General features: G+C 64.7%; 55 protein-coding genes and 3 tRNA genes (1 of these 58 running past the window's edge). 30 read left to right on the top strand and 28 right to left on the bottom strand.

Annotation, left to right across the window (positions count from 1 at the left end; genetic code table 11):
• Positions 1–18: 18 nt before the first annotated feature.
• The 7 genes from PSEK12I1_RS0121095 to PSEK12I1_RS0121065 all read right to left on the bottom strand — a co-directional run bounded on the left by PSEK12I1_RS0121095 (position 19) and on the right by PSEK12I1_RS0121065 (position 4,059).
• Positions 19–94, bottom strand: a tRNA-Glu gene (locus PSEK12I1_RS0121095).
• 41 nt (positions 95–135) lie between these two features.
• Positions 136–211: transfer RNA gene (locus PSEK12I1_RS0121090), tRNA-Ala, on the bottom strand.
• Positions 212–310: 99 nt separating this feature from the next.
• Entirely contained in the window at positions 311–1,189 is an 879-nt protein-coding gene (locus tag PSEK12I1_RS0121085; protein WP_027597598.1) for a ParB/Srx family N-terminal domain-containing protein, read from the bottom strand.
• A gap of 70 nt (positions 1,190–1,259) precedes the next feature.
• Entirely contained in the window at positions 1,260–2,381 is a 1,122-nt protein-coding gene (locus tag PSEK12I1_RS0121080; RefSeq protein WP_027602832.1) for a beta-ketoacyl-ACP synthase III, read from the bottom strand.
• Between the two features lie 72 nt (positions 2,382–2,453).
• Positions 2,454–3,443, bottom strand: coding sequence for a DctP family TRAP transporter solute-binding subunit (locus tag PSEK12I1_RS0121075; RefSeq protein ID WP_027602831.1), 990 nt, complete (start codon positions 3,441–3,443; stop codon positions 2,454–2,456).
• Between the two features lie 187 nt (positions 3,444–3,630).
• Positions 3,631–3,762: a hypothetical protein gene (locus PSEK12I1_RS25070; protein ID WP_007162893.1), complete on the bottom strand. Its 132-nt coding sequence runs from the start codon at positions 3,760–3,762 to the stop codon at positions 3,631–3,633.
• A gap of 57 nt (positions 3,763–3,819) precedes the next feature.
• The gene (locus PSEK12I1_RS0121065) at positions 3,820–4,059 is read right to left on the bottom strand and encodes a DUF2789 domain-containing protein (protein ID WP_007162892.1); all 240 of its coding nucleotides are present in this window, start codon (positions 4,057–4,059) and stop codon (positions 3,820–3,822) included.
• A gap of 138 nt (positions 4,060–4,197) precedes the next feature.
• Between PSEK12I1_RS0121065 and cprA the strand changes: the two genes are divergently transcribed.
• On the top strand, positions 4,198–5,349 hold the full coding sequence (cprA, locus tag PSEK12I1_RS0121060; protein WP_037007239.1) for a cationic peptide resistance protein CprA: 1,152 nt from the start codon (positions 4,198–4,200) through the stop codon (positions 5,347–5,349).
• A gap of 43 nt (positions 5,350–5,392) precedes the next feature.
• On the opposite strand, the gene PSEK12I1_RS0121055 is transcribed toward cprA, so the two are convergent.
• The gene (locus tag PSEK12I1_RS0121055; protein ID WP_027597594.1) at positions 5,393–6,331 is read right to left on the bottom strand and encodes a bestrophin family protein; all 939 of its coding nucleotides are present in this window, start codon (positions 6,329–6,331) and stop codon (positions 5,393–5,395) included.
• Between the two features lie 283 nt (positions 6,332–6,614).
• Between PSEK12I1_RS0121055 and PSEK12I1_RS0121050 the strand changes: the two genes are divergently transcribed.
• Entirely contained in the window at positions 6,615–7,253 is a 639-nt protein-coding gene (locus tag PSEK12I1_RS0121050) for a DsbA family protein (RefSeq protein WP_027602830.1), read from the top strand.
• Here PSEK12I1_RS0121050 and def read toward each other — a convergent pair.
• Complete coding sequence (gene def / locus PSEK12I1_RS0121045; RefSeq protein ID WP_027602829.1) at positions 7,250–7,789, bottom strand: peptide deformylase; 540 nt, start codon at positions 7,787–7,789, stop codon at positions 7,250–7,252. The two genes, PSEK12I1_RS0121050 and def, sit on opposite strands and share 4 nt — an antisense overlap.
• A gap of 59 nt (positions 7,790–7,848) precedes the next feature.
• Here def and PSEK12I1_RS0121040 point away from each other — a divergent pair, with 59 nt between their 5' ends.
• A complete protein-coding gene (locus PSEK12I1_RS0121040) occupies positions 7,849–9,039 on the top strand; it encodes a serine hydrolase (RefSeq protein WP_027602828.1) in 1,191 nt (396 codons plus the stop codon).
• Here PSEK12I1_RS0121040 and PSEK12I1_RS24035 read toward each other — a convergent pair.
• The 8 genes from PSEK12I1_RS24035 to PSEK12I1_RS0121000 all read right to left on the bottom strand — a co-directional run bounded on the left by PSEK12I1_RS24035 (position 9,027) and on the right by PSEK12I1_RS0121000 (position 18,263).
• Entirely contained in the window at positions 9,027–9,881 is an 855-nt protein-coding gene (locus PSEK12I1_RS24035; RefSeq protein ID WP_051399070.1) for a hypothetical protein, read from the bottom strand. The genes PSEK12I1_RS0121040 and PSEK12I1_RS24035 overlap by 13 nt on opposite strands.
• Before the next feature lie 3 nt (positions 9,882–9,884).
• Positions 9,885–10,787: a response regulator gene (locus PSEK12I1_RS0121030; RefSeq protein ID WP_027597590.1), complete on the bottom strand. Its 903-nt coding sequence runs from the start codon at positions 10,785–10,787 to the stop codon at positions 9,885–9,887.
• 67 nt (positions 10,788–10,854) lie between these two features.
• Positions 10,855–12,714 carry a M48 family metallopeptidase gene (locus PSEK12I1_RS24030; protein WP_051399071.1) on the bottom strand — a complete coding sequence of 620 codons (1,860 nt, stop codon included), beginning with the start codon at positions 12,712–12,714 and terminating at the stop codon, positions 10,855–10,857.
• 4 nt (positions 12,715–12,718) lie between these two features.
• Positions 12,719–13,306 (bottom strand): LemA family protein, encoded by a 588-nt coding sequence (locus PSEK12I1_RS0121020; protein ID WP_007162885.1) that lies wholly within the window; start codon positions 13,304–13,306, stop codon positions 12,719–12,721.
• Between the two features lie 123 nt (positions 13,307–13,429).
• Positions 13,430–14,038, bottom strand: coding sequence for a hypothetical protein (locus PSEK12I1_RS0121015; protein ID WP_027602827.1), 609 nt, complete (start codon positions 14,036–14,038; stop codon positions 13,430–13,432).
• Positions 14,039–14,420: 382 nt separating this feature from the next.
• Positions 14,421–17,060, bottom strand: coding sequence for an aminopeptidase N (pepN, locus tag PSEK12I1_RS0121010; RefSeq protein ID WP_027602826.1), 2,640 nt, complete (start codon positions 17,058–17,060; stop codon positions 14,421–14,423).
• A gap of 11 nt (positions 17,061–17,071) precedes the next feature.
• A complete protein-coding gene (locus tag PSEK12I1_RS0121005) occupies positions 17,072–17,914 on the bottom strand; it encodes a DUF2797 domain-containing protein (RefSeq protein WP_027597587.1) in 843 nt (280 codons plus the stop codon).
• Between the two features lie 85 nt (positions 17,915–17,999).
• A complete protein-coding gene (locus PSEK12I1_RS0121000) occupies positions 18,000–18,263 on the bottom strand; it encodes a YeaC family protein (RefSeq protein WP_007162881.1) in 264 nt (87 codons plus the stop codon).
• 390 nt (positions 18,264–18,653) lie between these two features.
• On the opposite strand from PSEK12I1_RS0121000, the gene pdeM reads away from it, so the two are divergent.
• A complete protein-coding gene (pdeM, locus tag PSEK12I1_RS0120995) occupies positions 18,654–19,313 on the top strand; it encodes a ligase-associated DNA damage response endonuclease PdeM (RefSeq protein WP_007162880.1) in 660 nt (219 codons plus the stop codon).
• Between the two features lie 18 nt (positions 19,314–19,331).
• On the opposite strand, the gene PSEK12I1_RS0120990 is transcribed toward pdeM, so the two are convergent.
• Positions 19,332–19,556, bottom strand: coding sequence for a hypothetical protein (locus tag PSEK12I1_RS0120990; RefSeq protein WP_027602825.1), 225 nt, complete (start codon positions 19,554–19,556; stop codon positions 19,332–19,334).
• Positions 19,557–19,623: 67 nt separating this feature from the next.
• A complete protein-coding gene (locus tag PSEK12I1_RS0120985) occupies positions 19,624–20,505 on the bottom strand; it encodes a polyprenyl synthetase family protein (protein WP_027602824.1) in 882 nt (293 codons plus the stop codon).
• 135 nt (positions 20,506–20,640) lie between these two features.
• Between PSEK12I1_RS0120985 and fni the strand changes: the two genes are divergently transcribed.
• From fni to PSEK12I1_RS0120955, 6 genes are all read left to right on the top strand, one after another.
• Positions 20,641–21,690 carry a type 2 isopentenyl-diphosphate Delta-isomerase gene (gene fni, locus PSEK12I1_RS0120980; protein ID WP_027602823.1) on the top strand — a complete coding sequence of 350 codons (1,050 nt, stop codon included), beginning with the start codon at positions 20,641–20,643 and terminating at the stop codon, positions 21,688–21,690.
• Positions 21,690–22,985, top strand: a complete 1,296-nt coding sequence (locus PSEK12I1_RS0120975) for a glycosyltransferase (RefSeq protein WP_027602822.1) — start codon at positions 21,690–21,692, stop codon at positions 22,983–22,985. The genes fni and PSEK12I1_RS0120975 overlap by 1 nt, the downstream gene beginning before the upstream one ends.
• Positions 22,948–24,141, top strand: coding sequence for a lycopene beta-cyclase CrtY (gene crtY, locus PSEK12I1_RS0120970; RefSeq protein WP_155951347.1), 1,194 nt, complete (start codon positions 22,948–22,950; stop codon positions 24,139–24,141). The genes PSEK12I1_RS0120975 and crtY overlap by 38 nt, the downstream gene beginning before the upstream one ends.
• Entirely contained in the window at positions 24,138–25,634 is a 1,497-nt protein-coding gene (locus tag PSEK12I1_RS0120965; protein WP_007162874.1) for a phytoene desaturase, read from the top strand. Before crtY ends, PSEK12I1_RS0120965 begins: the two co-directional genes overlap by 4 nt.
• 2 nt (positions 25,635–25,636) lie before the next feature.
• A complete protein-coding gene (locus PSEK12I1_RS0120960; protein WP_027602820.1) occupies positions 25,637–26,572 on the top strand; it encodes a phytoene/squalene synthase family protein in 936 nt (311 codons plus the stop codon).
• Positions 26,573–26,744: 172 nt separating this feature from the next.
• On the top strand, positions 26,745–27,278 hold the full coding sequence (locus PSEK12I1_RS0120955) for a gluconate 2-dehydrogenase subunit 3 family protein (protein ID WP_007162872.1): 534 nt from the start codon (positions 26,745–26,747) through the stop codon (positions 27,276–27,278).
• 40 nt (positions 27,279–27,318) lie between these two features.
• Here PSEK12I1_RS0120955 and PSEK12I1_RS0120950 read toward each other — a convergent pair whose 3' ends face one another.
• The 5 genes from PSEK12I1_RS0120950 to PSEK12I1_RS0120930 form a co-directional block, all read right to left on the bottom strand.
• Complete coding sequence (locus PSEK12I1_RS0120950; protein WP_027602819.1) at positions 27,319–27,846, bottom strand: sterol desaturase family protein; 528 nt, start codon at positions 27,844–27,846, stop codon at positions 27,319–27,321.
• Between the two features lie 22 nt (positions 27,847–27,868).
• Complete coding sequence (gene yegS, locus PSEK12I1_RS0120945; protein WP_007162870.1) at positions 27,869–28,813, bottom strand: lipid kinase YegS; 945 nt, start codon at positions 28,811–28,813, stop codon at positions 27,869–27,871.
• Positions 28,814–28,939: 126 nt separating this feature from the next.
• Positions 28,940–30,136, bottom strand: a complete 1,197-nt coding sequence (glp, locus tag PSEK12I1_RS0120940) for a gephyrin-like molybdotransferase Glp (protein ID WP_027602818.1) — start codon at positions 30,134–30,136, stop codon at positions 28,940–28,942.
• Complete coding sequence (moaB, locus tag PSEK12I1_RS0120935; protein WP_007162868.1) at positions 30,133–30,672, bottom strand: molybdenum cofactor biosynthesis protein B; 540 nt, start codon at positions 30,670–30,672, stop codon at positions 30,133–30,135. Before moaB ends, glp begins: the two co-directional genes overlap by 4 nt.
• A gap of 231 nt (positions 30,673–30,903) precedes the next feature.
• Positions 30,904–31,395 (bottom strand): hypothetical protein, encoded by a 492-nt coding sequence (locus PSEK12I1_RS0120930; protein ID WP_027597574.1) that lies wholly within the window; start codon positions 31,393–31,395, stop codon positions 30,904–30,906.
• A 204-nt stretch (positions 31,396–31,599) separates the two neighbouring features.
• On the opposite strand from PSEK12I1_RS0120930, the gene mobA reads away from it, so the two are divergent.
• The 16 genes from mobA to PSEK12I1_RS0120850 all read left to right on the top strand — a co-directional run bounded on the left by mobA (position 31,600) and on the right by PSEK12I1_RS0120850 (position 41,830).
• Positions 31,600–32,175, top strand: a complete 576-nt coding sequence (mobA, locus tag PSEK12I1_RS0120925) for a molybdenum cofactor guanylyltransferase MobA (protein WP_027602817.1) — start codon at positions 31,600–31,602, stop codon at positions 32,173–32,175.
• Between the two features lie 109 nt (positions 32,176–32,284).
• On the top strand, positions 32,285–32,506 hold the full coding sequence (locus PSEK12I1_RS0120920) for a YgdI/YgdR family lipoprotein (RefSeq protein WP_007162865.1): 222 nt from the start codon (positions 32,285–32,287) through the stop codon (positions 32,504–32,506).
• A gap of 76 nt (positions 32,507–32,582) precedes the next feature.
• Positions 32,583–32,659, top strand: a tRNA-Pro gene (locus tag PSEK12I1_RS0120915).
• A gap of 166 nt (positions 32,660–32,825) precedes the next feature.
• Positions 32,826–34,061, top strand: a complete 1,236-nt coding sequence (locus PSEK12I1_RS0120910; RefSeq protein WP_027602816.1) for a tyrosine-type recombinase/integrase — start codon at positions 32,826–32,828, stop codon at positions 34,059–34,061.
• A gap of 5 nt (positions 34,062–34,066) precedes the next feature.
• Complete coding sequence (locus tag PSEK12I1_RS0120905) at positions 34,067–34,993, top strand: hypothetical protein (RefSeq protein WP_027602815.1); 927 nt, start codon at positions 34,067–34,069, stop codon at positions 34,991–34,993.
• 93 nt (positions 34,994–35,086) lie between these two features.
• Positions 35,087–35,299, top strand: coding sequence for a helix-turn-helix domain-containing protein (locus tag PSEK12I1_RS0120900; RefSeq protein WP_027602814.1), 213 nt, complete (start codon positions 35,087–35,089; stop codon positions 35,297–35,299).
• A 134-nt stretch (positions 35,300–35,433) separates the two neighbouring features.
• Positions 35,434–35,754: an ogr/Delta-like zinc finger family protein gene (locus tag PSEK12I1_RS24475; protein ID WP_081737452.1), complete on the top strand. Its 321-nt coding sequence runs from the start codon at positions 35,434–35,436 to the stop codon at positions 35,752–35,754.
• Positions 35,751–36,005 (top strand): AlpA family transcriptional regulator, encoded by a 255-nt coding sequence (locus PSEK12I1_RS0120890; protein WP_231500967.1) that lies wholly within the window; start codon positions 35,751–35,753, stop codon positions 36,003–36,005. Before PSEK12I1_RS24475 ends, PSEK12I1_RS0120890 begins: the two co-directional genes overlap by 4 nt.
• The gene (locus tag PSEK12I1_RS0120885; RefSeq protein ID WP_028700272.1) at positions 36,002–36,253 is read left to right on the top strand and encodes an AlpA family transcriptional regulator; all 252 of its coding nucleotides are present in this window, start codon (positions 36,002–36,004) and stop codon (positions 36,251–36,253) included. Before PSEK12I1_RS0120890 ends, PSEK12I1_RS0120885 begins: the two co-directional genes overlap by 4 nt.
• 32 nt (positions 36,254–36,285) lie before the next feature.
• Entirely contained in the window at positions 36,286–36,555 is a 270-nt protein-coding gene (locus PSEK12I1_RS0120880) for a hypothetical protein (RefSeq protein ID WP_027602810.1), read from the top strand.
• Positions 36,556–37,073: 518 nt separating this feature from the next.
• Entirely contained in the window at positions 37,074–37,340 is a 267-nt protein-coding gene (locus PSEK12I1_RS24025) for a hypothetical protein (protein WP_037007235.1), read from the top strand.
• Positions 37,333–37,590: a hypothetical protein gene (locus PSEK12I1_RS0120870; RefSeq protein ID WP_027602809.1), complete on the top strand. Its 258-nt coding sequence runs from the start codon at positions 37,333–37,335 to the stop codon at positions 37,588–37,590. Before PSEK12I1_RS24025 ends, PSEK12I1_RS0120870 begins: the two co-directional genes overlap by 8 nt.
• A complete protein-coding gene (locus PSEK12I1_RS0120865) occupies positions 37,583–37,861 on the top strand; it encodes a hypothetical protein (protein ID WP_027602808.1) in 279 nt (92 codons plus the stop codon). The genes PSEK12I1_RS0120870 and PSEK12I1_RS0120865 overlap by 8 nt, the downstream gene beginning before the upstream one ends.
• The gene (locus PSEK12I1_RS0120860) at positions 37,854–38,861 is read left to right on the top strand and encodes a toprim domain-containing protein (protein ID WP_027602807.1); all 1,008 of its coding nucleotides are present in this window, start codon (positions 37,854–37,856) and stop codon (positions 38,859–38,861) included. Before PSEK12I1_RS0120865 ends, PSEK12I1_RS0120860 begins: the two co-directional genes overlap by 8 nt.
• Positions 38,858–40,648: a DUF927 domain-containing protein gene (locus PSEK12I1_RS0120855; RefSeq protein WP_027602806.1), complete on the top strand. Its 1,791-nt coding sequence runs from the start codon at positions 38,858–38,860 to the stop codon at positions 40,646–40,648. Before PSEK12I1_RS0120860 ends, PSEK12I1_RS0120855 begins: the two co-directional genes overlap by 4 nt.
• A 399-nt stretch (positions 40,649–41,047) precedes the next feature.
• On the top strand, positions 41,048–41,830 hold the full coding sequence (locus PSEK12I1_RS0120850; protein ID WP_027602805.1) for a hypothetical protein: 783 nt from the start codon (positions 41,048–41,050) through the stop codon (positions 41,828–41,830).
• Between the two features lie 60 nt (positions 41,831–41,890).
• Here the strand turns inward: PSEK12I1_RS0120850 and PSEK12I1_RS0120845 are convergent, their stop codons facing one another.
• The gene (locus tag PSEK12I1_RS0120845) at positions 41,891–42,382 is read right to left on the bottom strand and encodes a hypothetical protein (protein WP_027602804.1); all 492 of its coding nucleotides are present in this window, start codon (positions 42,380–42,382) and stop codon (positions 41,891–41,893) included.
• A 338-nt stretch (positions 42,383–42,720) separates the two neighbouring features.
• Here PSEK12I1_RS0120845 and PSEK12I1_RS24470 point away from each other — a divergent pair, with 338 nt between their 5' ends.
• On the top strand, positions 42,721–43,818 hold the full coding sequence (locus tag PSEK12I1_RS24470) for a protein kinase (protein ID WP_081737453.1): 1,098 nt from the start codon (positions 42,721–42,723) through the stop codon (positions 43,816–43,818).
• Positions 43,819–43,820: 2 nt separating this feature from the next.
• Complete coding sequence (locus tag PSEK12I1_RS24685; protein WP_155951348.1) at positions 43,821–45,533, top strand: lipopolysaccharide assembly protein LapB; 1,713 nt, start codon at positions 43,821–43,823, stop codon at positions 45,531–45,533.
• Between the two features lie 488 nt (positions 45,534–46,021).
• Here PSEK12I1_RS24685 and PSEK12I1_RS0120835 read toward each other — a convergent pair whose 3' ends face one another.
• The 3 genes from PSEK12I1_RS0120835 to PSEK12I1_RS24465 all read right to left on the bottom strand — a co-directional run bounded on the left by PSEK12I1_RS0120835 (position 46,022) and on the right by PSEK12I1_RS24465 (position 47,841).
• Complete coding sequence (locus PSEK12I1_RS0120835) at positions 46,022–46,642, bottom strand: LysE family translocator (RefSeq protein WP_027602802.1); 621 nt, start codon at positions 46,640–46,642, stop codon at positions 46,022–46,024.
• A 109-nt stretch (positions 46,643–46,751) separates the two neighbouring features.
• Positions 46,752–47,240, bottom strand: a complete 489-nt coding sequence (locus PSEK12I1_RS0120830) for a hypothetical protein (RefSeq protein ID WP_027597570.1) — start codon at positions 47,238–47,240, stop codon at positions 46,752–46,754.
• Between the two features lie 214 nt (positions 47,241–47,454).
• Positions 47,455–47,841: a response regulator gene (locus PSEK12I1_RS24465; protein WP_052504098.1), complete on the bottom strand. Its 387-nt coding sequence runs from the start codon at positions 47,839–47,841 to the stop codon at positions 47,455–47,457.
• 235 nt (positions 47,842–48,076) lie between these two features.
• Between PSEK12I1_RS24465 and PSEK12I1_RS0120820 the strand changes: the two genes are divergently transcribed.
• Positions 48,077–49,690, top strand: coding sequence for a histidine kinase famiy protein (locus PSEK12I1_RS0120820; RefSeq protein WP_027602801.1), 1,614 nt, complete (start codon positions 48,077–48,079; stop codon positions 49,688–49,690).
• A 254-nt stretch (positions 49,691–49,944) separates the two neighbouring features.
• Positions 49,945–50,526, top strand: the 5' end (the start) of a protein-coding gene (locus PSEK12I1_RS0120815) for an ATPase domain-containing protein (RefSeq protein WP_027602800.1). The gene runs 912 nt beyond the window's last position; 582 of the gene's 1,494 nt are visible here — the first part of the coding sequence; the start codon lies at positions 49,945–49,947; its stop codon lies beyond the right edge, outside the window.

Raw genomic sequence — 50,526 nt, 5'->3', positions numbered from 1 at the left:
TGGGATACGTGACTGATATGGCGTCCCCTAGGGGACTCGAACCCCTGTTACCGCCGTGAAAGGGCGGTGTCCTAGGCCACTAGACGAAGGGGACGAAACCTTCTACCGATTCCTCCCGAAGGCGAAACCGAAATTTGGTGGAGCTAGACGGGATCGAACCGTCGACCTCTTGCATGCCATGCAAGCGCTCTCCCAGCTGAGCTATAGCCCCGTCGGTCAGGACGGGGCGCATGTTAAGAGGCCCGGCCTCCCCTGTCAACACCAATAAGAAAAAAACCTGCTAGTAACAGACACTTAAGCCGGAAACCGACTAGATCGCCCGGGACAGGGCCGCACGCTGGGCGCGGGCGGCCAGCAGGTAGGTGAACTTGCCATCGCTGGAAGAGAGCTTGCGCAGGACCTTCTTGTCCAGGGCGCGATAGGCCCCCATCTCCAGCGCCGTACGGCCCGAGCTGCCGATCAGCATGCCCGGGTTGGCCACCATCAGCCTGGCGGCCTGCTCCACCGCCTTGGCGTAGCTCTTGCGATCGTCGAGATCGTAGTCCCGCAGCGGCAGCAGCATGCGCAGCCACTCGGCCCAGTAGAACTCGAGGAATTCCGACGGCAATACCCGGCCATCCGGGGTCCGCGGCTTGTCGTAGCCGATCTGGCGGGTGAAATAGACCAGCGCGCGGTAGGGGTCGTCGGCCATGGCGGAGAGACCCAGGGTCGGCGGCAGCTGCTCGGGCAGGATGGGCCGGCCCTGGGGATCCTTGAGCCAGGCCTTGCGCTCGTCGAGCAGGCGGATCCAGAAGTCGGCCATGCTCGCGGCGTCGCTGAAATCGTCGGTGACCCTGACCCACACCGGGGTCTCGGGGCCGCCACCGGGGTGCTCCCAGAAGGCGGAAAAGGTGTGGTGGCCGTCGGTGAGATAGAGCTGCCGCCCCGGACCTATGACGACGGTCTTCATTTCATCCGGACAGCTACCCGGCGGCCGTACCCCGAGGGCGTCGCCGGCCGAGCGCAGACTGGTGCTCGGCTGGAAGCCACCACTCAGGTGCTGCCCGTTGGCTTCGCAGTAGTCGTCGAACAGCTTGCGCCGGTCGCAGGCGTACTTGCCGAGCTTGTACAGCACCTGGTCGTGACCGATCGCGGGCTGGGTGGGGCGCAGCTGATGCAGCTGCACCTGGAGCAGGCTTCCTGGCGGCACGGGGTCTTCCTATCTCAAGAGGTCTTCCCAGGTCCGACAACGGTCATCCCGGGAAGACTCCTGCCGTCGATCAGACCTTGCGCAACACTACGCTGCCGATGGAATAGCCCGCGCCAAAGGAGCTGAGCACGCCCAAGCTGCCGCTGGCCAGATCCTCGTGGTGCAGATGCAGCGCGATGACCGAACCGGCCGAGCTGGTGTTGCCGTAGGTGTCGAGAATGACCGGCGCCTCGTTGGGCTCGGGTTCGCGGCCCAGCAGGCGTTTGACGATGAGCTGATTCATCGCCAGGTTGGCCTGGTGCAGCCAGAAGCGCGAGACCCGCTCGACGGGGATGTCCAGTTCGGCCAGGTGATTGCCGATCAGCTCGGCCACCAGGGGGCAGACCTCCTTGAACACCTTGCGCCCTTCCTGGACGAACAGCTTGTCCGGGTGGGTCATGCCCTCCTCCGCCGCGCGGTTGAGGAAGCCGAAGTTGTTGCGGATATTGTTGGAGAACTGGGTGAACAACCGGGTGCCGAGGATCTCGAAGCGGTGCGCCGAGGTCGCATGGTCGGCACGCTCCACCACCAGGGCGGTGGCCGCATCGCCAAAGATGAAATGGCTGTCGCGGTCGCGGAAATTCAGGTGGCCGGTGCAGATCTCCGGATCGATCACCAGCACCGCCCGTGCCTGGCCCAGTTGCACGGCGTTGGCCGCGGTCTGCAGGCCGAAGGTCGCCGAGGAGCAGGCGACGTTCATGTCGAAGCCGTAGCCCTGGATACCCAGCGCGGCCTGGACCTCGATGGCCACCGCCGGATAGGGCCGCTGCAGGTTGGAACAGGCGACGATGACGCCGTCGATGTCGGCGGCCGTCCGTCCGGCGCGATCCAGGGCTTCGCGTGCCGCGGCAACGCCCATCTCGCAGAGGATCGAGGGCTCGTCGTTGGAACGCTCGGGGATGCGCGGCACCATGCGCGCCGGATCGAGGATGCCGGCCTTGTCGACCACATGGCGGCTGCGGATGCCGGAGGCCTTCTCGATGAAGGCGGCGCTGGATTCAGGCTGGGGCGCCAGGCTGCCCTGGGCGATGGCGTCGGCATGCTCGGCATTCCACTGGCCTGCCCACTGGTTGAAGGACGCAACCAGCTCGTCGTTGGAAATGCTTTCGGGCGGCGTATAGAGCCCACTACCGCTGATGACCGCGTGCTGCACGGCTATTCCTCTTGTTGTCGGGATGACGCCGTGCCAGTTTGCCGCAAATCCGGGGTGGACGCCCGTGCAATCTCAGCGCCGATTGGCCGCCTCGGCGGCGCGCAGGACATCGCTGCCCACTTCGCTTTCGTACCCCTTGATCAGGGGCGCCACCGCCGCGCGCCAGGCCTCGCGCTCGGCAGCCGTCGGCACCAGGATCTTGCTGGTATTGGCCGCCACCACCCGCTCGCGTGCCTTGGCGTTGATGGCTTCGGCATCGCGATTCACCGACTGGGACACCTCGTCGAGGATGGCCTCCAGCTCGCTGCGGATTTCGAAGGGCAGCCCGTTCCAGAAGGTGGTGTTGGTGATGAGCATGTAGGTGAGGAAGCTGTGGTTGTCCTCGACGATGTAGGGCTGCACGGTATTGATCTTCTGCCCCAGCAGGTTCGACCAGGGATTTTCCGCGCCCTGGACCTTGCCGGTGCGCAGGGCGTCGTAGACCTGGGCGAAGGGCAGCTTGACCGCCTGGGCGCCGAGCTGCTGGTAGTAGGCTGCCAGCACATCGGAGGACTCGACGCGGAAGGTCAGGCCCTTGAGGTCGGCGGGAACGTGGATTTCCCGGGTGGCCGAGAGTTGCCGGCCACCGTTGTTCCAATAGGCCAGCCCGGTGATGCCGTGGGTGACGAGACTGCCCAGCAGTTCGCGACTCTTGTCGCGGCGCTGGAAGCGCTTGACCGCCTCGATATTATCGAACAGGAAGGGCAGATCGTAGACCTTGAGCGGCTTGGCCAGGGCATTGAGCTTGGAGACCGAGGGTGCCAGCAGCTGGACCCTGTTGCTGCGCAGCGCCTCCAGTTCGTCGGCATCGCCTACCAGGCTGGAGTTGGGATACACCTCGATCTTGACCTTGCCCGCCAGGCGTTCCTGCACCAGCTTCTGCAACTGCAGGGCACCGCGCCCCTTGGGCGTGTCGTCCGTCACCACATGGGCGAACTTGATGACGATGGGTTCGGCCACGGCGAAGGGCATGGCCAAAGCGATAAGCGAGCCGGCCAGGGTGGCGAAAAAGGTCTTGATCATGGGATTCCCTGCGTTGAACGATCCATCGGATCGCCTGCGCGACCCCGGTCGCGATGCGTGCGCGACGCGATTACCTTAGCAGCCGCGGCGAGAAAGGCTGGTCAGCGGAGGAAAACGGCACGACGAAAGTGCAGGAAAGCCGGATCAGGGGTAGGAACAGCGCCGTCGAAACGGCGCCAAGAATCCATCAGGGCGAGATGGGATCGCTCGCGGGAAAGGTTTCCTCGACGGATTCGTCGAGTTGCTCTTCGCTGACCTCGTCCTCGTCATCGGCGACGGGCGGATCGTTGGGCTGCTGCTGGGCATGGACGGCGTTCATGGCAAATCTCCGGACACGAGAGGTGTGGCAGGGCTGGAGACCTCCAGCCCTACAGCATTAGTCATGACTATGCAGACGGACGTTCAGCTCGTCGACGATCGGCGCCCAGTCGGCGTCGCCCATGATTTCGTCCTTGAGAAAGGCCTTTTGCGCCGGCGACCAGAAGTCGGCCTCGGACACCTTGACCTCATCGGGCAGTGGCGAATGACTGGCGATGAAGTCGTCGATGGCAGCCGGATCGGAGTCCAGGCCCAGTTGTTCGAAGAGGGTCGTCAGATCGTGAACGGGAAGTTCCATGGGGGTCTCCAGGCGGTTATCGGTCGTTACGCTGGGCATCTAGAAAGACGCCAGCCTGGAGGGGTTCCCCGGCCTTAATAAATCCTTCAGCGTCGACCCTTAAGGTACGCCCACGTTCCGCCAATCAGGGCCTCCGCCATGTCGCTTCCCGTCTCTTCCATCCAATTCACCGCCGCGCCGCGCCGTATCCTCGTCACCGGCGCCACCGGCTTTCTCGGCGGCGCCGTCACCCTGCGCCTGCTGGAGCTGGGCCATGTCGAAGGGCTGAGATTCCTGGTCCGGGCCGCGACTCCCGCAGAAGGCCTGGAGCGCCTGCTGCAGAATCTGCGCGTGCATGACGTCGACGAGCGCCTGGCCGCCCTGCTCAGGCCCGAACAGATCCTCTGTGGCGACCTGCTGGACACCCACTGGATCGACGCCGCCAAGCCGCTCCTGCAGACGCTGGACGAGGTCATCAACTGCGCGGCGGTCGCCTCCTTCTCGCGCAATCCGAAGATCTGGCCAGTCAACGTCGAAGGCACCTTCGCCCTGGCCGAGGCCTGCGCCCAGTCGCGGCGGCTGAAGCGCTTCCTGCACGTCAGCACCGCCATGGCCTGCGGTCCGCAGCGCCAGTCACCGGTCGCCGAGACCTGGGACTTCCCCGAGCCGGAGCAGCAACTGGTGGACTACACCGCCTCCAAGGCGGCCATCGAACTCAAGCTGCGCAACGAGTTGCCGCTGCTGCCGCTGGTGGTGGCACGCCCCTCCATCGTGGTGGGTCACCGTCGTTCGGGCTGCAAGGCGTCAGGCAGCATCTTCTGGGTGTTCCGCATGGGTTTCGCCCTGGAGCGCTTCACCTGTGGCCTCGACGAGCAGATCGATGTCATTCCGGTTGACTACTGCGCCGAAGCCCTGGTGGAACTGGCCCTCAAGCCGAAGCTGAACTACAGCCTGTATCACATCTCGGCGGGCAATGCCGGCGCCTGCACCTTTGGTGAAATCGACGAGGCCTATGCCGGCGCCATGGGCGATGCCCCGGTGGGCGAGCGCTATCGCCAGGTGGACAGCGCCGATCTCAAGGAACTGGCGGCCGACTTCAACGAACGCATCGGCCCGGCGAATCCGCGGCTGGTGCTGCGGGCGCTCAAGCTGTACGGCGGCTTCGCCGATCTGAACTACCTGTTCGACAACCAGCGTCTGCTGGACGAAGGCATCGCCGCCCCGCCGCGCTTCACCGACTACCTGGATGTCTGCGTGCATTCCTCGCGCGACATCAGCATCCCGGCGCAGATGCAGTGGGACTTCAAGTAAGGCCCATGCCCGGGGCTGGCGATGGCCAGCCACCGGGCGCCGCTCAGACGGAATCCTTCTCCGGAGAGCTCAACCGCGAATCCCGCACGATCTCGCTGACCGAGGCGTAACCCCCGCGGGCATCGCGCAGCATGGTGCGCAGGTTGCCTTCGATGGTATTGCAGATGGTGCCCATGGTGATCTGGTGCCGACTGCGCTGGAAGGGACTCTGCAGATCGGTTCCGACCTTTTCCAGCGCCAGGAACATGAAGCCCACCACGGTGGAGGCCAGCGGCGTGTACCACTCCAGGCTTTCCACCAGGCCGATGGGCATCAGCACGCAGAACAGGAAGACGAATAGCCGCGGGAAGTTGACATAGGGATAGGGCAAGGGCGTGTTGGCGATGCGCTCCATGCCGCCCTGCCAGTTGGACATGTCGACGAAGGTGGCTTCCAGGCGCTCCAGGCGGATGCTGTCCAGGCGACCGGCGCGGTACTCCAGGGCGATCAGGCTGGAAGAGCCGCTGAGGATGGCGTTGGCGAAGTTGTTGGTCTCCTTGCGCATCGCCCACTCCTCCTTGCCCAGGTAGGTGCGGACTTCCTTGGGCAGCGGGTCGCCGCTGAGCTGGCAGGCCAGGCAGCGGACGTAGGCGAGATGGCGCTCGATGAGTACCGTCTTGATGGCGTTGAAATGCTCGTCGCCATCGTCGATGAGCGTCAGCGCCTGCCGGGCGAAGCTGCGCGAGCTGTTGACCATGCCGCCCCAGAGGGTGCGCGCTTCCCACCAGCGCTGATAGGCACTGGTGTTGCGAAAGCTGGTCAGCACGATCAGCGCCGAGCCGATCAGGGTCAGGGGGATGTTGGGCAGCTGCGCCCGTTGGTCGACGAAGATCATGTAGTCGACGGTGACGGCGATGTCCCACAGCAGCAGCCAGAAAACCGACCAGCCGACGTAGCTGAAGGTTTGCCGAAGGAATGTCAGTTTGCGTTCGAAAAAACCCAAGGTGATAGTCCTTAGCGCGTGAAAGAAAGGATGCAGCCATAGGAACCTGGGGTCGGGGACAGGTTCAAGGCAAGCGTCTAGAGCGCGGATCGCCACCCATTTCACGCAATTGGCCGGTGGCCATTCCGTTTCCGGATATGAAGAGGATGTCGGTTGCTGGCTGCCAACCTGTGGCTCGCAACCCGTACTTGGAGGCCCTATCGGCCGTGGATATCGGCACGTTCACCGAACATCCGCTTTCGGGTGCGGTCCGACAGACACCATGCCCTTCCGGAGCACTGCCATGACCGCCACCCCGCGCGTTCGTCTGGATGTCTGGAGCGATTACGTCTGTCCCTTCTGCTACCTGGAGCTGCCCCAGCTGGCGCGTCTGCAGGAAGAATTCGGCGACCAGCTGGCCATCGAGTGGCATGCCTTCGAATTGCGTCCCGAGCCCACGCCCACCCTCGACCCTGCCGGTGACTACCTGCGCCGGACCTGGGATCGCGCCGTCTATCCCATGGCGGCGGAATACGGCATGGTGCTGCGGCTGCCGCCCGTGCAACCCCGCAGTCGCCTGGCGCTGGAGGCGGCGGAATTCGCCCGCGAGCAGGATCGCTTCGACGCCTTCCACCTGGCGGTCTTCCAGGCCTTTTTCGAAGAGGGTCGGGATATCGGCGAGCTGGACGTGCTGCTCGACCTGGCGCGTCACAGCGGTCTGGACAGCGAGGCGTTGAGAGCCAGCCTGGCCCGGGGCGACCATACCGATGTCGTGCTGCACGCCGAGGATCGCGCCGAAGCCCTGGGCATCACCGCGGTGCCGACGCTGCTGCTGCGCTCCGCCGGGGCGCCCGTCGAAGAGGCTCGCGCCCTGGATGGCGCGGTGCCCTTCTCCCAGTTGGCAGCGGCCGTCAGGGCGCAGCTGGAGGCCGCTGGCGCCTAGCGCTGCGCGGCCGCGGTCAGCTCGGGAAACAGTACCTCAGTGAAGCCGAAGCGGGCGAAATCCTGGATGCGCGAGGGATAGAGTCGCCCGATCAGGTGATCGTATTCGTGCAGCACCACCCGTGCATGGAAGCCTTCGGCCTCCTGGTCCACCGGACGACCGTCGCCATCCACGCCCCGATAGCGGATCCGCCGCGGCCGTGGCACCTCGCCGCGCAACCCCGGGATCGACAGGCAGCCTTCCCAGCCCAGCTCCTCGCTGGCGTCCTGCACCTCGATCCGCGGATTGATCAGCACCTGCAGGGGCACCGGCGCCGCCTCGGGATAGCGGACATTGCGCTCGAAACTGAAGACCATCAGTTGCAGGTCTTCGCCGATCTGCGGCGCCGCGAGGCCCACGCCACCGGCGGCGGCCATGGTGTCGAACATGTCCTGGATCAGCCCCTGCAGCTCGGCCGAACCGAAGCGCTCGGCCGCCACCGGCGGTGCCACCCGCAGCAGGCGGGGATCGCCCATCTTCAAAATGTCACGAATCATGCGAGGATTCCTCCTTTGGCCGGTCCAGCCGCCGGCGATTCGCCAGGAGCTTAAACCAGATGTCTTCCCTACTGCTCGCCAGCGCACTCGGCCTCGGCCTGAGTACCCCCCTTGCCCAGGCCGAGGACGCGGCCCTCGCCGCCCGCCTCGATCCGATCCTGGAACAGGCCATCGCCCAGCAGCGCATCGTCGGCACCGTGGTCATGGTCGCTCACCAGGGCCGCGTGGTGTATCGGCGCGCCGCCGGTTTCGCCGATCGCGAAGCCCGGCGGCCGATGCAGGAAGACCAGCTGTTTCGCTTCGCCTCCCTGACCAAGCCGCTGGTGGCCGTGACCGCCTTGCGGCTGGCGGACCAGGGCCGCCTGGATCTGCAGGCGCCGGTCAGTCGCTACCTGCCCTACTTCACCCCGGCTCTGGCCGATGGCACTCCGGCCACGCCGACCCTGGCGCAGCTGCTCAGCCACACCGCCGGCCTGCACTATGGTTTCGGCGAAGACCAGCACGGTCCCTATCACCGTGCCGGGGTATCCGACGGCCTGGATGATGCCTCCCTCACCCTGGAAGAAAACCTCCGACGCCTGGCGGGGGTGCCGCTGGACTTCCAGCCGGGCACCCAGTGGCGCTACTCCCTTGGGCTGGACGTGATGGGCGGCGTGCTGGCGGCCGCCACCGGGCAGCCCCTGCCGGAGGTCGTCCAGCGGGAGGTGGCCGCACCGCTGGGTCTGCACGACCTGAGCTTCAACGTCAGCGACGCCGGGCGCCTGGCCACGGCCTATCGCGACGGCTATCCGCGCCCCGAACCCATGAGCGAGCCCTATCTGCTACCCATGCCCAAGGGCGGCATTCTCTATTCGCCGGCACGCGCCCTTTCGGCGCAGGCCTTCGCCTCGGGCGGCGGTGGCATGCAGGGCAGCGCGGGCGACTATCTCGCCTTTCTCGAGGCGCTCCGCCAGGGGCGGCTGCTCCAGCCGGCCAGCCAGCGCCTGTTCATGGAAGACCAGATCCCTGAGCTGCAGCGCGACGACGCCCCGGGCTGGGGCTTCAGCCTGGGCGCGGCGGTGCTGCGCGATGCCCGGGTGGCGAAGACCCCGCAGACGCCTGGCACCCTGCAATGGGGTGGCGTCTACGGCAATGCCTGGTTCATCGACCCGGCGCGCGAGCTGAGCGTGGTGATCCTCACCAACACGGCGATCGCCGGCATGAGCGGCCCCTTCCCCGACGCCATCCGTGATGCCCTCTACCGCGACTGAGCGGCGTCCAGCCGGGCCTGCAGCGCCTGCAGCTGCTCCTGCAGCGCGGCATGCTCCTGTTGCAGGGCCTGATAGCTGTCGGTGACGGCGTCGGTATCGATGAACACCTGCTCGATGAACTCCTTTTCCACCAGGGTGCGCGACAGCTTCGCCCGCTCCTCTTCGAGACTCTCGCGCAGGGTCTCCAGCTCCTCCTGCAGGCGCCCATCCACCTCGGCCGCGCCCGCCGCGGCCGGCGCCGCTGGCTGTTGCCGCAGCCGCAGCAGCTCTTCGCCGAGTCGCTGTACCTTCACCTTGAGCTGATCGCGCTCGCGGCGCACTTCCAGCAGGGTGCCCTGCACCCGATCGTGATCGAGACTGAGACGCTGCAGCTTGGCTTCCGCACCGCGCATCTCGCGATTCTGCACGTGCAGGTTGGTGATCAGCTTGTGCGCCCGGTCCAGCTTGGACTTGAGATCGTCCAGCTTGAATTCCAGACTCTCGCGATGGGACAGCAGGTCGTCGATATAGGGCTGGTTGGTCTTCTTCCAGTCCGGATAGTCGTCACCGCCCACCCCGTCGAGGCGGCCTACCAGATCCAGGCTGTCGCTGATGGCCTGCCCCAGGGGCTCGACATCCGCCTGCCGCGCCGCGTCGATCAGGCTGGCCGCGGTCTCGGCCTGACTGGTGAGCGGCAGCGGCGCGCCGGGCGCAGACGCCGCAGGGACCTCGGGGTCCTCGACCGCGGCCTCGGGGCGTGGAAAGAGGCGCTGCCAGAGCAGGGTCAGGACCAGGGCGATGAGCAGGACATTGGACAGGGTGACCAGCAGGAAACCCCATTCGACGAAGCGCGCGTCGGCCATCCCCTAGCTCAACAGGAAGGCGATGAAGCCGTCACCCAGCCCGGGAAAGGACAGGCTGAAATCGGCGCGACCATTGTTCTGCCGCCAGAGGCTGTAGAGCTTCTCGAAGGGCTTCTGCACCAGGTGACTGGTGCTGAGTACCAGCGGCGCACCACCCTTGCCGGCGGAGATCATGCCGCTGAGGTCGGCGAGGAAGGCGGTGGCGTTCTCGTAGATTTCCCGGCTCAGGGTCGCGCTGGCAATGGCGCTGTGGATGGCTGCCGGCGCGAGTCCGGCCAGGGAGCCACCGAGAATGCAGGCCGCGTTGAGGTCCAGCAGGCAGACGGCTTCCAGTGCCTTGCTCTGCGGATGGCCATAGATGCCGATCACATAGGGCAAGGCCAGCCGATCAACCGGAATCGGCGCCATGGGCTCTATCTGGCAGACGATGGACGAGAGGCCGAGCAACTGGCGGATGCGCTGTGGGTCAGGGTTGAAACGAGTCGGGATCGGCAGGCTCTCGCGACCGGAGGATTCAATGGCCTGTTCGGCGCTGGCGCCATCCTGCAGCACGGTGAGCACCGCCTGCTGCAGGGTTTCCTGGGCGAAGGGCTTGGTCACCACGAAGGCTGCGCCATTGCGGTAGGCCGCCTCGATGTTGCGCGCCGACGACTCGGTGGTGACAAAACCCACGTGGATGTCGGCGCCCACCCGCTGACGGATCGCCTGGAGCAGTTCCAGACCGGTCATGCCGGGCATGTGCCAGTCGGTGAGCACCAGGTTGGGCGTCCAACTCTCCAGCAGCGCCACGGCTTCCTCACCGGTGGACGCCACGCGCAATTCGATATCCCTGTAACCGGTATTCGCCAGAATCCGCTTGATGATGGTCTGGACCGCTCGACTGTCGTCTACCACGAGGAACTTCATGCATCATCCTGAATTATGAACGCCACGTTATCCCTCGGCGAGCTGTCGCCGCGGGCGCCAGTGTGGATCACAGTGCAGATATCACCTGGCCAGTATCAGCCGAACGGCAACCTTTTTGCGAGAGCTTGTCATCGGCGAGTGAAAGGTATTCGTCCAGGGCGGGATACGGCAATTCGAGGACCGTACAATAGAGCCTCAGCAGCTCCAGCTCTGCGGTTTGCACCCTTTCGTCCGCCTCGATGAGACAGAGCAGGCCCTCCAGTACCAGGGTGCGCGCCGCCACGCTCAGCTGGGCGAGCTGCGCTAGGGCGCCGTCCAGCGCCGGACGCCAGGGACGCGGCGGCGCGTAGCTACAGTGCAAACCGGGAAAGGTACGGGCGACGGCGAGCAGGAAGGCCCGACGAGCGGCCTGGACGTCATCGTGGCTCTGTTCGGCGGCCACCGCATAGAAGGTAAGCACCGCGGTCCGGGCCTGCGCCAGCTTGCCCCGCCCCGACAGCCGTTGGCGACCCGGCGCCAAGCTGGCGATCAGCTGACGCTGGATGACCTGCGCCAGGCAGTAGCGGGACAACTCCAGGTCCGGCGCAGCGGCGAAGCCTGCCTTGAGATCGATCAGCAGCTGGCGCAGGACCGGCCGCGGAAGTTGGCGGATGGCCGGAAAGGTCAGTTGCGCCACCGGCAGCCGCAGAGAGGCATGCAGACTGTTCACCCAGCGCGCGCCCTCCCCGCCGCCCGCTGCCGGCGGCGTGCCGGCCAGTGCCAGCAACAGCTCCGCCGCCTGCTGCGGCTGGCGCAGCACTTCGTGCAGGGCCGGTGGAAGGGCGCGCAGGGGCGTATCGGCCAGTGCCGGTGCAACCGGCAGCGCTATGGCGGTCGGCGGCGGCGAAGCGGGCGGCGTACCCCCTGCCACATAGGCGACGCCCATGGGCAGCAAGGCTTCCGCCCGGAGGCGCTCCAGCTGCCATTCGTCGAAGTCCGGTTCCAGGTGCTGGATGCGCTCCAGCACCGGGGGATGGGTGGCGAACCAGGAGGCGCCCGAGTCGCCCAGCACCATGTGCGCGACGCTGCGCGCCCGACGGTGATAGAGCCGCCCCTGCAGCGGATGGGCGGCGATCTTCTTCAGGGCATTGGCCAGACCCTGGGGCTGGCGGGTGAACTGCACGGCGGAGGCATCCGCCAGACGCTCGCGTGAGCGCGCCGCCGCGGCCTGGATCAGGTTGGCGAAGAACAGTCCGCAGCCGCCGACCGCCAGCAGCACGGTGCCCAGCAACCAGCCCAGCAGGTGGTTGCCATCGACCCGGGTGATGGTCGAGGTGCGATCCGAGAAGAGCTCCTGTCCGAGGTCGGCGATCAGGCTGATGCCATGCAGCCAGCCCAGCAGGCGCAGATTCAGGCGCATGTCGCCGTTGAGCAGATGACTGAATTCATGGGCGACGACACCCTGCAATTCGTCCCTGTTCAAGAGCTTGAGCGCGCCGCGGGTCAGGCACAGGCTGGCATCTGCCGGTCCGTAGCCGCTGATGAAGGCATTGATGGCCGGCTCGTCCGGCAGCAGGTACAGCCGCGGCACCGGTACGCCGGCGGCCAGGGCCATCTCCGCCACCACGTTGTGCAGCTGACGGGTACGGGGGTCGGTCTGATCGTCCAATGGCACGGCGCCCAGCCGCCTGACCACGGCCTCGCCGCCCTGGCGCGCCAGTTGCCGCACCTTCCAGAAGGAAGCGCCGGCGATGATGCCGGTGAATGCCAGGCCGGTCTTGACCAGCGTCGCCCCACGCCCACCGAGGTAGTCGATCACCTCCCGCGGCAGGAACACCAGGGCCAGACCGGCGCTGGCCAGCGCCATGAGCAGCACCACCAGGGCCAGCAAGGCAAGACACAGCCGGGTGCGCCGGCGCGCCGCGGCCTGGTCGTCGAGAAAGCGCACGCACTCAGCTCAGGCTGATGCGCGGGGTCTGACGCGCGGCCCCGTCTGGCAAGGTCAGCGGCTGCGCCAGGCGAAAGCCGAAGCGACGGGCGAGCAGCGATCCGGGAAAGGTCTCGCAGCGATTGTTGTAGTCCATCACCGCATCGTTATGGGCCTGACGGGCATAGGCCAGGCGATTTTCCGTGGAGCTCAGCTCTTCCATCAGCTGCAGGACCGTGTCGTTGGCCTTGAGCTCCGGATAGGCCTCGCTCACGGCGAACAGCCGCCCAAGGGCGATGCCGAGTCCCTGCTCGCCCTGCTCCAGGGCGTGCAGGGCGACGGGATCCTCCGGCCGGGTCTTGGCCTGGTGCAGGCCGGACTGCGCCTGCTGGCGCGCCGTCATCACCGCCTGCAGCGTTTCGCGCTCGTGCTGCAGATAGCCCTTCACCGCTTCCACCAGATTGGGGATGAGATCGTGCCGGCGGGTGAGCTGGACATCGATCTGGGCGAAGGCGTTGCGGTAGGCGTTACGCGCCGTGACCAGAGCGTTGTAGAGGCTGATCGCGAACAGGCCGAGAGCGACCAGGGCAGCCAGCAGGAGCAGCAGTTTCATCGAATCGTCCTTGAAGGTGCTGAGAATTTCCAGTCTAGGGCGCGCGCCGCTGCGCCCGCTGCACAGCGCGACGGATGCGGCGGTTGAGGGGATGGCTGGTGAATCCGGGGGGCATACCGCGGTTCAAGACGGGGATGGCGTGCCCGGGTCGGTGGGCTGGCGTGGCGCTGCGTCCGCCTTGCGGCCGGGCTGGAGCTGCAGCAGCAGGGCATCGCGCTCCTGACGCATCTGGGCGAGGCTGGTCTGGGTCCGGGTCAGTTCCTCCTGCAGTCGCTGGGCCTGGGCCTCGGAGGCGCGCAATTCGCGATTCTGCGCGCGCAGGCCGGTCACCACCTTGTGCGCCCGCGTCAGCCGCATGACCATGTTGTCGACCTTGAGCTCCAGGGCTTCGCGGTGCGACAGCAATTCCTCGACATAGGGGTCGTCGCTTTTCTTCCACTCGGGATAGTTGGCGTCGTACACCTCTTCCGGACCCTCGTCGAAGAGGTCGACGTTGCGGTTCGCCGCCGGGGCGGGACTGGCGGGAAGTGGCGGCGGCGGAGCGTCGGCAGGCGCGCTGTCGACCACCTCGGGAGCGACCGGCGCCTGCTCCTCGTTAACGCCCTCGGCCTTGGAAGCCGCGTCGCTGGCGACGTACCGCTGCCACAGCAGAAACACCACCAGGGCGATCAGCAGGATATTGCACAGGGTTATCAGGACGAATCCCCAATCCATCAGCTGTGCATGACTCATCTGCCGCTCCGTGCTCTTCCGGTGACTGGATCCAAGGCCTGTCGAGACCTCTCGCCTACCCTGTCGGCGGCGGCGCCTCGTTCTGCAGCTGATTTGAATACAGCTGGCAGCCTAAAGCATTTCTATCAGCCAAGCGGCGCCAGAGCGGAGACGAGTTGTCAGGCACGGGGGTGCGCGCGGTTTTCCACTGGGCAGCAGAGGCGCTACAGGCTAGGGCCGCGCGGGAAAATCCGGGCGAAAAAAAGCCCGACGCTGGGCGTCAGGCTTTGCAACGGTGGGCGGATGTTGAGCTTCGCTGCGCTCAACCCAACCTACGGGACGAGGTAGGTTGGATTGAGACGGCTCTGTCGTCGAAGCCCAACAAGCAGCCCAGTCGGATCTCCTACGCCAGGCTCTTGCTCACCACCTCGTAGACGTCGCTGGACAACTCGCCGCTGGCCAGGATGCGCTCCAGCTCGGCGCGCATCAGCGCCTGACGCGCCGGGCCGTACTTCTTCCAGCGGGTCAGGGGCGTCAGCAGCCGCGAGGCGATCTGCGGATTGAGGCGGTTGAGGGTGATGATCTGGTCGGCCAGGAAGCGATAGCCGCTGCCGTCCTCGGCGTGGAAATTGACCAGGTTGCTGTTGGCGAAGGCACCGATCAGCGCCCGCACCTTGTTGGGGTTCTTCAGGGTGAAAACCGGATTTTCCATCAGCGCCTGGACGCGCGCCAGACCGCCCGGCAGGGGGCTGGATGCCTGAACGCTGAGCCAGGTGTCCATGACCAGCGGATCGCTCTTGAACTCCTCGAAGAAGCGCGCCAGGACGTCGGCCTTTTCCTGCTCGAAACCGGAATTGACCAGGGCGCTCAGCGCGGCTAGGCGCTCGGTCATGTTGTCGGCGTTGTCGAACTGCTCCAGGGCGGCGTCGCGCGCCTCCGGCTCTTCCAGCAGCATCAGATAGCCGAGCGCGGCGTTCTGCAGACTGCGGCGGGCGATATGGTCGGCGCTGGCCTGGTAGGGCGTGGTGCGCGAGGCGTCGCGGGCGCTGCGATAGCGCTGCCAGAGCACGTCGCGCAGGGCTTCGGCGATGGCCCGACGCGCCTGACGACGGGCGCCGTGGATGGCCCCGGGATCGGCCTGCTCGGACAGTTCCACCAGATAGGCTTCGGACGGCAGCGAGAGCATCTCGGCGACCATGGCCGGGTCGAGGGACTCGTCCGCCGCCACGGTGCGCAGGGCTTCCACCAGCCGGGTATCCAGCGGCTCGCCGGCGATCATGCCCTGCAGCACCTGCACGGCCAGCTGCTGGCCGGCGTCCCAGCGGTTGAAGCCGTCGCTGTCGTGCTGCATGAGGAAGGTCAGCTGTTCACGGCTGTAGGGGAAGCTGAGCTTGACCGGCGCGGAGAAGCCACGCAGCAGCGACGGCAGCGGCCGCTCGGGCACGTCGACGAAGGTAAAGGTCTGCTCGGCCTGGGTGACCGACAGCACCCGGTCGGTGCCCTGGGCAGCGCCCTCGCCTTCCAGGCGCAGCGGCAGGTCGCGCCCCTGGCCATCCAGCAGACCGAGCTGGACCGGGATCACGAAGGGCTCCTTGGTCGGCTGGCCCGGGGTGGGCGGGCAGCTCTGGCTGAAGGTCAGCCGATAGGTCTGGGCCGCGGCGTCATAGCTGTCGCTGACCGCCAGGCGCGGGGTGCCGGACTGGCTGTACCAGCGCTTGAACTGGCTGAAGTCGGTGCCATTGGCGTCTTCCAGGGCCTTGATGAAGTCGTCGCAGGTCACCGCCTGACCGTCGTGGCGCTCGAAGTAGAGATCGGTGCCCTTGCGGAAGCCCTCGGCGCCCAGCAGGGTGTGCAGCATCCGCACCACCTCGGCGCCCTTCTCGTACACCGTCAGGGTGTAGAAGTTGGAAATTTCGATGAAGTGATCCGGGCGCACCGGGTGGGCCATGGGGCCGGCATCCTCGGCGAACTGGTTGGTGCGCAGGAAGGCCACGTCCTCGATGCGCTTGACCGTGGGCGAATTCATGTCGGAGCTGAAGCCGGCATCGCGGAACACGGTGAAGCCTTCCTTGAGCGACAGCTGGAACCAGTCGCGGCAGGTCACGCGATTGCCCGACCAGTTGTGGAAGTATTCGTGGGCGACGATGGCCTCGACGCGCTGATGGGCGGCGTCGGTGGCGGTGCGCGGGCTGGCCAGCACGGCGCTGGAGTTGAAGATGTTGAGGCCCTTGTTCTCCATGGCGCCCATGTTGAAGTCGTTCACCGCGACGATCATGAAGATGTCCAGATCGTATTCGCGGCCATAGACCTCCTCGTCCCAGCGCATGGACTTCTTCAGGCTGTCCATGGCGTGCTGCAGCTTGCCGATGTTCTCCGGCTCGACGTAGATGCGCAAGGCCACGTCGCGGCCACTGCCGGTACGGTAGCTGTCTTCGACGCACCAGAGGTCACCGGCGACCAGGGCGAACAGGTAGGCCGGCTTGGGGAAGGGATCTTCCCAGGTGGTCCAGTGACGGCCGCCCTCGGCTTCGCCGCTGGCCACCGGGTTGCCGTTGGAGAGCAGGATCGGGTACTTGGCCTTGTCGGCTTCCACCGTGGTGGTGAAGACGCTCATCACGTCCGGCCGATCCAGGTAGTAGGTGATCTTGCGGAAGCCTTCGGCCTCGCACTGGGTGCAGAACATGGTGCCGGAGACGTACAGGCCTTCCAGGGCGGTGTTGCTTTCCGGATGGATGCGCACCGCGGTCTTGAGCACGAAGGCTTCGCCCTGGGGCTGCAGGGTCAGGCTGCCCGCCTCGACCTGATAGTCGCCGGCGGCCAGGGCCTGGTCGTCCAGGGCCACCGCCAGCAGCTCCAGTTCCTCGCCATGCAGCACCAGCGGCGGCAGGCCCGCGCCGCGGGCCGGATTGCGCTGCAGCCGCAATTCGGCATGCACCAGGGTCTGGTCGTCGTGCAGCTCGAATCTGAGGCGGGTCTCCTCGATGAGGTACTCGGGCGCCTGGTAGTCCTTGAGATAGATGGTCTGGGGCTGGTCGGTGCGCATGGCTTACGTCCTTACATCTCTGCTGCGGAGGCGGACACGGCCAGCTGATAGGCCGTGTACTTGCGAATGTTGATCACGCCGGTATCGAACATCAGGTATTGACCCTTGATGCCCAGCAGCGTGCCTTCCACCACGGGGGTCTTTTCCAGGTCGTGGCTGACCACCTTGGTGGGATAGACCGTCACCGGATAATGGATCTCGATGGGCGCCATGTCGACCACCGGCTGGATCGCCTGCAGGCCGAAGCGGCCCTGGAGATCGTCCAGACCCTGGGCGCAGGCGTCGAAGATCCGCTCGCGCACCGCCACCAGGTCTTCCGGTGCGGCCACGCCCTTGAGCATGGCGCGCCAATTGGTGCGATCGCCCACCTGGCTGCGCAGCAGGTCTTCCACCAGGCCGGACTGCTGGCGCGTGGCGACCCTCAGGATCGGCAGCGCCTGGTAGGCGCCCTGGTCGATCCAGCGGGTGGGCAGCTGGGTGGCGCGGGTGATGCCCACCTTGAGGCCCGAGGAGTTGGCCAGGTAGACGACGTGGGGCACCATGCAATGGGCTTCGCCCCACTCCGGCTGGCGACAGGTGCCATGCTCGTAGTGGCACTTTTCGGGGCTGACGATGCAGCTGTCGCACTGGGCCAGGGCGGTGAAGCAGGGATAGCAGTAGCCCTGGCTGAAGCTCTTGCGGGTCTTGCGGCCGCAGTGGGTGCAGTGGATGGCGCCCAGGTATTCCAGGCGCAGGCGACGGCCGATCAGCGGATTGACCGGTACCTCGCGCTCGTCGAGGCGAAAGGCGTAGTTGACGGGGTCGGCCAGGGTCACGGCCATCTTGCGCAGGGCGCCACGGCCCAGTTCGGTCATCACGGTAGGAATTTCTCGATTTCTAAAAGACGCGAGGTGCCTCTTCGTCGCCGAAGGGCACCTCGTCGGGGTAAGGCGCTGACAATCAGTGGATGGCGTCGGACTTGAACAGGATGTTCTCGATGGGCACCGACTTGGAGGCGCACTCCTGGGGACCCATGTAGCCGGTCCGCTGGTCTTCGGGCAGGTGCTTGGCCTCGTAGGCGATCACCGCCTGCAGACAGAGCTCGACCTGGTCGCGACTGAGCTTGCGGCCGTCCGGCCACTTGCCGATCTCCACGGCCAGCTTGAGGCCTTCGTAGATATCGGGGGTGATGTTTTCCAGCATCTGGGCGAAGGATGTCGACATGGGTCGCTCCGGACTCTAGTGAACCGCCAGTTTACCGGGCTGCAGGCGACGGCGCACCTGGCCTGGTTCAATGGTGGTCATAGGTTGTATTTCGGCTCGCGGCCCGGCGTCGCGATAGGCTGGGTTGAGACGGCTACATGGTCGAAGCCCGACAGGGGCTATGCCGGATTGGCTGTTGGGCTTCGCTGCGCTCAACCCGACCTACGCGGATGCGAATCCCGTAGCGTGAAAAACGGCCTGGCCTTTTCCACTGGAGCATTGGTCAGGGTCGCCCTCACCCCAACCTCCTCACCCAGGGAGCGAACGCTAGCCGAGCAGGCCTACCCTGCAACAGGTCTGAACCCTGGCACCTGGCCGCCATCAGAGCAGGAAGCGCTTCCTGGAGACCCCATGCCTGCCTATCACCCTCTCATCCTCGCCGGTGTCGAGCTCTGGCTGCTCGCGGAAAAGGCCATCTATTGGCCGGCGCGCCAGGCGCTGCTGGTGGCCGATATCCATTTCGGTAAGGCGGCCGCCTTCCGGGCTCTGGGCCAGCCGGTGCCCCATGGCACCACGGCCGGCAACATCGCCCGGCTCGACAGCCTGCTGGCACGCTACGACTGTCGCGAAATCATCTTTCTCGGCGACTTCCTGCACGCTCCGGAATCCCGCGCACCCCTGACCCTGGACACCCTCGAGCGCTGGCGGGAACACCAGGCCCATCTGCGGCTGCTGCTGATTCGTGGCAACCATGACCGGCGCGCCGGGGACCCACCGGCCGCGCTGGGCATCGACGTGGTGGGCGAGCCGCTGGAGCTGGACGGCCTGTCGCTGCAGCACGAACCCGATCCACACCCGCGCCTGCCGGTGCTGGCCGGCCACATTCATCCGGCGTTTCGCCTGCAGGGGCGTGGGCGCCAGGCGCTGCGCCTGCCCTGCTTCTGCCTGGAAAATGACGAGGTACTGATCCTGCCGGCCTTTGGCGACTTCACCGGCGGGCACCTGCTGGCACCCGATCCGGCGCGGCGGATCTTCGTGGTGGGGGATGGCGGTATCTGGCCCTTGCGCTAGAGCCAGATACCCTGGCGATCAGCCTTCTTCGGTGATCCCGGTGATGGTGATGCCGTGGCGTTCCAGCAGGGCCACCGTGGGTTCGTCGTAATCCCGGGGGACTTCGCTGTCGTCGTACTCTTCCAAGGCATCGTCGCGGACGATCTGGGCGACGCGCTCCATGTCCGGTTTCTGGTCTGCGTCGGTGGTGACCACCGAGGTGTTGCCATCAACGTTGCTGTAAGCAATTTTCCACTTCGACATCTCAGGACTCCTCAGGGGGAAACAAGGCTATCGAGAGATTAGAGGGCCGGATCCCCAGTAATTCGCCCTAACGCGGACGAAAGACGATATCCAGCAGGCCGGCCAGGGCGCCGTCGGCGCAACCAGCCTGGGCCAGAGCCTCGCGGGCCTGCTTGAGGTGACCGTGCAACTGGCGTTGCGCATGGTCGCGGCCGAGCAGGCTGACCAGGGTGGACTTGTCGCCATCCTTGCCGGCGTCCTTGCCCAGGCCCTTGCCGTCGTCCAGATCATCGAGCAACTGGAAGGCCAGGCCGAGCTGGCAGGCGAAGACGTGGAAGGCCTCGCGCTGCACGGCGGTGGTGACCAGGGTGGCACCGGCCATGGCCATGGCCGCAGAGAACAGCGCGCCGGTCTTGAGCTGGTTGGTCAGGGCGATGGCATCGGCCGGCCGTGCCTGGCGGCCGCCGTGCAGGTCATGGTACTGGCCGCAGACCAGCCCGGCGGTGCCGACCGCATCGGCCAGCTGGCAGACCATCTGGGTGCGGGTTTCCGCCGGTACCCCGGCGAGGCCCGCGACCAGGCGCAGGGCGTGGCTGAGCAGGGCCACCGCAGCCAGCATGGCGACGTCCTCGCCGAACTCGACGTGCAGGGTCGGCCGCCCGCGGCGCAGGCGGGCGTCGTCCATGCAGGGCATGTCGTCGAGGAACAGCGAGGCGGCGTGCACCATTTCCACGGCGCAGCCCAGATCGAGGACGGCCTCGTCGGCCTGACCCAGGTCCTCGGCGGCCAGCACCATCAGCAGCGGACGCAGCCGCTTGCCGGGTGCCAGCACACCACTGCGAATCGCTTCGGCGACCGGATCGCTGCCGGCCGGTAACAGCTCTGCCAGACGCTCGTCGATACGGGTACGCTGCCATTGCAGCGCAGCGGCAAAATTGTCTGTCGCGTTCGGCACTAATACGGTCGCCATGAGTCGAGATACTCCATATGTGGAACCGACGAACGGTCGCACCTTGGTGGATTAGGTCTTCGCAAAGCGAACCCGTCGTCCCCTACCAGACCACAACGACCGACGAAAGGTCATTCAGGGCGGACTCTAGAAGACATGGTGGATTGGGAACTGGCAAGCCGCAAGAACGATCATCTGGACATCGTGCTGGATCCCCACAAGGCCCGCAGCGCCGTCACCACGGGCTTCGACGCCTACCGCTTCACGCATTGCGCCCTGCCCGAGCTGAACCTCGACGAGATCGACCTCGGCACCCGCCTGTTCGAACGTCCCCTGGCCGCGCCGCTGCTGATCAGCTCCATGACCGGCGGCCCAGAGCGGGCCGCGCTGATCAATCGCCATCTCGCCGAAGCGGCCCAGACCCTGGGCATCGCCCTGGCAGTCGGGTCCCAACGCATCGCCCTGCAGCAGGGTGGCGACCAGGGCCTCACCGGCGAATTGCGCCGTCTGGCGCCGGACGTGCCGCTGCTGGCCAACTTCGGCGCGGCGCAGCTGGTGGCCGGCTATGGCCTCGACGAAGCCCGCCGCGCGGTGGAAATGATCGAGGCAGACGCCCTGATCGTGCATCTCAATCCCCTGCAGGAAGCCGTGCAGGCCGGTGGCGATCGCCGCTGGCACGGCATTCTTCTCGCTCTGGAAAATCTGGTTACACAACTGGCCGTGCCGGTCGTCGTCAAGGAAGTCGGCGCCGGGTTGTCGGGCCGAGTCGCCAAGCAATTGGTGGAAGCTGGCGTGGCGGTGCTGGATGTCGCCGGCGCCGGAGGCACCAGCTGGGCGGCGGTGGAAGCCGAACGGGCCCGTGACGACCAGCAGCGCGCCGTTGCCCGCGCCTTTGCCGACTGGGGCATCCCCACCGCCGAGAGCTTGCGCCAGGTGCGCGCTGCCTGCCCCCAGGCGACGGTGATCGCCTCCGGTGGCATCCGCGATGGCATCGACGTGGCCAAGGCCATTCGCCTCGGCGCGGACCTGGGCGGTCAGGCTGCCGCGGCCCTGCCCGGCGCCACCGAATCCACCGAGGCGGTGATCGCGCATTTCCAGGTGGTGATCGAACAGCTGCGCATCGCCTGCTTCTGCACTCGCTCGGCCAATCTGGCCGGCCTGCGCCAGGCCGAGCTGCTGGACGCCGCATCGCTGCGGTGCCCATAGTGGCCGACACCCGACCGGACGCCGCCATGCATGTCGCCCTGATCTCGCCGCCGCTGCCGAGCCACCTGTCCACCCATCTGGTGCTGGGCGAGGCGCTGGTCGCGCTCGGCCACCGGGTCACCCTGCTGCACCAGGTGGAGGTGGGCGACCGGGCGCTGCCGGCGGGCATCGAGTTCCAGGCGATAGGCGCGACCAGTCATCCGCGCGGCAGCCTGGCGCCGCTGCTGGCCCGTACCGCCAGCAGCAAGCCCTGGTCGGTTTTCGGCGTGATCGCCGACATGGCGCGCAATACCGAACTGTTCTGCCGCGAAGGCCCTGCCGCCCTGCGTGACCTCGAGGTCGACTGCCTGATCGCCGACCAGATGGAACCGGCCGGCGGACTCCTCGGCGACCACCTGGGCCTGCCCTATGCATCCCTGGCCTGCGCCGTGCCGATGAATCGCGAGCCCCATCTGCCCCTGCCCACCCTGCCCTTCGCCTACCCCGCCAGCGAGCGGGAGCGGCAGATCGTCCAGGGCGCCACCCAGGTGTTCGACCTGATGATGCGCGGCCAGGGCAAGGTCATCCAGCGCCAGGCCCAGGCCTTCGGCCTTGGCGACCGCCGGACCCTCGACGACTGCTTCTCGCCCTATCTGCAGCTGAGCCAGTGCCTGCCGGGCTTCGACTTTCCGCGTCGTACCCCGCCGCCCCATTTCCACGAAGTCGGGCCGCTGCGTTCGCCGGCGGTACGCGAGCAACGGCTGGAGCTGGAGATCGATCCGCGCCGGCCCTTCGTCTTTGCCTCCTTCGGCACCCTGCAGGGTGGCCGGCTGCCGCTGTTCCGCCGCATCGCCCAGGCCTGTCGCCAGCTGGGCATCCAGGTGCTGATCGCCCACTGCGGGCGCCTGGATGCCAGCGGCGAGCGCCGCCTGCTCGACGACGGCGCCACCTGGGTCACCGACTTCGCGCCCCAGGAAGCGGCCATTGCCCGCGCCGATGCGGTCATCACCCACGGCGGCTTCAATACCGTGCTGGACGCCCTGGCGGCCGGCAAGCCCATGCTCGCCCTGCCCATGGTGTTCGACCAGCCGGGCATCGCCCGGCGCCTGGAGCGGGTCGGCGCCGGCATCTGCCTGGCACCGCGGCTGGCCAGCAAGGCCCGCCTGACCCAGGCCCTGGGCGCCGTGCTGGCCGACCCCAGCTATCGCCAGGCGGCCGAACGCTTCGTGCCCATCGCCAGAGCGGCAGGCGGCGTCGCCACGGCCGCTCGCCTGGTGGATGGCCTGGCCCGGCGAGGACTCGAACGTGCGTCCTGACCTGCTGATCGTCGGCGGCGGCCTGGCCGGCGGCCTGCTCGCCCTGCGCCTGGCCGAAACGCGTCCGGAGCTGGACTGGCGCCTGGTGGAAGCCGGTCCGCGCCTGGGCGGCAACCACACCTGGTCCTTCCACGAGCCGGATCTCACCGCGCCGCAGCATGCCTGGATCGATCCGCTGGTCGCCCATCGCTGGCCGGGCTACGAGGTGCGTTTCCCCCAGCGCCAGCGGCAACTCGGCAGCGGCTACGCCAGCATCAGCGCCGAGCGCTTCCATGAGGTATTGAGCGCGCGCCTGCCCGCCGAGCGCCTGCTGCTGGGGCGCCACGTGCTGCGCCTGCAGGACGATGGCGTGGTCTTCGCCGATGGCTACACCCTAGCCGCCGGCGCGGTGATCGATGCCCGCGGACCGCGGCCCGATCCGGCGCTCTGGCTCGGCTATCAGAAATTTCTCGGCCAGGAGGTGCGTCTCACGCGGCCCCATGGCCTGGCCGAACCCATCGTGATGGACGCCACCGTCGATCAGCTGGACGGCTATCGCTTCGTCTACAGCCTGCCACTGGCCCCCGATCGGCTGCTGATCGAGGACACCTACTACGCCGATGGCGAGAGCCTGCCGGTCGAGCGCCTGCGCCAGCACCTGGCCGACTATGCCGGGCAGCAGGGCTGGGAGATCGCCGAGGTACTGCGCGAGGAACAGGGCGTGCTGCCCATCACCCTGGGCGGCGATCTGGACCGCTACTGGGACAACGTCACCGCCGGCGCCCCCATTGGCCTGGCCGCCGGGCTGTTCCACCCCACCACCGGCTATTCGCTGCCCGAAGCGGTACGCCTGGCGGAGCACCTGGCCGCCCAGCCCTTCACCTCCAGCGCCGTGCTGCGCGACGGCCTGCGGCAGTACGCCCAGGGCCGCTGGCAGGGCCAGGGCTTCTTCCGCCTGCTCAATCGCATGCTCTTTCTCGCCGGCCGCCCCGAGCACCGGGTGCGCGTCATGGAAAGGTTCTACGGCCTCGGAGAACCGCTGATCCAGCGCTTCTACGCCGGCCGCCTCACCGCCTTCGATCGGCTGCGCATCCTTTCCGGCAAACCGCCGGTGCCGCTGAAACCGGCCCTGGATGCCGCGCTGGCTCGTCCTCCTCAGTTCAAGGAAGCACCATGACCCAAGGTAACGCGCCCAAGCGGGCCATCGTCATCGGCGCCGGCTTTGGCGGTATCGCCCTGGCGATCCGTCTGCAGTCGGCCGGCATCGCCACCACCCTCATCGAGGGCCGCGACAAGCCCGGCGGTCGTGCCTACGTCTACGAGGACGCGGGCTTCACCTTCGACGCCGGTCCGACCGTCATCACCGATCCCTCGGCCCTGGAGGAGCTGTTCACCCTCAGCGGTCGACAGATGCGCGACTATGTGGAGCTGCTGCCGGTCAGCCCCTTCTACCAGCTGTGCTGGGAAGACGGCACCCGCTTCGACTACGTCAACGACCAGGCCCGGCTGGACGAGCAGATCCGCGCCCTGGAACCGGACGACGTCGCCGGCTACCAGCGCTTCCTGGCCTATTCCCAGGCGGTCTTCGAAGAAGGCTACATCCGCCTCGGCGCCAAGCCCTTCCTCAAGGTCGGCGACATGCTCGCCGCCGGTCCCAAGCTGGCCCAGCTCAGCGCCTGGCGCAGCGTCTACACCCAGGTGTCGCGCTTCGTGAAGAGCGAGAAGCTGCGCCAGACGCTGTCTTTCCATACCCTGCTGGTGGGCGGCAACCCCTTCGCCACCTCCTCGATCTATGCGCTGATCCATGCGCTGGAACGCAAGTGGGGCGTCTGGTTCGCCAAGGGCGGTACCCACCAGCTGGTGCTCGGCCTGCTGAAGCTCTTTACCGACCTTGGCGGCGAGGTGCGGCTGAACGCGCCGGTGGAACGCATCCTCACCGAAGGCAATCGCGCCACCGGCGTTTGCCTGGCCGACGGCAGCCAGCTCGCGGCCGATCTGGTGGCCTCCAACGCCGACGTGGTGCACACCTATCGCAAGCTGCTTGGCCACCACACCCATGGCGTGGTCGAGGGCAATCGCCTCAAGCGCAAGAGACACAGCATGTCGCTGTTCGTCATCCATTTCGGCCTGAGCCAGCCGCCGGTGGGTCTCGAACACCACATGGTCTGCTTCGGCCAGCGCTATCGTGGCCTGATCGACGAACTGTTCAAGGGCCCGGGCGTGCCGGACGACTTCTCGCTCTACCTGCACTCGCCCTGCGTCACCGATCCGTCGCTGGCACCGCCCGGCCACAGTTCCCACTACGTGCTGGCGCCGGTGCCGCACCTGGGCAATGCCGACGTCGACTGGAGCGTGGAAGGCCCGCTCCTGAGAGACAAGATCTTCGCCTACCTGGAAGAGCGCTACATGCCCGGCCTGAGGGCCAACCTGGTCACCTCGCGCATCTTCACCCCGGCCGATTTCCGCCAGGAGCTCAATGCCCATGTCGGCTCGGCCTTTTCCCTGGAGCCCATCCTCACCCAGAGCGCCTGGTTCCGGCCGCACAATCGCGATAGTGTCATTCCCAACCTCTACCTGGTCGGCGCGGGCACCCATCCCGGGGCCGGCGTTCCGGGCGTGGTCGGCTCGGCCAAGGCCACCGCCAGCGTCATCCTCGAGGAGCACGGTTAGCCATGCCAGCCACCCCTGACGTCGTCGACCACGCCGAGCAGAGCATCGCCGTCGGTTCCAAGAGCTTTGCCGCGGCCGCCAAGCTGTTCGCCCCCGAAACCCGCGAGAGCGCGGTGCTGCTCTATGCCTGGTGTCGCCACTGCGACGACGTCATCGATGGCCAGGAACTGGGCCATGGCCAGGTCGAGGGCGATCGTCGCGCCGGACAGGAACGCCTGGCCGAGCTGGAACGCCTGACCCGCGCCGCCTACGGCGAGGAGCCGCTGCAGGATCCGGCCTTCGCCGCCTTCCAGCGCGTGGTCAGGCGCCACGGCATTCCCCTTGCGCTGCCGCTGGATCACCTGGCCGGCTTTCGCATGGACGTCGAGGAGCGCGTCTATGTGGAACTGGAAGACACCCTGGAGTACTGCTATCACGTCGCCGGGGTGGTCGGGGTGATGATGGCGCGCATCATGGGCGCCGAAGACGAGGAGACCCTGGATCGTGCCTGCGACCTGGGCATGGCCTTCCAGCTCACCAACATCGCCCGCGACATCGTCGAGGACGCCCGCATCGGCCGCGTCTATCTGCCGCGGCTATGGCTCGACGAACTCGGGGTGCCGGCGGACGAACTGGCCGCGCCGCGCCATCGTGAAGCCGTCGCCCAGCTGGCCGAGCGTCTGGTGCGCCTGGCCGAGCCCTACTACGACTCGGCACGCCAGGGCCTGGCCGCCCTGCCCCTGCGTTCGGCCTGGGCCATCGCCACCGCCCGCGGCGTCTATCGCGAGATCGGCGTGCAGGTGCTGCACCTGGGCGCCCATGCCTGGGATCAGCGGGTCAGCACCAGCACCGCCGACAAGCTGCGCCTGGTCTGCCGCGGCGCCGCCCGCGCCATGCTGTCCCGCCACCAGCGCGACGAGCCACGCGCGAGCGAGCTCTGGACCCGGCCGCGGCGCTGACGCCCGCGATCGCGCTTCGGTCACATTTGTGCGCATCTTGGGGCTGCCCACCTGCAAACTTTTATGCGATAAACGGGTCGGATTAAAGCGACCCCTGGTGGGCCGCGGATGGATGGATGCCTGAGCCAGAGCGCTGCATCCGGTAGTCAGCCTACGAGTATGGGATTTGCACATGCACAAGACGGAAACGGCTGTTTCACACGATCGCTTCGCTGCCTCCTCGTCACTACTTGCCCTTGGCCTTTCCGCTAACGCGCAGTCCGGTTACAAGCCCGAATTCTTCAACGCCACCCAGTGGCGCACCCTGGTCGCCCTTTGCGCTCACCTGCAGGCCGACAGCGAGCAGGCCGATGCCCGGCTGCCCGAGTTCATCGATCGCCACATGCTGACCCCCTACGCCCATGGCGACCGCTCCAACATCGTCGATCCCTTCGACGAGCAGGCGCAGGTCCAGCAGGGCGCCAACCTGCGCGATCTGCTGCGTGACGGTCTGGCCGTGGTGGACAGCTATTGCACCGAGCGTCTGGGTGCCGGTTTCGCCGAACTGGCGGCCGGTGAACAGGCCCAGGTGGTCACCGCCGCCGAAGCGGGTACCCTGAATCCGCCCGCCAAGGAATTCATCGATCTGCTGCGCAACGAAAGCGAACGCAGTCAGTACGCCCACTCCCTGTTCGCCGCCTACGACGACACCCCTGCCGTCGCCTGACCCCGCTTAGCGCCTCCTCGGAGGCGCTCCCCTCTCCCGCCTAATCCGCACCTTCCTGCACCTGATCCCGCGCCTTGCGCTCGCGCGAGGAATCCAGAGCGCCGCCGTGTATCTCGCGCAGCTGCTGCTTTAGTTGCTGGGTGGTGGGCGCCAACAGGAAACCGAAGGACACGCAGCCGTCCTTGCCATCCACCGCATGGTGCATGCGATGCGCCTGATAGAGCCGCTTCAGATAGCCGCTGCGCGGGATGTAGCGGAACGGCCAGCGCTGATGCACCAGGCCGTCGTGGGCGATGAAGTACAGCAGGCCATAGAGGGTCATGCCGGCGCCGATCCACTGCAGGCGCCAGTAGCCGGCATTGCCCAAGGCGATCAGCAGGATCGCGAGGCCAGCGAAGACCACCGCATAGAGATCGTTCTTCTCGAACCAGCCGGTACGCGGGCGGTGGTGGGATTCATGCCAGCCCCAACCCCAGCCATGCATGATGTACTTGTGCGACCACCAGGCGAAGGCTTCCATGCCGGCCACGGTGGCCAGCACGATTCCCGCATTGATCAGTAGCTCCAACGTTACCTCCGCAGGCGCCTGCTCAGGACGTCGCCGCCGGCTCGGCCAGGGTGCCGGCGGTCTCGCCCAGCAGGGGCGAATCCACCGGTAGACAGACCTGCAGGATACCCGGACGCACCTCGAATCTCACCCGGTCTCGCTTGACCGGTTCGCCATCGAGGTTCATGTCCAGGCCTTCGGCGGCTTCCAGCTCCACCCAGGGCAGCCGCGCGCGGATGAACATCTCCTCGGTGCTGAAGCCCTTGCTGAGGAATTCGCCCAGGGTGCCGAGCACGTCCTGGGACGCCGGCAGGATACCCACGTCCAGTAGACCATCGTTGACCACGGCGGTGGGACAGAGCACATGACCGCCGCCAGCTTGGCGACCGTTGCCGATGCCCAGGGCGAGGAATTCGCCTTCCCATTCGAAACCGGGACCGCGGAAACGGCCATGGGCCGAATGCACCTCGGCGAAGCGGGTCAGGCCGGTGAGGAAGTAGGCCGCGCCGCCCAGCAGACGCTTGAGTTCACCCGGGGTGTTGGCGGTGACCTGGGAGCCGAAGCCGCCGGTGGCCATGTTGAGGAACAGCTGACCCTCCGCCTCGACCAGATCGATGGCGCTGGTCGGACCGTCCAGCAGGGCCAGGGCCGCGGCAGGCTCCACCGGCACACCCGCCGCGCGGGCGAAATCGTTGGCGGTCCCCAGGGGCAGCAGGCCGAGACGGGCCTGGCTGTGGTTCTGCGCCATGGCCTCGGCCACCGCCCGCAGGGTGCCGTCGCCGCCGGCCGCGACCAGGGTGCCGTAGCCTTCGCGGGTCGCCTGCTCGACGAAGCGCGCGGCATCGTCTTCTTCCCAGGTCACCCGCACATCGATGCGATGACCAGCGGCACGCCGTTCGAGAATGGCCTCCCGAACGTCCTCGTTACCGGTTTCCTTGCCATTGAGAATGACCAGGGCTGCGTCAGCCAGGGTGCCTGTCGTCGTCATGTCTGTCGTCCAAGGTTGGCGCTGCGCGGCGAGATGCCGCGTCAGGTACCGGGTAGCGCCCGGCGAGCGAATCTGGAGACTAGGACTGTGGCCCAACGGCCACGTTCAGTCCTGACCGCCGGTTGGCTAGGCCTTGAGCAATTCCGCGAGTGGAATGAAGCGCACCGGGTCACCCACGGCGAAGGTGCGGTCCTCGCGGATCTCCACCAGGCCATGGGCCCAGGCCGCCGTCTGCAGCACATTGGAGCCCTGGTTGCGATGGGGTACCGCCCGGCCATTCTCCAGGCGCGCCCGCTGGTATTCGCGGCGGGCACCGGCACGCGGCCAGTCGAAGCCGGCCGGCACCTCGACGCTCAGGGGTGCCACGTCGATCTTGCCGGCCCGGCGTAGTAGATAGGGCCGCGCCAGCAGACCGAAGGTCACCAGGGTCGAGGCGGGATTGCCCGGCAGGCCGATCAGCGGGATCCCGCGGAAGCGCCCACAGGTCAGCGGCTTGCCCGGCTTGAGCGCCAGCTTCCACAGGGTCAGCTCGCCCTCCTCGCGCAGGGCCTGGCCCAGGTAGTCGGCTTCGCCCACCGAGACACCGCCGGTGGAAAGGATCAGATCGGCCTGCAGCGCGCCCAGCCGCCGGCGCGTCTCGGCGAGATCGTCGGGCAGGATGCCCTGGTCCGACACCTCACAACCCAGCCGCCGCAACCAGCTGATCAGCAGAGCACGATTGCTGTTGTAGATCTGCCCCGGTCCGAGCGGCTGGCCGGGCGCCACCAGTTCATCGCCGGTGGACAGCACCGCGACCCTGAGGCGCCGAAAGACAGTCAGCTGGGCCCGGCCGAGGGAGGCGGCGACGCCCAGCTCCGCAGGACCCAGGGCGGTGCCGGCCGACAGGACCTCGTCACCCACCTTGACCTCGTTGCCGCGGCGCCGGATGTTGCGGCCCAGCCGCAGTTGCTCGACGAAGCGCACCCGGCCATCGTCCAGCACCTCGGTGTTTTCCTGCATTTCCACGCAGTCGGCACCCGCCGGCACCGGCGCACCGGTAAAGATGCGGGCGCAGGTTCCCGGCTCTAGCGGGGCCGGTGCCTGGCCGGCGAAGATGCGCTGGGAGACCCGCAGCGGTTCGCCCTGCCAGTCGTCCAGGCGCAGGGCGTAGCCGTCCATGGCGCTGTTGTCCCAGGGCGGCAGATCCAGGTCGGCTACCAGGGGCGCGGCCAGGATGCGCCCGTCGGCGTCTTCCAGGGCGACCTGCTCCAGGGGCAAGGGACCGTCTTCGGCCGCCAGGGCCAACAGTCGCGCCAGAGCCTCTTCCAGCGACAGCAGGCTCATCCGCGTGGCCCGCAGGGTTCGGCCTGCTTGAGGTGCGGCACGAAGTTGCAGGGGCGATGACGATTGTCCAGCTGCTCGGCGAGGATGCCGTCCCAGGCGGTGCGGCAGGCATTGGTCGAACCCGGCAGGCAGCAGACCAGGGTGCCGTTGGCCAGGCCGGCCAGGGCGCGGGACTGCACGGTGGAGGTGCCGATGTCGGCCACGGAGATCTGGCGGAACAGTTCACCAAAGCCATCCACCTGCTTGTCCAGCAGGCAGGCCACGGCTTCCGGGGTGCTGTCGCGACCGGTGAAGCCGGTGCCGCCGGTGATCAGCACCACCTGCACCTGGTCTTCGGCGATCCAGTGGGCGACCTGGGCGCGGATCCGGTAGAGGTCATCCTTGAGCAGCACGCGGTCGGCGAGGAAATGGCCGGCGGCCTCCAGGCGGTCGACGAACAGCTGACCCGAGGTGTCGGTCTCGAAGGTGCGGGTATCGCTGACCGTCAGGACGGCGATGTTCAGCGGTACGAAAACCGCCTCGGCTTTGTGGCTCATCTGCTTGGGTTTCCGAAGTGTGCGAAAGAAAGGGTGCAGCGGAAGACCGCCGGACGGGCCGCGGGTTTCCCGGAGGGGGTGAGCGCCGGACTGGCAGCGACCGGGAGGTGGCCGCGTCGACAGTCAGGGGCACTGTGGGCCAGGATCGCGGGGAAGGTCCGAAAAGGCTGCATCGTCACAGCCTAGAGGAAAAGCCGGCGCCCCTTCAACCGAGAGGGCGCCTGGCCACGCCTAGCGCTGGCGTTGTTCGCCTTCGGCATGGGTCTCCCATTTAATGGGACGCGGATCGGCGATATCGTTGGCATCCTGGCTGAAGCGGCCGTACTGGGGCGCGATATTCGGGTCCTCCTCCCAGGTCGCCTGCTGGGTGAAGGTGCCGGCCTTCCGATCGAACTTGAGAAAATGCCGGGCCGTCTTGCCACCCCAGTCCGCGGACGGCAGGGAGATGAAATCCACCTGGTACTGGTCGTCGGTCAGCTTGCCGTGCACCACGTAGACGCCGTAGTGCTCCTCGCCGGGCGAGATGATCTTGTAGACGCCGTTGCTGTAGTAATAGAGGGTGGCGTCGGGATAGGGCTTCTTCTCGTAGAGCTTTTCGTAGAACAGCTTCTGGCGGATGGTCGGCTGGCCAAAGGTGACCTTGACCGAGGGAGGTTCACCGCCGCCCGCGCCAAAGGCGGGCAAGGCGGCCAGGGCCAACGCAGGGAGCAACATCGTTTTCATCGTTTCCAAACTCCTTCTGGGCAGGGACTCCCCGCCACCGCACGGCAGGGATCAAAGGTGTCTAGCACGCCCCTTTGCACGGGACGCGCCCGAGTCTAGCCCAGCCGTTGCGCCCGGACCAACCCTGCTCCAGCCGACCGCCAGCGGCGAAACCGGGCTAGGATGAACGCCCGCTCCCCACGTCCAAAAGCCGAGGTCCGCTGTATGTCCCTTCTGCCCGCTTCCATCCTGATCCTCGCCGGCGGTCGCGGCCAGCGCATGGGCGGACGCGACAAGGGACTGGTGGAATGGCGCGGCCAGCCCCTGGTGGCCCAGGTGCAGGCCGCGGTAAGGCCACTGACCGATGACCTGGTGATCTCCTGCAACCGCAATGCGCCGCGCTATGCCCAGTGGGCCGATCAGCTGGTGGCCGATGACCAACCGGACTTTCCCGGCCCCCTGGCCGGCATCCTCGCCGGCCTCGCCGTGGCGCGGCATGACTGGGTGCTGCTGCTGCCCTGCGATGCACCGCGGATCGATACCGCCCTCGCCCTGCAACTGCTCACGGCGGCCCAGGCGAGCGCGGGCCCGGTGATGGCGCGCCAGAGTGGCTTCTGGCAACCGCTGTTCAGCGCCCTGCCCCGACGCCTGCTGCCGGCCCTGCGCCAGGCCTGGGCGGATGGCGAGCGCAGTCCGCGTGGCGCCCTGCTGCCCCTTGGCCTGACCGCGGTGGACTTCGCCGAAGACGATATCCGCCTGGCCAACTTCAACGATCCCGCGGCGCTGGAAAGCGCGGTCTGAACGCGGCGATCCACTAGGCCAGAGGGCGTGACCCACCGGTTCCCGGACGAACTCGGCCCTGCCCCCGCGGTCCTAAGCCCGCTTGGTTGCCAAGAAAGGAGACCGTCACATGAACAAGCACCTGCTCCCCGCCGCCTTGCTGGTCGCTGCCAGCGCCCTGCTCGCCGGCTGCTCCACGCCTAGCGTCATCACCCTCAACGATGGTCGCGAGATCCAGGCCACCGACACGCCGAAGTACGATGACGACTCGGGCTTCTATACCTTCAAGCAGCTCGACGGCAAGCCGACCCGCATCAACAAGGACCAGGTTCGCACCATCAAGGAGCTCTGATTCCAGCCCGGCGCGATTTTTTTACCTAACCCCTTGTGCTTGCATGAGTTTTAGGTAGAATGCGCGCCATCCATCACGGAGCGTAGCGCAGTTTGGTAGCGCGTCTCGTTCGGGACGAGAAGGTCGCTGGTTCGAATCCAGTCGCTCCGACCATTACCTTGTTTCTGGTTGCCCCAAGTGGTACCGAAAACAGCCTCAAAAGCCCGCCCAGTGCGGGCTTTGTTGTTTCTGGTGGTTCCATGTAGTCTCTGGTCATTCCACCGCACCGTGTATGCCGATGTGTATGCCGCGGTAAAATTCGAACCAAGGGCATACAAGGATGAAGCGCCAGGACATCAAGCGTCGCCCCCTCTCCGATACCACCCTCGCCAGCCTCGAGCCTGAAGCCACTGTCTACCGCGAGCAGGATGGCAACGGCCTCTACTTCCGCGTCAAACCCAACGGCCAGAAAAGCTGGGAGCTTCGCTACAAGAAGCCAGACGGCAAATGGTCCTGGCTCGGCTTGGGCGCCTACCCGGCCGTGACCGGTGCCACCGCCCGTGCCAAGGCCGCCGAGTTGAAAGCCGAGGCCGCCAGCGGCAAAAGCCCTATGGTGACCAAACGTGAGCGTAAGGCCGCCGAGGCGCTGGCCGCGACCAACACCTTCGAGAAGCTGGCTCGCGAGTGGTACGACGCACGCAAGCCGCGCTGGGAGGATGGCACCGCCCGACGAATCATCGGCGCCCTCGAGCTGCATGTTTTCCCGGCCTTCGGCCCGCGCCCCTTCACCGACATCATGCCCATCGAGTGGATGGAGTTTCTCAGGGGAATGGAGCGCAAGGGCATCATCGACCAGATGGGCAACGTGCGCCGCTTCTGCAAGGAGATCTACGACCTTGCCAGGGTCACCGGGCGGGCCACGCACAACCCGCTCGAAGGGCTGCACAGATTCCTCCAGACCAAGCCGGCCGAGAACTATGCTCACGTCTCCCAACAAGAGCTGCCGGACCTCTTACGCGCGATGAGCGCCTATCCCCACGCACATGACATCCGCCTCGGCCTGAAGCTGCTGATGCTGACGGGGGTACGGCCGAGCGAACTGCGGGAGGCACCTTGGGCGGAGTTCGACCTGGAGGCAGCCATCTGGAACATTCCGGCCGGTCGCATGAAGAAGCGCCGCGATCACCTAGTGCCTTTGTCTCGCCAGGCGCTCGAGCTGCTCAAGGGCATCCAGGAGCTGAATGGGCACTATCCATTGCTCTTCCCAGGACGCAACGATCGCAAGAAGCCCCGAAGCAACATGGCCTTCAACATGGCGCTCAGACGCATGGGTTACGAAGGCAGGCAGACGGGTCACGGCTTCCGCCACATCGCCTCGACGACCCTGCGTGAGCATGGGTTTCCTCGTGAGCATGTAGAAGCGCAACTTGCTCATGCCGAGCAGGGCGTAGCGGACGTTTACAACAAGGCCATCTATCTCGATCAGCGACGAGTGATGATGCAGTGGTATGCAGATCATTTGGACAAACTTGAAAAAGGCAACGTCGTCACAATCGACTTTCAAGCCAAAGGATAATTTCAATGTCGTCTTATGAATTCAAAGAGTGGCTCAACTACTCCGAGGCAGCCGCCTACCTCTCTGATAAGACCGGAAGAAAGTTCGATGTGGACGCTATTGATAGAGCTGCGACCAACAATATAGTACGCGCACACTATTGGCCTACTGATGACGCAGACCTCGGCGTATTCAGCATCGTCTTTGACGAAGAGAGGATGAAGAAGCTTCCTCCCTTCTTTGAGCGCTACATTGAGTCACCGGTACCGGTACTGCTTGAACAATCAGAGTACCTTGTTCATTTTGAGGGGCCAGTGCCGATTACCCATTATCAGATTTTCGCCAAAAACTGCAAAGCAGGACACAAACAGCCTATTGGCATCACAATTCAAATCAATCCGCTGGATAGTGGGACGATAATTGCGGGCGGCTGCTATAGAGTTGATGATAACGGTAAAGCTGTCAGCCTAAAGGAAGGGCTATATGACTTCTTCATCCATCTCAGTGACTTGGAGCAGTTGGCAGCAACGTTACCCGATAAACCGCAACTCCCTCCTTGCCTTTGCAACTTGAACCTTCTTAAGGCACCGGACCAGGACGTCTCGGAGGGAACCCCCTTCATCCACAGCCCCGTACCGTGGATGGCGTATCCAGATTCTCGCGGTCCAGAAGCGAGCAACGTGAGGCCAGACAGAAGCGCCGCGCCCAAAAGGCCGGAACCGCTGCTCAGAACGATTGGCTTCGCTGCGCATCTGATTGCAGAACTGGGAGATAAGCTCGATCAGCTCGAGAATGCGGGAAATCGCAAGAGAGGGCTCTCGTGTGGCGGCAGACCCAACTGCTCAACCATAGCGAAAGAGCTTGCCAGCGTGGCCGCTGATCACAACTACGACCTGAAAGACGACGGCTTCAGCAAAACGCTGAGCGCAGCGCTCAAGCACCTGCAACCCTGAGTTTCCGAATTCGGAATTCGGAAAAAGCGCCGACCATACATCGCAATCCAGCACCCTTCGCTCCGTCATCGAGAACGCATTACGGAGACGAAGATGCACCATCCCTCACCTACAGCGCATTGCGCTGACCTCTGGACGCCCCGTCGCGCAGCTCAGGCGCTGGGCGTCTCCCTTCGCACGCTGGCCACCTGGCGCAGTACCGGTCGCCATGACCTGCCGTTCCTCAAGGTCGGGCGCCTGGTGCGCTATCGCGAGCAGGACGTCGCCCGCTGGCTGGAGTCTCGCCGCCAGGGAGGTGCCGAATGACCCTCTCCAGCCCCTGGCAAACCGAGCTCTCCCCTCTGACTACTTGTGGCAGCGCTCGCTACAAATCCGCCGCATATCGTTCCTCAGCAGTCCAAGGGAAGCTTGGCACGTCCAGAATCCAAGGCGTGCCTCCCATGACCAACACTCCCAAATCCACCCGAAACAACACGCCGCGGCGCCGGTGCCCCGACTGCGGTGCCTCCCTGGTGAAACGCAGCTCGACGAGCAAGCACCCGCTTCTGTCGCGCACCTTCCTCATCTGTCGGAACCCGGTCTGCGGCGCGACCTTCCTGGGCATCGACGAGATCACCCATCGCCTGAGCCCATCCAGTCAGCCGAATCCTGATGTCACCCTTCCCTATGCGCCGAGCGCCCTTCGCCGAGCAGCACTGGACGAGCTCGAGCAGGATGCCGAAGCGGCTCGCTCCGGCCAGGTAGAGGGAGGTGCAGCGTGAGCACGAACTCCAGCAAACAACCTGTCAGCCTCAGCCAGGAATCGCTCCGGTTCGTGCGTATGCCCGAGCTGCTCGCCTTGACCTGCCTTTCCCGCACCACGGCGCATCGCCTGATGAAGACCGATCCGACCTTCCCCAAGCCGGTCAAGCTCAGCGACAGCACCGCCCGTAACGCTCCTGTCGGCTTCGTCCTGGGCGAGGTGCAGGCCTGGATTGAAGGTCGCATCGCTGCCAGGGAGCAACGTGCATGAGTAAGCCGGCACAGAGCGCATTCCGCCCCATCGAGCGCATCAACCTGGGCAATCGCCTGCTGCGGCGCCGCGAGGTGGAACTCAAGACCGGCAAAAGCCGGGCTGCGATCTATGCCGACATTCGTGCCGGCACCTTCCCGGAGCCGGTCCCCATCGGCCGGAGCAGCGTGGCGTGGCTGGAAGCGGAGATCGATCAGTGGATCGCCGACCGCCTCGCCGAGCGAAAGCTCATCAGCGCTGCGCCCTAGGCCTAGAAGTCCCCTACCCTCGGAGATCCACCATGAATCGCTGCACCCTGACCATCGACAACCAGTCCATCACCTTCGCCGTGGAAGACATCGCCAGCATCGAAAGCGCCCTCCTGGACGCGGCGCGCAAGCCCGGCGAACTTACGTTCCGTAGCCTCGGCCCTAGCCGGGTCGGTGCCAAGATCGAGCTGAACGTGTCCGGCACTGCCAACGGCGCCCAGCACACCGGCGGCGGCCTGCCGGGCGGCGCTCTGACCTTCAGCCAGACCACCGACGCCCCGGTCATCCTGACCGACTGCTGATTCGCCCCCGCTTCCCTTCCTGAATCCATACGCATACGCCGCCGGGCTTGCTCGGCGGAGAGGAGTTTTGCATGTCTCAGAAAAGACAAAGCCCCGGCAAGCGCGCCAACGCTGCCAGGGCCCAGAACCAATCAATCCGCACCCGCAAGGCTACCACAGCGCTGGGCATTTTCAGCGGTTCGGCCCGCGTGGCAGGCGCTGCGGTGCAGCACGGCCTGTTACAGGCAGAGCACGCTCAAGCCTTGCCAAGCCTTCCGAAGACCGCCTATAGTCGTAGCGTCGCGGCAAAATCCGTGACCGGGTTTGGCGACCCGAACAAGACACATAGGCGCAACAGCGCCCAACGACTTGCAGGCGCTTTTTTTGTGCCCGCAGAGTCGCTTTATGGCAGCTGTGCGTGGGAGGGCTTCGGCCCTGCCGGGTTCCTATGTGTCCGGTTCGCCAACCCGCGTACAGCTGCCACCCTAAATCGTTTGGCGACGATTGGTGGCAGCTCCTCACACATAGGAGCTCCCCGCATGAAGCGTTCGCACGCTCTCAATCCGTCCCCCCGTTGCATCCGCGTCGCCGCACACAAGGCCATGGCCTTAGCTGCCCTGCACGCAAATTCCAGTCTTTCCACCCGTCTCGCCCGTTACAACCACCACATGCAGCGCGCTCGCGCCCTCGAGGCCGCTCTCGCGCCGGCTGCCGCTGTCACCGACACCACCCTCTCCATTTCTCCTGCCACGCCTACCGCCGTCGCCACGGTGGCCACCGCCGTCCTGGAGGTGCGCCATGGCTGACTCCATCGGTGCTCTCCACCAGCTGCTGACCGAATTGGCCAACCCGGCCGGCCAGTCGCCTTCGCGCCCTGCCCTCGAGGCGATGCTCGATGCCGTCGACGCCCTCAATCATCAACCGGGCGTTGCTGAACAGCTGCGCGCCGAGGTCCACGCCGCCGAGCAAGACGGCCAGCTCCAGATCCGGCAGGTGCCGCTCTCGCTGCTGCGCCTTCTCTTGGCCATGGTGCAGACGGAGGCCGGCCATGAGTGAGCTGATTCCGTTGAGGGTCAACCCCAGCCACAACCCGGTGCTGCTGCTCGACAGCAGCCAACCCTTTGCTGCCTTGTCCGAGTGCGCCGATGTGCGCCTGAACGCGGCCTATGGCCTGGTCGACAGCCTGACCTGCATGAGCATGAAGGACGCCGCCAGTCAGGACTTGCTCAACGTCGCCGAGGCGGTCCGCGTGCTGCTGGCCGACGCCTCGGACCTGTACCGCGCCGCCCGTACCGCTGCTGTGCGCGAGGGGGTGGCCAATGTCTGAGAGCCGCATCCCCGACCTCATCCGCCAGGCCGCGCTCCACGCCCTGGCCAACGCCACCACCCTGCTTCCTGAGTGGCTGCCGAAAGGCAGCCGCCAGGGCCGTGAATGGGTCGCGCCCAATGCTGCTCGCGGCGACCGTCAGGCGGGATCCTTTGGCGTCTCCCTGGACAGCGGCAAGTGGAACGACTTCGCCGACAGCGACGCCCACGGCGGCGACCTGGTGTCGCTGCTGGCCTACCTGCGCGGCTGCCGCCAGGGCGACGCGGCGCGGGAGATCGATCAACGCCTCGGCCTGGGACTGTTCGAAGCGCTCGCCAGGGGGGATGGCCAACCCTCGGCCGACGCCCTGGCCACCCGCCAGCGGCTCGAGCAGCAACAGCGAGACGCGGAGGCCCAGCTGCAGGACAAGCAGGCCGCTGCGGCGCGTCAGGCGGCCTTGCTCTGGCAGCACGGCAAGCCGGTGGATCGGCTGCACACCTACCTGCAGGCGAAGCAGGTGGAACCGTTCGGACTGCGCCAGATCTCGCACGGCCGGCTCGCCGTGCCCCTGGTCCTGGGCGGGCGCCTTGTCAACCTGCAAATCATCGATGGCCAGGGCAATAAGCGCTTCCTGGCCGGCGGTCGTGTGCAGGGCTGCTACTGCCCGCTGGGCAAGGTCCAGGACGGCGCCCGGCTGTACATCTGCGAGGGCTGGGCCACCGGCGCAACCCTGCACCATCACACCGGCGCGCCGGTGGTCTGCGCACTCAACGCCGGCAACCTCAAACCGGTGGCCCTGGCCATGCGCGAGCGCTTCGGCCGCCGCGTCGAGCTGGTGATCGCCGGCGACGACGACCGCCTAACCTTGGGCAATCCCGGCCGCGCCGCGGCGAACCGAGCGGCAGCCGCGGCGGAAGCCCTGGTTGTCTTCCCCGATTGGCCGTATGACGGTCCGGCCGAGCTGTCCGACTTCAACGACCTGCACCTCTGGCAGAGCGGACGCTGGGAGGTGCCGGCATGAGCACGCCCGAAGCGAAAAGCGGCCTGAGCCTGGTCGGCGAACCCAAGGCACCGGACCGCGACACCCTCGACCGGCCGTGCTTTGCCGTCTACGACCGCCCCGTCTTCAAGGAGGGCAAGCAATTCCGCGAAGGCACCTGGTACCACGGGGTGAAGCACACCGGCCCGGAAGACAAGCCGGTGCCCTTTGACTACTGGATTTGCTCGCCACTACACGTCGACGCCGAGACGGTGAACACCGAGGACGGCAGCATTGGCCGCCTGCTCAGCTTCCGCTATCGCGGTAAGCGCATTGAGTGGGTCATGCCGATGGAGGCCTTGGCCGGCAAGGCGGATGAGGTGCTCAAGGCGCTCATGCGCCAGGGGCTGGCCATCGAATACCACCATCGCCGCCACGTCGCGCCGTACTTGGCCAGCTACCACGCCCCGGCCCGGGTCATCGCTACCACCACCAAGCCTGGCTGGCATGAGTCTGGCGCCTTCGTCCTGCCGTCGCGCGTGATCGGCGGCGACAACGTGCGCTATCAGGACTCCGGCCGGGCGGTGAACCTCTTCACCAGCAAGGGCACGCTGGCCAACTGGCAAGCGCAGATCGCGCCCCACTGCCTGGGCAATCCGGTGCTGATCTTGTCCGTGTGCTGCGCCCTGGCTGGGCCGCTGCTGGCCAAGCTGGGCATCAACGGCGGCGGCATCCACCTGGTGGGCGATTCCTCGAGCGGCAAGTCACTGGCACAGCTGCTCGCGGCGTCAGTCTGGGGCAACCCGGGCACCTTCGCCGCGTCCTGGGATGTCTCCAAGGGCGGCGTCGAGATCGAGGCGGCCTCACGCAATGACACGGTGCTGATCCTGGACGAGATCAAACGGGCCGACCCCAAGCGCGTCCAGGAGATGGCCTATGCCATCGCCAACGGCATGGGCAAGAGCACCATGACCCGCGAGCGCGAGGGCCGCGCCAAGCTGACCTGGCGCGTTCTGGCGCTATCCAGCGGCGAGCGCTCGCTCTCCGAGCACGCCGCTATTGCCGGCAACGGCGCCCACGCTGGCGCGGAGCTGCGCATGGTGGACGTCAACGCCGGCACTCGCCCCTTTCGGGCGTTCGACGACGTGCACGGCCTCACCGGCCAAGAATTCCACCGGCTGCTGACCGATGCCGTCGGCCAGGACTACGGCCACCTTGGGCCGGCGTTCGTGGAAAGCCTGCTCAAGACCCCTGAAGACTTGCTCGAGCGCTTTCGCCAGGTGCGCGCCACCTTCCGCACGGAAAGCTCCCAGGCCGGCCGAGTGGCAGATCGGTTCGCCGTGCTCGCCCTGGCCGGCAAATTGGCGGCGGAACGCGGCCTGCTGGGCTGGCCGGTCGGCGCGGCGGGTAACGCCTGCCGCCAGCTGTTCGGCGAATGGCTCGCCAGGATGGGTGATGGCAACGCCGAGGAGCGCCAGATCCTGCGCGGTATCGGCGATTTCATCGCCCTGCACGGCGACAGCCGCTTTTCCTGGATCCACGCCGAGCACGCCGCGTCGACTGTGCGCGATCGGGCCGGCTTCTACGAGCTGATCGACGATCGCCGGCTCTACCTGTTCAACGCGCCCGCCCTCCTCGAAGCGGCGGCCGGCTACGGTAAGGAGCGGATCCTGCGCGCCCTGGTAGAGGCCAATGCGCTCGCCAAGGTGGATGAAGAGGCCCGCACCTCCCGGCGCACGAAACGCTATCGCACGCCAGGCGGAGGCAATGCTCGGTTCTACGTCATCGACCCCGAGCGCCTGGAGACCGAGGGGGAGAGTCAAGCATGAATCTTTCAGTAGATAACCCCTTACTGACTGTTTTCAGCGGGAACAGTGGGAACGTGGGAACAGGCCAACAACGACGCGGGTTGCAGCGTTCCCATTTGAATTACGAGAGTGGGAATGTGGGAACACAACTCTGTTCAAGTAATAGCCCTTCTCCCCCCTCTGTTCCCGCTCGAAAAAGGGTGGGACCAAATCCCCGCGCTCAAACCGGCATTCCAGAGCGGTTTTGTCCGCGCGCCCACGTTCCCGGTCGATTTGCGTTTTCAGACACGAACAAGGGTGTTCTGGCACAAAGTGCTTGACGCCCCTGACCCCACTTGATCCATCAAACCCAACCGCGACGGCTGGCCGTGCTCGAGCACGGCCGGTCCCAAGCACCCAACCCCAAACGAGAGACACACCATGACCATCGAAACCCACACCACCGCCCTCCCCGACGACGTCGCCGCCGCCCTGGTCGCCCATGACGAAGCGAAGGCCGCCTACCTGGTCCACCGCGAGACCCTGGTTACCTTGGGCAAGCGACTGGAGAAGCACCGAGCCACCGGCCGCGCCGCGCGGCACGAGTCGGAGACGGCCGGCAGTGAATGGCGGGCGGCCTTCCGCGCCGCCGATGGCGAGCTGACACCGGAGGTCTTGAAGACGAAGCGGGAAGAGCTGGACAAGCGCGAGCTGGCTGAGAGCTACGAGCAACTGGCGGCCGAATTAGAGCCGAGCTATCAGCTGGCGCAGCTGGACGTGTGTGATGCACGCGAGCGGTACGTCTCCACCTGGAACAAGGCGGCAGCCCTCTACGAGGGTCATCGCTTTGCCACTGCGTCCGCTGCGATGTTCGCCACGGAACAAGGGCTGGCCTGGCTCCGACTGATCCAGGGACGAAAGGCGCGCCATTTCAACGAGGTTGTCGCAGACGGAATCGGCAACAACACCAGGGCATCTGGCCAAACTGAACGCGACGAGGCGGCACGGGAACGCTTCAAAGGCGCGCTGGCCAAGCTGGTTGAATCGGCGGCCACTTTTTTGGAGCCGGCCGACGCAGATCCGCAGGACCAAACCCTGCGGCTGCTGACGGTCACGGTCTACGAACTCGGCGACCGCGAGGCGTCCAGTCCTGCAACGCGCTATCAAAAGAGAGCCAACCTAGAGGCGTTGCTCAAGGAGCAAGACGAACAGCGCAGCGCCTAGCTCTTCCTGGCCAGCGACAGGCCGCCTACGGGCGGCCTTTTGCTTTCCACAAAGGACGAATTACCCGGCTGCCTGCAAAGGCTGCTGCACACACTGAGCAAACTGCAAACTGGCCATCGCCACGGTGTCGGCATCGAACTCGGTGGGATGGCGATTTACGATGGCCTCGAAGGTGCCACGCGCCACGCCATCTGCTTCGAAGTCGGTGCGGCATTGAAGAACACCTGAGTGGCAGACGCTGCGCTGTACGGCAGCGATCAAGCCACCAGCGCGCAGGCTCTTGATGATGTTGTGCGGCAACTGCCGTGAACGCCGCAGCGCGGTCACAGCACCAGCCAGGACCTCAAGAATTTCTTCTTCCGCGGCGGAGAACGGGCCGTTGCCCAGCTTGGCCTTTTTCAGCAGGTAGCGCCGGGCGAGGGTATGGGCATGGCGGTCCAGCTCAGCCTGCACCTTTCCGTTGATGAGACCGCGAGCGGTCAGGCTGCTTTCCAGTGCTATGAGGTATTCCCAGTCGAGAACCTGGGAGATCTGGGCGACGACACGATCCATAGCTGCTATCCCTGCAAGTGGTTTAAAGATGGCGCTCTGATAGCACTTGCAAGGATTCGTTCCCAACCGTCCGTCTCCGGCCGCTGCGGGGCCTCTTACCCCAGCGCGCGCCGTTGTCCCCCCGCCACACCTGCGGGCTAAATGTGTCGCTTTTTCTGCACACCTGCAGAAAACCGAAACCTAGCCGCTACGCTGCTTAGGAGCGAAAAAAGCTTCGATACGTAATTCCGCAAAACCCTGCAGCTAGCGCTAAGATTCGAGATGACCGATTCACGACAATCGGCCATCTTGGACGCAGCTACTCGGTCCACAGAGCGCCTTTATCACCAGGAGCAAAAATGTCGTCGCAAGGAAATGCCGCAAATCGCCTAGTAGGCCTTACGCTAGAAAACGGTTGGTACGTCGAAGAAAAGCTTCCTACGGGTCGAAAAGGAGGCGGTACCGGTGGTTTCTTCTCAGTTTCCTACTCCGTGACCAGAGGTAATCAAAAAGCCTTCCTCAAGGCGTTTGATATCGTCAAGGCGATGGAACAAGCTCGTGCAAACGGTCAGGACATCGTCAAAGCACTTGCGGATCAGACGCAAGCCTACAACTTCGAAACACACCTCCATCAGGTTTGCCTTGGTGCAAACATGAGGCGAATTGTACGTATCCTCGATCATGGGCAGCAGGATGTACCGCCGATTCCTGGAGAGCAGATATCGACCATCCCTTATATGGTTATGGAACTTGCAGACGGAGGCGATGTTAGAAGCTATATAGATAAAGTAAGTGCTATCGATGTAGCAATAAAGCTAACCTATCTCCGGGACGTCGCCTCTGGCATATTACAACTTCATGGATCAAAAATAGCACATCAAGACCTGAAGCCGTCTAACGTCATGATATTTGGCGGGAAAGAAGCAAAAATCGGGGATTTAGGCAGAGCAAGCATTGAAACCGCTGTCAGCCTTCACGATGCGTACATCATTGCTGGCGACAGAACATATGCTCCCCCTGAACAAACCTATCAATACCCACTGAGCACTTGGATTGACCGAAGACAAAGATGTGACCTCTATCAATTCGCCTCTCTTATAAGCTTCGTTTTTTTTGGGTCCACGATCAATACATCAACATATGTGAAACTACCACCCGATTTGATTCCTGCAGAGTGGAATGGACCTTGCAATGCGTATTTGCAAGCCCTGCCTTTTTTACAACAATGTTTCACAGAGACTTTGATTGAGTGGAAGGCGCAGTTACCAATCTGGCTAGCCGACGATCTGATAAACGTGATAAAACAATGTGGAAATCCTGATTTCCGGGAAAGAAGCTCAAGCAAAACTAGAAAATTCAGCATTCCATCTTTAGGTCTGGATCGCATAGTCAGTGAGCTGAACCGACTCGCACTGAAAGCCTCTATTGAAGTAAAGAAAATTCAACCGAGAACTTGAAGATGTCTATTCTTGAAACAAAAAGAGACATAATGCCAATTTGGACGCCTTCAAAGCAGGCGGCCAAATCCCCAGAACTTGTTGCTATAAACAAGAAGAACTCGAGAGAAACCCTCATCAATATAGCAGATGAGATACTTGCGGAGTTTACCGAAAGACCGGAACTAGGAGTAGCTGTAGAATTACTCAATGCCGCTATTACGGAAAACAATCATGCCGCTGCGGAAGTGGCGGCAAGATTCATAACATCACTGAACTCTAAAAACCTTCCACTGGACGTCCAGCTATATTGCGCGAAGATCTTGGGAACCGCAGCACCGTATCCCATGCCTAATATTGAAGGTGAGATTTCCGTACTTAGAAATAGAATCAGAACAAACCAAGACGATGCTCTCGCGTGGATAGACCTTGCTCGCCTTTACACAATACACGGAGACAAAGAGCGCTCTGTCAGAGCCATGCAAGTTGGCATAAAACTTTGCGCAGGTCACAGATGGGTTTCACGAATAGCGTCAACGTTTTGGCTGCATCATGGCGACGCCGATCAAGCACATCACATCTTGATCAAATCACCAAATTTCAAGAATGATCCTTGGCTAGTTGCTGCTGAAATGGCAGTAAATCGTTCGTCAAAAAAGCCTCAAAAGAACTGGTCAACAGCTAAGAAATTACTTGAATCGAATATAAAGCCGATTCACCTTTCAGAGCTAAACAGCTCAGCGGCTACTTCTGAGCTCATTGACGGCGCGGAAAAGAAAGCTAAAGCATTATTTAAACAGTCACTTATCGACCCAACAAAAAACTCTCTTGCACAAGCTAAATGGGCCGAGCGAAGCTCTAATTTAGATTTTAGTAGGCAAATTGACTCAGCGCTTGAAAGCGACCCTGAGGCGCAAGATGCGCATGAAGCAAAGTACTGGAAAGCATACAACGAAAAGAACATATTTGAAGCACTGGTCCATGCGCGAAATTGGTATAGAGAAGAGCCCTATTCGGCAAGTCCTGCCAATGCCATTACTTACATCGCCTCGATTCTAAACGATTTCCAAACTGTGTACGAGGTGACTAGCGAGGCACTCCACGCAAACCCTGATAACAATACACTAAGACTAAACTTTATCTACGGATGGATAGGAACAAGAGATCTAACATTGCTATCAGCTAAAGATCTCAAAATAAGGGAAAAATCCATAAAAACACTAAGAAGCATCATGCACGGCAAAGACGCATATGAAGCAGCACATGCGCTCGCCAACATAGGAATGTACCACTACAGGACAGGAAATCTAGAAAGCGGTAGGCTATTTTATGAGAAGGCTGACGAATACTTCCTGAAATCGAACACACCCTCGAGATTAATCTTGGTACTGAATCACATTAGAGAGGCACTGATAACCGAAGCACCATGGAGTACAGAAGTGCTTAACCAAGCTAAAAAGGCACTTGAAACCCAAAGATCCAAAGTAACTCCTGCTGCAGAATTTTTCCTAGACAAAGTGCATAAAAACATTGACCAAAAAGAAAGCTGGCCTGAATTCTTCTCTAAACCTTTCATCCCAGACAATGAACCACCACACCACCAAGACGTAAAAGTAGAAACAGCTATCGCCACAGTTAGAAACGATAGTGATTTTATGAGCAAATTTTGGCTCCCCCACGATTTTAACGCCCCCTCCTCGGCAATAGCATTTATAAGAACAAATAAGAAACCTTGATTACAACGCCCTCCAGCAGATCTACAAAAATTAGGGACAATTGCTCCAGCAGCGAACTTACTCATGTATGTAGCCGAAACTTTAGAGTTTGAGAACGGGTGAATACCTTCACTAGACCTCTGATTCTCGGCGTTCAAATGGGTATCACGCACTCGCGAAGCTCTCCGTGTAGATAGGCTGGCAGAAACCGCAGCGTTCTCACTGACGAGAGTCACACCGCCCTGATGGTCGAGGTTCGTCTGAGATGACATCGTGGCCATCTCAGCGGCTCGAATGCGAAATAGGCGCTATGTATGCCTACGTGTATGCCAAATGCTTAGACCTCGGAGGAAAACCTTGCGCAGAGCACCTTTCAAGCTACCTGTTTGACGTAGTCGCTCCGACCTATTTGATCCGCAAGGATCACCCTAAGGCCCGCCTAGTGCGGGCTTTGTCGTTTCTGGGGTTTGGCTTTGGCGCTCCCGAAGGAGCGCCGCCCCTCCCCCTCTCTACCGCCGACTCAACGCCAGCTTGGCGGCGAACAGCAGAAAGACCACGCCCGTCATCCGATCCAGCCAGCGGATCACTGTGGCCTTGCGCAGGGTCTCGCCCAGGGTGCAGGTGGCGCCGATCAGGGTCAGGGACCAGACCAGGCCCAGTGCCACATGGATGGCGACCAGGCCGAAGGTCCAGGCGATCAGGGGTTGGCCCTGGGGAATGAACTGGGGCAGGAAGGACACATAGAAGATGCCGACCTTGGGATTGAGCACGTTGCCCAGCATCCCCTTGAGAAACCAGTTGGAGCCTGAGCCGCCCGCGCCTTCCGCAGGGGCGATGGCGTTACGGGGGCGCAGCAGCAGGTTGAGGCCGAGCCAGCAGAGGTAGGCGGCGCCGCAGTACTTGAGCAGCGTATAGGCTAGCTCCGAGACCGCAAGCAGCGCACCCAGGCCGAAGGCCACGGCGGCGCCCCAGAGCAGGCAGCCGGCATTGATCCCCAGGGCCGCGCGCCAGGCCTGGGCGCGGCCCTCTACCGCGGCGGTGCGCAGGATCAGCGCGGTATCGAGACCCGGAGTAAGGGTGAGCAGGGACGCGGCCAGCGTAAAGGCCAGCAGGTTGTCGGCGAGGGACATGGCGGGGCTCGTTTCGGCGAGAGAGGCTCGAAACGGTAGCACGGGGTCAGGACGACGATCAGCCTGCCGTCGTACCGCGATGGCCGCCCGCAGGCGGCCATGGCAAGGCTCAACCGGCGGCGCGGAAGGCGGGTTCCTGGTCAGCGATGTAGCGGGCGGCGGCGCGGCGGGCTTCCAGTTCGAAGGCCTGGGGATTGCGATCGACGATGCGCTCCAGGGTGCCGCGAGGGATGCCGTCGGCTTCGAAGTCGGTGCGGCACTGCAGGGCGCCGGCGTGGCAGACGTTACGCTCGACCGCCTCGATCAGACCACCGGCGCGCAGGGTCTTGACGATGTTATGGGGCAGACGGCGGCTGCGACGCAGGGCGGCGGTGGCCATGGCCAGGACGTCGAGGATCTCGTTTTCCACCGGGGTGAAGGGGCCGTTGCCGAGCTTGCCCTTCTGCATCAGGTAACGGCGCGAGAGCAGATTGCCCTGGCGTTCGAGGGCTTCTCGCGCGGCCAGGTCGAGGCGACCGCGGCTTTCCAGGCTGCGCTCCAGCGCAATGAGAAATTCCCAATCGGTGATCTGAGAAATCTGGGTGATGACTGCGTCCATGAAGCGCTCCTTGCCAGTCGGGAATAGATGGCACATTGATAGCGTTCAGCGCATTTGGTTCCCTGCAAAACCGGCATGCCGACGGACGTCATATCATTTGGCCAGTGCCGACCGGTCGAGGCCGACGAGCGTGTCTATTCAGGGGACGAAAGGAGCGATGACAAGAGCTGGGTAGGTAGGTCGCACCAACCGTCCTATCCCAGGAAACAGGACACTAGCGACGCGGCAGCAGGCTCTCGACCAACTGGCTGAGGTCGGCCACGCTCCAGGGTTTGGGCAGGAAGGCGGCGCGCCGCGGCAGGACGGCGAGATCCTGGTCGATGTAGCCGGAAATGATGATGAAGGGCACCGTGGGCCAGCTCACCGCCGCGAGCTGGGCGAAGGCCAGACCGTCCAGCATGCCCGGCACGTTGACGTCGGCGATGACCATCTTGGTATCGCTGCCGCGGGTGTCCATATGAGCCATCGCTTCATCGCTGGAGGCGACTGCCACGACGTTCAGCCCCTGTTCGGTGAGGATTTCGGTCAGCAGCTCGCGCTGCCCCGGATCGTCTTCCAGAACCAGAATTTGTCTTTGTATTTCAAGGCTTCTCGGCTTCATGGCAGCTCAGACAGCGAAGGCGGGAGAGGTTCTCCCCGAACCTACCTAACGGTCACCTGAGGCAGGTGAGCGGTAGGCTGGCCAATTGCCTTCAAACCCGCGCCACGCCTGGCTTTCAGCCCTTAAAAGAACCATGCCAGACGGCCTCGTGAGGGGCGCGGATGAAGTTTTTTCGCCGCTTGGCTGTCTGAGGGCCAAGACGCCCATTTTTCGCCTGCGCAAGGACCCCGCCTCCGTGAGCCGACAGCCCCCCTCCCGCAAGGCGCGGGTCGACAATTCCGCTACCAGCGATGTTTCGCACGAGGGCAAGAACATCTTCTTTGCCGCGGTGGAAACCACGCGGATGCCGATGCTGGTGACCGATCCCAAGCAGCCGGACAACCCGATCATCTTCGCCAACAACGCCTTCACCGACATGACCGGCTACCAGGTGGACGAGTTGCTGGGGCGCAACTGCCGCTTCCTGCAGGGACCGGAGACGGATCGTTCGGTGGTCGTCCAGATTCGCGAGGCGGTGGAGCAGGAGCGCGAGATCTCGGTGGAGATCATCAACTACCGCAAGGACGGCTCGACCTTCTGGAATGCGCTGTTCGTCTCGCCGGTGTATAACGACGCGGGCGAGCTGACCTACTACTTCGCGTCCCAGCTGGATGTCAGCCGGCGGCGCGACGCCGAGGACGCCCTGCGCCAGGCGCAGAAGATGGAGGCGCTAGGCCAGCTCACCGGCGGCATCGCCCACGACTTCAACAATCTGCTGCAGGTGATGATGGGCTATATCGACATCATCCAGCGCACTGCGGAAAAGCCCAGCTTCGACCAGGAACGCATCGTGCGCAGCGCCACCCACGCCAAGTCGGCGGCGGAGCGCGCCAGTACCCTCACCCAGCAGCTGCTGGCCTTTTCCCGCAAGCAGAAGCTCGAAGGCCGGGTACTCAACCTCAACAACCTGATCCGCACCTCCCATGAACTGGCGGAGCGGACCCTGGGCGACGTGGAAATCCGCACTCAGTTGGACCCCGAGCTGTGGAATTGCCGCATCGATCCCACCCAGGCCGAGGTGGCGCTGCTCAATATCCTGATCAACGCCCGCGACGCCCTGGCGGATTGCCCGCAGCCCAGCGTGGGCATCGAGACGCGCAACGTCGAGGTGCGCGAGCTGGCGAACATGTCCTACGACGGCCTCATGCCCGGGCGCTATGTCAGCCTGGCGATCACCGACAACGGCCACGGCATGCCGGCCAGCATCCGCGATCGGGTGATGGATCCCTTCTTCACCACCAAGGAAGAAGGCAAGGGCTCGGGGCTCGGCCTGTCGATGGTCTATGGCTTCGCCAAGCAATCCGGCGGCACGGTGCGCATCTATTCGGAAGAAGACGTCGGCACCACCCTGCGCCTTTACTTTCCGGTGGATGACAGCCATGTCACCCAGCAACAGGCCGAGCAGCGCTCGGAGCGCCGCAGCGGTACCGAGCGCATCCTGGTGGTGGAAGACCGTCCGGACGTTGCGGAACTGGCCAAGCTGGTGCTGGAAGACTACGGCTACACCGCGCAGATCGCCTTCAATGCCAGCGAAGCCCTGCGCCTGCTGCGCGAAGACGAGCAGCCGTTCGACCTGGTGTTCACCGACCTGATCATGCCGGGCGGCATGAATGGGGTGATGCTGGCGCGCGAGGTGAAACGCCTGCACCCGGCGATGAAGATACTGCTCACCACCGGCTACGCCGAGAATTCGCTGGAGCGCACCGACATCGGCGGTTCGGAATTCGATGTGATCTCCAAGCCCTACATCCCCAACGACCTGGCGCGCAAGATTCGCCGGGTGCTGGACGGACCCAACGGGATCGCCTGAGGGTGCGAGCGCTCTTACCCGCGCCGGGGCCGGGCCGTGTCGATGGGTCGGAGTGGCCTTGGACCAGCGACACGATTAGACTGACGATTAACGGGGCGCGGATCGCGCCCTCCGTTTTTTCCGCTGCATGGTTCCAACGCAGCCCCATCGCTCCCTTCACCTCAGCGTAACGCACAGCGCCCCTGCTCCAGCAGCCGTCTGCGCCGCATGTTTTCCGTGCTCTTCGTTTCCGACGCCGCGAGGTTTGGCCATCCATGAATTCTTCTAGCGCGTCCATTATCGCGACAGGCAATGCCGGCCTGGATCAGGTCCTGCGCGGCGGTCTACCCAAGGATCGGCTCTACCTGCTGGAGGGCACCCCAGGTTCGGGCAAGACGACCCTGGGCTTGCAGTTTCTCTTCGAAGGCGTCCGCCAGGGCGAGTCGGTGCTCTATATCACCCTGTCGGAGACCAGCGAAGAGCTGCGGTGCGTGGCCGAGTCCCACGGCTGGAGCCTGGACGGCGTGCACCTGTTCGAGCTGTCCGCCGCCGATGCCGTGCTCGGCGGTGCGCAGGAGCAGACCATCCTGCATCCCTGGGAGTCCGAACTGGGTGACACCATCGAGCTGATCCAGGCCCGCGTCGACGAACTCCAGCCGCGCCGCCTGGTGTTCGACAGCCTGTCGGAGATGCGCCTGCTGGCCCAGGATCCCTTGCGCTATCGCCGCCAGGTGCTCGCGCTCAAGCAATTCTTCGCCGGACGCGGCCTGACCGTGTTGCTGGTGGACGATCTGACCGCCAGTGGGGGCGAGCGCGACAATCATCTGCACAGCCTCTGCCACGGGGTGCTGACCCTG

Origin of the sequence: Pseudomonas sp. MOIL14HWK12:I1, from assembly GCF_000510705.1 — a bacterium.
In the GTDB taxonomy this organism is placed as follows: Bacteria; Pseudomonadota; Gammaproteobacteria; order Pseudomonadales; family Pseudomonadaceae; genus Chryseomonas; species Chryseomonas oryzihabitans.
Note: the sequence above shows the minus strand (reverse complement) of the source record. Positions and strands in the feature narration are given on the sequence as shown.

Bases quoted from the DNA above. Each gene is read 5' to 3' on its own strand.
- PSEK12I1_RS0121075 (WP_027602831.1), bottom strand. From the start codon at position 3,443: ATGATCAAGACCTTTTTCGCCACCCTGGCCGGCTCGCTTATCGCTTTG.
- PSEK12I1_RS25070 (WP_007162893.1), bottom strand. From the start codon at position 3,762: ATGAACGCCGTCCATGCCCAGCAGCAGCCCAACGATCCGCCCGTCGCC.
- PSEK12I1_RS0121065 (WP_007162892.1), bottom strand. From the start codon at position 4,059: ATGGAACTTCCCGTTCACGATCTGACGACCCTCTTCGAACAACTGGGC.
- cprA (WP_037007239.1), top strand. From the start codon at position 4,198: ATGTCGCTTCCCGTCTCTTCCATCCAATTCACCGCCGCGCCGCGCCGT.
- PSEK12I1_RS0121050 (WP_027602830.1), top strand. From the start codon at position 6,615: ATGACCGCCACCCCGCGCGTTCGTCTGGATGTCTGGAGCGATTACGTC.
- def (WP_027602829.1), bottom strand. From the start codon at position 7,789: ATGATTCGTGACATTTTGAAGATGGGCGATCCCCGCCTGCTGCGGGTG.
- PSEK12I1_RS0121040 (WP_027602828.1), top strand. From the start codon at position 7,849: ATGTCTTCCCTACTGCTCGCCAGCGCACTCGGCCTCGGCCTGAGTACC.
- PSEK12I1_RS24035 (WP_051399070.1), bottom strand. From the start codon at position 9,881: ATGGCCGACGCGCGCTTCGTCGAATGGGGTTTCCTGCTGGTCACCCTG.
- PSEK12I1_RS0121030 (WP_027597590.1), bottom strand. From the start codon at position 10,787: ATGAAGTTCCTCGTGGTAGACGACAGTCGAGCGGTCCAGACCATCATC.
- PSEK12I1_RS0121020 (WP_007162885.1), bottom strand. From the start codon at position 13,306: ATGAAACTGCTGCTCCTGCTGGCTGCCCTGGTCGCTCTCGGCCTGTTC.
- PSEK12I1_RS0121015 (WP_027602827.1), bottom strand. From the start codon at position 14,038: ATGAGTCATGCACAGCTGATGGATTGGGGATTCGTCCTGATAACCCTG.
- pepN (WP_027602826.1), bottom strand. From the start codon at position 17,060: ATGCGCACCGACCAGCCCCAGACCATCTATCTCAAGGACTACCAGGCG.
- PSEK12I1_RS0121005 (WP_027597587.1), bottom strand. From the start codon at position 17,914: ATGACCGAACTGGGCCGTGGCGCCCTGCGCAAGATGGCCGTGACCCTG.
- PSEK12I1_RS0121000 (WP_007162881.1), bottom strand. From the start codon at position 18,263: ATGTCGACATCCTTCGCCCAGATGCTGGAAAACATCACCCCCGATATC.
- pdeM (WP_007162880.1), top strand. From the start codon at position 18,654: ATGCCTGCCTATCACCCTCTCATCCTCGCCGGTGTCGAGCTCTGGCTG.
- PSEK12I1_RS0120990 (WP_027602825.1), bottom strand. From the start codon at position 19,556: ATGTCGAAGTGGAAAATTGCTTACAGCAACGTTGATGGCAACACCTCG.
- PSEK12I1_RS0120985 (WP_027602824.1), bottom strand. From the start codon at position 20,505: ATGGCGACCGTATTAGTGCCGAACGCGACAGACAATTTTGCCGCTGCG.
- fni (WP_027602823.1), top strand. From the start codon at position 20,641: ATGGTGGATTGGGAACTGGCAAGCCGCAAGAACGATCATCTGGACATC.
- crtY (WP_155951347.1), top strand. From the start codon at position 22,948: ATGGCCTGGCCCGGCGAGGACTCGAACGTGCGTCCTGACCTGCTGATC.
- PSEK12I1_RS0120965 (WP_007162874.1), top strand. From the start codon at position 24,138: ATGACCCAAGGTAACGCGCCCAAGCGGGCCATCGTCATCGGCGCCGGC.
- PSEK12I1_RS0120960 (WP_027602820.1), top strand. From the start codon at position 25,637: ATGCCAGCCACCCCTGACGTCGTCGACCACGCCGAGCAGAGCATCGCC.
- PSEK12I1_RS0120955 (WP_007162872.1), top strand. From the start codon at position 26,745: ATGCACAAGACGGAAACGGCTGTTTCACACGATCGCTTCGCTGCCTCC.
- yegS (WP_007162870.1), bottom strand. From the start codon at position 28,813: ATGACGACGACAGGCACCCTGGCTGACGCAGCCCTGGTCATTCTCAAT.
- glp (WP_027602818.1), bottom strand. From the start codon at position 30,136: ATGAGCCTGCTGTCGCTGGAAGAGGCTCTGGCGCGACTGTTGGCCCTG.
- moaB (WP_007162868.1), bottom strand. From the start codon at position 30,672: ATGAGCCACAAAGCCGAGGCGGTTTTCGTACCGCTGAACATCGCCGTC.
- PSEK12I1_RS0120930 (WP_027597574.1), bottom strand. From the start codon at position 31,395: ATGAAAACGATGTTGCTCCCTGCGTTGGCCCTGGCCGCCTTGCCCGCC.
- mobA (WP_027602817.1), top strand. From the start codon at position 31,600: ATGTCCCTTCTGCCCGCTTCCATCCTGATCCTCGCCGGCGGTCGCGGC.
- PSEK12I1_RS0120920 (WP_007162865.1), top strand. From the start codon at position 32,285: ATGAACAAGCACCTGCTCCCCGCCGCCTTGCTGGTCGCTGCCAGCGCC.
- PSEK12I1_RS0120910 (WP_027602816.1), top strand. From the start codon at position 32,826: ATGAAGCGCCAGGACATCAAGCGTCGCCCCCTCTCCGATACCACCCTC.
- PSEK12I1_RS0120905 (WP_027602815.1), top strand. From the start codon at position 34,067: ATGTCGTCTTATGAATTCAAAGAGTGGCTCAACTACTCCGAGGCAGCC.
- PSEK12I1_RS0120900 (WP_027602814.1), top strand. From the start codon at position 35,087: ATGCACCATCCCTCACCTACAGCGCATTGCGCTGACCTCTGGACGCCC.
- PSEK12I1_RS24475 (WP_081737452.1), top strand. From the start codon at position 35,434: ATGACCAACACTCCCAAATCCACCCGAAACAACACGCCGCGGCGCCGG.
- PSEK12I1_RS0120885 (WP_028700272.1), top strand. From the start codon at position 36,002: ATGAGTAAGCCGGCACAGAGCGCATTCCGCCCCATCGAGCGCATCAAC.
- PSEK12I1_RS0120880 (WP_027602810.1), top strand. From the start codon at position 36,286: ATGAATCGCTGCACCCTGACCATCGACAACCAGTCCATCACCTTCGCC.
- PSEK12I1_RS24025 (WP_037007235.1), top strand. From the start codon at position 37,074: ATGAAGCGTTCGCACGCTCTCAATCCGTCCCCCCGTTGCATCCGCGTC.
- PSEK12I1_RS0120870 (WP_027602809.1), top strand. From the start codon at position 37,333: ATGGCTGACTCCATCGGTGCTCTCCACCAGCTGCTGACCGAATTGGCC.
- PSEK12I1_RS0120865 (WP_027602808.1), top strand. From the start codon at position 37,583: ATGAGTGAGCTGATTCCGTTGAGGGTCAACCCCAGCCACAACCCGGTG.
- PSEK12I1_RS0120860 (WP_027602807.1), top strand. From the start codon at position 37,854: ATGTCTGAGAGCCGCATCCCCGACCTCATCCGCCAGGCCGCGCTCCAC.
- PSEK12I1_RS0120855 (WP_027602806.1), top strand. From the start codon at position 38,858: ATGAGCACGCCCGAAGCGAAAAGCGGCCTGAGCCTGGTCGGCGAACCC.
- PSEK12I1_RS0120850 (WP_027602805.1), top strand. From the start codon at position 41,048: ATGACCATCGAAACCCACACCACCGCCCTCCCCGACGACGTCGCCGCC.
- PSEK12I1_RS0120845 (WP_027602804.1), bottom strand. From the start codon at position 42,382: ATGGATCGTGTCGTCGCCCAGATCTCCCAGGTTCTCGACTGGGAATAC.
- PSEK12I1_RS24470 (WP_081737453.1), top strand. From the start codon at position 42,721: ATGTCGTCGCAAGGAAATGCCGCAAATCGCCTAGTAGGCCTTACGCTA.
- PSEK12I1_RS24685 (WP_155951348.1), top strand. From the start codon at position 43,821: ATGTCTATTCTTGAAACAAAAAGAGACATAATGCCAATTTGGACGCCT.
- PSEK12I1_RS0120835 (WP_027602802.1), bottom strand. From the start codon at position 46,642: ATGTCCCTCGCCGACAACCTGCTGGCCTTTACGCTGGCCGCGTCCCTG.
- PSEK12I1_RS0120830 (WP_027597570.1), bottom strand. From the start codon at position 47,240: ATGGACGCAGTCATCACCCAGATTTCTCAGATCACCGATTGGGAATTT.
- PSEK12I1_RS24465 (WP_052504098.1), bottom strand. From the start codon at position 47,841: ATGAAGCCGAGAAGCCTTGAAATACAAAGACAAATTCTGGTTCTGGAA.